The organism is Tsukamurella sp. II2bb (genome assembly GCF_057815145.1).
On the sequence record NZ_JBYPZI010000005.1, the window covers coordinates 1 to 55858 of the forward strand.

Consider the following 55858-nt stretch of genomic DNA (forward strand, 5'->3'; position numbering starts at 1 on the left):
GGCGGGTTCACATGATCGTCGCAACACTCTCAACGAGAGGTTGCGGCGATCATGTCGTTTCAGGAGGACTGTGCCCGGTTCGGCGGCGAGCTGGCGCAGCTGGTCGACTCCGGTGTTCCGGTGAAGGAGGCCGCTGTCGCGGTGGGTGTGCCGCGGCGGCGGTGTTACGCGATTCTGCGGGCGATTGGCCACCCGGTGGGGCCGCCTCGCGGGCCGGGTAGGCCGGCAGATCCGGAGCGGATCGTGGCGGTGTTCGATCGGACCGGCTCGATCAACAAGGCTGCGATCGAGTGCGATGTGGCGTTCTCGGTCGCTCGCAGGGTCTTGGTCGATGCCGGTCTGGTCACGGCGGACAAGCTGAAGGCGGTGGGTAAGCCGGAGGCGAGGAAGCGATTTCTCGCGCTGCTCGATCAGGGGTGGTCGTCAGCGCGCGCGGCCCGTGAGGTGCAGGTGAACGAACGCACCGCCCGGGACTGGCGCCAGGGAATCCGACGAACCAGTGGCAGGCGGATCCACCCGGACGGCACAGTCGTGGACTATCGAACCAAGACGATCTACAAACAGGCTGTGACCAGTGCCATCTCGAGCCGAGACGATGCTTCGGCGATCGCGATCGCGATCAGTGACCGTTACCTCTCGCTCGATGACCGCATCGCAATCGCTGACGGGCTGGTACTCAAGGACTCGATGCGGACCATCGCCGCCCGGATCGGCAAGAACGTCTCCACCATCTCCCGGGAGGTCCGTCAACGCAGCATCGGCGGCCGGTATCTGCCGTATCAGGCCGATCGGGTAGCGGTGGCGGCTCGGGCGCGGCCGAAGCAGTCCAAACTGGTGGTGAACACGGTCCTGCGGGCAGAGGTCGAGGAGGGCTTGTCGAGGAAGCTCTCGCCGGAGCAGATCTCGCACCGTCTGCGCCGGGATCACCCTGACGACGAGAGCATGCGGGTGAGCCACGAGACGATCTACCAGGCCTTGTACTTCCAAGCCCGTGGAGGGATGAAACGAGAAGTGCAGCAAGCACTCCGGACCGGACGAACCAAACGCAAACCGCAGCGGAAAGAAGGTGAGCGGTATCAGCGGTTCATCGACCCGATGGTGATGATCAGCGACCGCCCGGCCGAAGTCGAGGACCGTGCTGTTCCCGGCCATTGGGAGGGGGATCTCATCACCGGTGAGCAGAACAAGACCGCGATCGGCACTCTCGTCGAACGCTCCACCCGCTACACGATGCTGCTGCACCTGCCCGACGGGCACGACGCCGAACAGGTCCGCGACGCGATCATCACCGCGATGAAAGACCTGCCCGCGCACCTACGCGGGTCGCTGACCTGGGACCAAGGCGCAGAGTTGGCCCGGCATGCGCAGATCAGCGTGGCCACCGATATGCAGGTGTATTTCTGCGACCCAGCCAGCCCCTGGCAGCGCGGCACCAACGAGAACACCAACGGGCTGCTCCGGCAGTACTTCCCCAAGGGCACCGACCTGAGCGTCTACGGCCCCGCGGATCTCGAGCACGTCGCTCAGCAACTCAACAGCCGACCACGCAAAACGCTCGGCTGGGAAACCCCAGCCGAGCGTATGCGTGATCTAATCACCACCCAGTAGAACAGGCAGTGTTGCGTCGACCCCTAGAAACCGCCCCTGTGCGACGGGGCCGTTCGTCGTTTCCGGGGCCCGGGCGGCTCGGAGACGGGACCGGAGTGACCCGTCAGTAGTGTCTACCTGGTCCAGTATCGCTACCAGCTGATACTGAGGTAGTGTCCATGCAGCGGTCTGTGGCGCGAGCCACATCTCGATGCGACGAAAGGTCCCGACAGTGGGTGTCGAAGTAACTACGAAGAACCTGACGAAGTCGTTCGGGTCCCAGAACATCTGGTCCGATGTCTCGTTGACCCTGCCTGCGGGTGAGGTGTCGGTTCTGCTCGGCCCGTCGGGTACCGGTAAGTCGGTGTTCTTGAAGTCGTTGATCGGTCTGCTGCGCCCGGAGGAGGGCGAGATCATCATCGACGGTACGGACATCCTCACGTGTACGAGCGCGGAGTTGTACGAGATCCGCAAGATGTTCGGTGTGCTGTTCCAGGACGGTGCGCTGTTCGGTTCGATGAACCTGTACGACAACACGGCCTTCCCGCTTCGTGAGCACACGAAGAAGAAGGAGAGCGAGATCCGTCAGATCACGATGGAGAAGCTCGAGATGGTCGGTCTGATCGGCGCGGAGGACAAGCTTCCGGGTGAGATCTCGGGTGGTATGCGTAAGCGCGCCGGCCTGGCCCGTGCGCTGGTGATGGACCCGCAGATCATGCTCGTCGACGAGCCGGACTCGGGCCTGGACCCGGTGCGTACCACGTACACCAGTCAGCTGCTGATGGACATCAACGCGCAGATCGACTGCACGACGCTGATCGTCTCGCACAACATCAACATCGCTCGCACGGTGCCGGACAACATGGGCATGCTGTTCCTCAAGCACCTGGTGATGTTCGGTCCGCGTGAGGTGCTGCTGACCTCGGAGGAGCCGGTGGTCAAGCAGTTCCTGTCGGGTTCGATGATCGGTCCGATCGGTATGTCGGAGGAGAAGGACTCGGCGCAGATGGAGGCGGAGGCGGCTCGTGTCGCGGCCGGGCACTCCGACGGTGGTGTGGATGTGCCGGACGAGATCGCTCCGCAGATGCAGCCGACGCCCGGTATGCCGCCGCGTAAGGGTGAGCAGCGGCGTAAGGCGCGGGTGCGGCAGATCCTGCCGACGCTGCCGCCGAAGGCGCAGATCGCCATCCGCCGCGACCTGGGCGACGACGTGGACGAGTTCGCCACGACGGCGCCGGCGCCCGCCGCGCAGCACGAGGTCCCGGAGACGGCCCCCGTCGCGATCCAGAAGGACTACGCGGGCGACGAGGCCCCGACCGCGGCCTACGAGGTGACGCACACGGACGAGAACCCGACCGATCACCTGCCCAAGGTGGAGGGCGGCCGCTAGTCGCGCACCGTCGTAGAAGGCTTCGACGCCGGCCCGGGGAACGCTCCCGGGCCGGCGTCGTCGTCTCCGTCCGCGGCGTCCGGCCTCGATATTCGAAGGAAATCGGCGGTTTCGCTTGACGTTCGCGCGGTTTCGGGTCAGAGTTATCGGCAGGACACGAGGTGCTCGTGTCCACGTGAGAGCATCTTCGGGTGCCTTCGGACCGCACGGCAGCCAGCCCGCGGCCGGAGTGCGCGGCTGGGCCGCCCGACGATGCCGGTGTTCGAAGAACGGCGCGCGTCACGCTTGCGCGCGAGCCCCGATGGGGCTTAGTCTGGACTGCCCCTTGCGGGGTGGTCGTTCCTCTGTTAATGTTGGACGTTGCGCTGGCTGCCTCCTGCCCATCTGAATATTCGCCCTTCGTGAGGGCCGTACTCTGCGGGTTGCCGTCAGCACAGTTTTGGCAACGTTACTAGTCACAGCAGAGGACGCATCTTGGCAGTCTCCGTCTCCAGCCAGACTCAGAACGATCAGAACGACGCCGTGGTGCCCGGAGCGCCCAAGCGTGTGTCGTTCGCGAAGATCTCCGAGCCCCTCCCCGTTCCGGGCCTGCTCGACCTGCAGATCGACTCGTTCGACTGGCTCGTCGGCACGCCCGCTTGGCGGGAGAAGGCCGCTGCGCGCGGCGAGGCACGGCCCACCGGCGGTCTGGAGGACATCCTCGCTGAGCTGTCGCCCATCGAGGACTTCTCGGGCTCGATGTCGCTCTCCTTCTCCGATCCGCGCTTCGACGAGGTCAAGGCCTCGATCGAGGAGTGCAAGGACAAGGACATGACGTACGCGGCACCGCTGTTCGTCACCGCTGAGTTCATCAACAACAACACCGGCGAGATCAAGTCGCAGACCGTCTTCATGGGCGATTTCCCCATGATGACGGACAAGGGCACGTTCATCATCAACGGCACCGAGCGTGTCGTCGTCTCGCAGCTCGTCCGCAGCCCGGGCGTGTACTTCGACGAGACCATCGACAAGTCGACCGAGAAGCCGCTGCACAGCGTGAAGGTCATCCCGGCCCGCGGCGCGTGGCTCGAGTTCGACGTGGACAAGCGCGACACCGTCGGCGTCCGCATCGACCGCAAGCGCCGCCAGCCGGTCACCGTGCTGCTCAAGGCCCTCGGCTGGACCAGCGAGCAGATCCTCGAGCGCTTCGGCTTCTCGGAGATCATGCGGTCCACCCTGGAGAAGGACAACACGGCCGGCACCGACGAGGCGCTGCTCGACATCTACCGCAAGCTGCGCCCGGGCGAGCCGCCCACGAAGGAGTCGGCGCAGACCCTGCTGGAGAACCTGTTCTTCAAGGAGAAGCGCTACGACCTGGCCCGCGTCGGCCGGTACAAGCTGAACAAGAAGCTCGGTCTCCCGGCGAACTCCGACGGCACGCAGCCGCTGGTGCTCACCGAGGAGGACATCGTCGCGACGATCGAGTACCTCGTGCGCCTGCACGAGGCACCGTCGGAGCAGCTGACCTACATGACCGTGCCGGACGGCGTCGAGGTCCCCGTCGAGGTCGACGACATCGACCACTTCGGCAACCGTCGCCTGCGCACCGTCGGCGAGCTGATCCAGAACCAGCTCCGCGTGGGCCTGTCCCGCATGGAGCGCGTCGTGCGTGAGCGCATGACCACGCAGGACGTCGAGGCGATCACCCCGCAGACCCTGATCAACATCCGCCCGGTCTCGGCGGCGATCAAGGAGTTCTTCGGTACCTCGCAGCTCTCGCAGTTCATGGACCAGAACAACCCGCTCTCGGGCCTGACCCACAAGCGCCGCCTGTCGGCGCTCGGCCCCGGTGGTCTGTCGCGCGAGCGCGCCGGCCTCGAGGTCCGCGACGTCCACCCGTCGCACTACGGCCGCATGTGCCCGATCGAGACCCCTGAGGGCCCGAACATCGGCCTGATCGGCTCGCTGTCGGTGTACGCGCGGGTCAACCCGTTCGGCTTCATCGAGACCCCGTACCGCCGGGTCGAGAACGGCCGCACCACCGACGAGGTCGTCTACATGACGGCCGACGAGGAGGACCGCTACTACATCGCGCAGGCCAACGCGGCCACCGACGCGGACGGTCGCCTCACCGACGAGAAGGTGCTCGTGCGTAAGCGCGGCTCCGAGGTCGAGTTCGTCCCCGTCTCCGCCGTGGAGTACATGGACATCTCGCCGCGCCAGATGGTCTCCGTCGCGACCGCGATGATCCCCTTCCTCGAGCACGACGACGCCAACCGTGCCCTCATGGGCGCGAACATGCAGCGTCAGGCCGTGCCGCTGGTCCGTTCCGAGTCGCCGCTGGTCGGCACCGGTATGGAGCTGCGTGCCGCGGTGGACGCGGGCGACGTGGTGATCACCGAGAAGTCGGGCGTCGTGGAGGAGGTCTCGGCCGACTTCATCACGATCATGGCGGACGAGGGCACCCGCAAGACCTACAAGCTGCGCAAGTTCGCGCGCAGCAACCAGGGCACCTGCGCCAACCAGCGTCCGATCGTGAACGCCGGCCAGCGGGTCGAGGCCGGCCAGGTCCTGGCCGACGGTCCCTGCACCGACAACGGTGAGATGGCGCTCGGCAAGAACCTGCTCGTGGCGATCATGCCGTGGGAGGGCCACAACTACGAGGACGCGATCATCCTCTCGCAGCGCCTGGTGGAGGAGGACGTCCTGACGTCCATCCACATCGAGGAGCACGAGATCGATGCGCGCGATACGAAGCTGGGCGCCGAGGAGATCACCCGGGACATCCCGAACGTCTCCGACGAGGTGCTGGCCGATCTCGACGAGCGCGGCATCATCCGCATCGGCGCCGAGGTCCGCGACGGCGACATCCTGGTCGGCAAGGTCACCCCGAAGGGCGAGACCGAGCTGACCCCGGAGGAGCGGCTGCTCCGCGCGATCTTCGGAGAGAAGGCGCGCGAGGTCCGCGACACCTCGCTCAAGGTGCCTCACGGCGAGACCGGCAAGGTCATCGGCGTCCGCGTCTTCTCGCGCGATGACGACGACGAGCTGGCCCCCGGCGTGAACGAGCTGGTCCGCGTGTACGTGGCCCAGAAGCGCAAGGTCCAGGACGGCGACAAGCTGGCCGGCCGCCACGGCAACAAGGGCGTCATCGGCAAGATCCTCCCCGCCGAGGACATGCCCTTCCTGCCCGACGGCACCCCGGTCGACATCATCCTCAACACGCACGGCGTGCCCCGTCGTATGAACATCGGCCAGATCCTGGAGACGCACCTCGGGTGGGTCGCCAAGACCGGCTGGGACGTGCGCGACGAGAACGGGAACATCCCGGACTGGGCGTCGGCGCTGCCGGAGGAGATGTACAGCCAGCCGGCCGACACGAACACCGCGACCCCCGTCTTCGACGGTGCGCGGGACGAGGAGCTGGCCGGCCTGCTCGGTTCGACCCTCCCCAACCGCGACGGTGACGTGATGGTCCAGGCCGACGGCAAGGCGACGCTGTTCGACGGCCGCTCGGGCGAGCCCTTCCCGTACCCGGTGGCCATCGGCTACATGTACATCCTCAAGCTGCACCACCTGGTCGACGAGAAGATCCACGCCCGCTCGACCGGTCCGTACTCGATGATCACGCAGCAGCCGCTGGGTGGTAAGGCGCAGTTCGGTGGTCAGCGCTTCGGTGAGATGGAGTGCTGGGCCATGCAGGCCTACGGCGCCGCCTACACCCTGCAGGAGCTGCTCACCATCAAGTCGGACGACGTGGTCGGCCGCGTGAAGGTGTACGAGGCGATCGTCAAGGGCGAGAACATCCCCGAGCCCGGCATCCCCGAGTCGTTCAAGGTGCTCCTCAAGGAGCTCCAGTCGCTGTGCCTGAACGTGGAGGTCCTGTCGTCCGACGGTGCCGCCATCGAGATGGCCGACGGTGACGACGAGGATCTCGAGCGCGCTGCCGCCAACCTGGGCATCAACCTCTCGCGCAACGAGAACGCCTCGGCCGAAGACCTCGCGAACTAGCCCCCGCCAACCGAACGAATTAGGAGAGAAGTGCTCGACGTCAACTTCTTCGACGAACTGAAGATCGGTCTGGCGACCGCCGACGACATCCGTAACTGGAGCTACGGCGAGGTCAAGAAGCCCGAGACCATCAACTACCGCACGCTCAAGCCCGAGAAGGACGGCCTGTTCTGCGAGAAGATCTTCGGACCGACTCGCGACTGGGAGTGCTACTGCGGTAAGTACAAGCGTGTCCGCTTCAAGGGCATCATCTGCGAGCGCTGCGGCGTCGAGGTCACTCGCGCCAAGGTGCGTCGTGAGCGGATGGGCCACATCGAGCTGGCCGCTCCCGTCACCCACATCTGGTACTTCAAGGGCGTTCCGTCGCGCCTGGGCTACCTGCTGGACCTGGCGCCCAAGGATCTCGAGAAGATCATCTACTTCGCCGCCTACGTGATCACGGAGGTCGACGAGGAGCAGCGCCACAACGAGCAGTCCACGCTCGAGGCCGAGATCACCGCGGAGAAGAAGGTCCTCGCCGACCAGCGCGACGTGGACCTGGAGAACCGCGCCAAGAAGCTCGAGGACGACCTCGCCGTGCTCGAGGCCGAGGGTGCGAAGGCCGACCAGCGCCGCAAGGTCAAGGACGGCGGCGAGCGGGAGATGCGGCAGATCCGCGACCGCGCGCAGCGCGCCATCGACGAGCTCGACGAGATCTGGACGACCTTCGTCAAGCTCGCTCCGAAGGACATGATCGTTGACGAGAAGCTCTACCGTGAGCTGCAGGACCGCTACGGCGAGTACTTCAAGGGCGCGATGGGCGCCGAGGCGATCAAGAAGCTCATCGAGAACTTCGACATCGACGCCGAGGCCGAGATCCTGCGCGAGACGATCCGCAGCGGCAAGGGCCAGAAGAAGCTGCGCGCGCTCAAGCGGCTCAAGGTCGTGGCGGCGTTCCAGCAGTCGGGCAACTCGCCGCTGGGCATGGTCCTCGACGCGGTGCCGGTGATCCCGCCGGAGCTGCGCCCGATGGTCCAGCTCGACGGTGGCCGGTTCGCCACGTCCGACCTGAACGACCTCTACCGTCGTGTGATCAACCGCAACAACCGCCTCAAGCGACTGATCGACCTCGGCGCGCCCGAGATCATCGTCAACAACGAGAAGCGGATGCTGCAGGAGTCCGTCGACGCGCTGTTCGACAACGGCCGCCGCGGCCGTCCGGTCACCGGACCGGGCAACCGCCCGCTCAAGTCGCTGTCCGATCTGCTCAAGGGCAAGCAGGGCCGGTTCCGCCAGAACCTGCTCGGCAAGCGCGTGGACTACTCGGGCCGTTCGGTCATCGTCGTGGGTCCGCAGCTCAAGCTGCACCAGTGCGGCCTGCCGAAGCTGATGGCGCTCGAGCTATTCAAGCCCTTCGTGATGAAGCGCCTGGTGGATCTCAACCACGCGCAGAACATCAAGTCGGCCAAGCGGATGGTCGAGCGGCAGCGCCCGCAGGTGTGGGACGTGCTCGAAGAGGTCATCGCCGAGCACCCCGTGCTGCTCAACCGTGCTCCCACGCTGCACCGCCTGGGCATCCAGGCCTTCGAGCCGCAGCTCGTGGAGGGCAAGGCCATCCAGCTGCACCCGCTCGTCTGTGAGGCCTTCAACGCCGACTTCGACGGTGACCAGATGGCCGTGCACCTCCCGCTGTCCGCGGAGGCGCAGGCCGAGGCCCGCATCCTGATGCTGTCCTCGAACAACATCCTGTCGCCGGCGTCGGGTCGCCCGCTCGCCATGCCCCGTCTGGACATGGTGACCGGTCTGTACCACCTGACCACCCAGAAGGACGACGCCGTCGGGCACTACGAGCCCGCGGGCACGGACGCTCCGGAGAAGGGCGCGTACTCGTCGCCGGCCGAGGCCATCATGGCCGTCGACCTGGGCGAGCTGTCGATCCAGGCGCCGATCAAGGTGCGGCTGACGCAGCAGCGCCCGCCGGCCGAGGTCGAGGCGGAGCTGTTCGACGGTGCGTGGACCCGCGGTCAGGCCTGGACGGCCGAGACCACCCTGGGCCGCGTGCTGTTCAACGAGCTGCTCCCGGCGGACTACCCGTTCGTGGACGAGCAGATGCCGAAGAAGCGTCAGGCCGTGATCATCAACGACCTGGCCGAGCGCTACCCGATGATCGTGGTCGCGCAGACCGTCGACAAGCTCAAGGACGCCGGCTTCTACTGGGCCACGCGCTCGGGCGTGACGGTCTCGATGTCCGACGTGCTCGTTCCGCCGAGCAAGAAGGACATCCTCGACCGCTACGAGGAGCGTGCCGACGGCATCGAGCGCAAGTACGCCCGCGGTGCCCTCACCTCGGGTGAGCGCCGCGACGCGCTGGTCGAGATCTGGAAGCAGGCGACGGACGAGGTCGGTAAGGCGATCGACGACTTCTACCCCGCCGACAACCCGATCACGATGATCCCGAAGTCGGGTGCCACCGGCAACATGACCCAGGTGCGGAACCTGGCCGGCATGAAGGGCCTGGTGACGAACCCGAAGGGTGAGTTCATCCCGCGCCCGATCAAGTCGTCCTTCCGCGAGGGCCTGACGGTGCTCGAGTACTTCATCAACACGCACGGTGCTCGTAAGGGTCTGGCCGATACCGCTCTGCGTACCGCCGACTCGGGTTACCTGACCCGTCGTCTGGTCGACGTCTCGCAGGACGTCATCGTCCGCGAGACCGACTGCGGTACCAGCCGCGGCATCGTGGTCCCGCTGGCCGAGGTGCAGGCGGACGGTTCGCTGATCCGCGATGCGCACGTCGAGACCTCGGCGTACGCCCGCACCCTCGCCGAGGACGCGGTCGCCAAGGACGGCACCGTCGTCGTCGAGCGCGGCCACGACCTGGGCGACCCGCAGATCGAGGCGCTGCTCGAGGCCGGCATCGCGGAGGTGAAGGTGCGCTCCGTGCTCACCTGCACCACCGGCACCGGTGTCTGCGCCACCTGCTACGGCCGCTCGATGGCGACCGGCAAGCTCGTCGACATCGGCGAGGCCGTCGGTATCGTCGCCGCGCAGTCGATCGGTGAGCCCGGTACCCAGCTGACCATGCGTACCTTCCACCAGGGTGGCGTCGGTGACGACATCACCGGCGGTCTGCCGCGAGTCACCGAGCTGTTCGAGGCCCGTGTCCCCAAGGGCAAGGCCCCGATCGCCGAGGTCTCCGGCCGCATCCGCCTGGAGGACGACGACCGGTTCTACACGATCACCATCACGCCGGACGACGGCAGCGAAGAGGTCGTGTACGACAAGATCAGCAAGCGCCAGCGCCTGCGTGTCTTCAAGCACGAGGACGGCAGCGAGCGCCTGCTGGCCGACGGTGACCACGTGCAGGTGGGCCAGCAGCTCCTCGAGGGCGCTGCCGACCCGCACGAGGTGCTGCGCGTCATGGGCCCCCGTCAGGTGCAGGTGCACCTGGTCAACGAGGTCCAGGAGGTGTACCGGTCGCAGGGTGTGTCGATCCACGACAAGCACATCGAGACCATCGTCCGGCAGATGCTGCGTCGCGTGACGATCATCGATTCGGGTTCGACGGAGTTCCTGCCCGGTTCGCTGACGGAGCGCTCGGAGTTCGAGGCGGAGAACCGTCGCGTCGTGGCCGAGGGCGGCGAGCCCGCGGCCGGCCGTCCGGTGCTCATGGGCATCACGAAGGCCTCGCTCGCGACCGACTCGTGGCTCTCGGCGGCCTCCTTCCAGGAGACCACCCGCGTGCTCACGGACGCCGCGATCAACACCCGCTCCGACAAGCTGGTGGGCCTCAAGGAGAACGTCATCATCGGTAAGCTCATCCCGGCCGGTACGGGCATCAACAAGTACCGGAACATCCAGGTGCAGCCGACCGAGGAGGCCCGCGCGGCCGCGTACTCGGTGCCGACCTTCGACGATCAGTACTACGGTCCGGAGGGTGCCTTCGGCGCCCCGTCCGGCGCCGCGGTGCCGCTCGACGACTACGGCTTCTCCGATGGTTACCGGTGAAGTAGCTAGCTGAAAGCAGCCCCTGACCATTGCGGTCAGGGGCTGTTTTCATTGTCCGGCGGTGCGTGGGGCCGGGCCGGTGGGAGGGGGCTCGGGCTCACTGGGCTTCACGCCTTCGCCTAGCGGCTCAGACGCTGCAGAATCGTTCGCCCGAGCCCCCTCCCACCGCCCCTCGTCCGGCAGTCGGCTCGCGACGCTGCCAATGGTCTCAGCCGCCGCGCGCGTCCCCACGTCCTGCCGCCTGCTCCCAATCTGCATATCACTGCGCGGAGCCTCCAGCGATTGCTGGAAATCGGTGGTGCTGTCGTCGTCCCCCGCGCCGCATTCCGTCCCCCGCGCCGCGCCGATCCGCGGCCCCGGCGTCCCGTCCCCTATGAGACGCCGCTCGTGCGGTGGGGGAGGCGTCGTCCCCCGCGCGGTGCCGATTCCCCCACGGGACGCCGCGGTGCCGGACTATTGACGCAACCGATCGGTTGTGTGTACGGTGTGAACATCGAAATGTTCACACCGTACACACTGGATTGAGGGGTTCGCCATGACCACCACCGCCACCGCTGCCCGTGACACCGCCACGATCACGCAGGGGAGGTCGAAGTCCTGGATCGCCGGGATGGTGATCACCGCGCTGGTCTGGGCGTTCCTGGCCTTCGACGTCATCGGCAAGCTGACGAAGCCGCAGGCCGTCATCGAGGGCACGCTGAACCTCGGCTTCCAGGAGCGGCACATCCTGGTCATCGGCCTGATCCTGCTGGTCGGCCTCGTGCTGTGGACGATCCCGCGGACGGCGGTGATCGGCGCCGTCTACCTCACCGCGTACCTCGGCGGCGCGGTGGCGATCAACCTGCGCGCCGACCAGCCGATCGCCGGCTACGTCCTCTCGGGCGCCTACGTCGGCGTGCTGATCTGGGGTGCGATGCTGCTGCGCCGTCCCGACCTGCGTCGCGTGATCCTGGGCCGCTAGTCGGGGTGCGCTACGAGGTGGAGACGATCTCCGAGCCCAGCGGCAGCAGGGAGAGCCGGATCATCTTGAAGTTGGCGATCGCCAGCGGAATGCCGATGATCGTCAGGCACAACGCGATCCCGGTCAGGATGTGCCCGATGGCGAGCCAGATCCCCGCGACCAGCAGCCAGATGATGTTGCCGACCAGCGACGCCGCGCCCGCAGAAGGCCGGTCCACGACGGTCCGCCCGAACGGCCACAGCGCGTAGTTGGCGATCCGGAACGACGCCAGCCCGAACGGGATGGTCACGATCAGCACGCAGCAGATGATCCCGGCGACCGCGTACCCGACGGCCATCCAGAATCCGCACAGCACCAGCCAGATGATGTTCAGGATCAGCTTCACCCCCTCAGTATGCCTACCCTGGTGGTATGAACCTGTTCCAGCGCTCGGCCAAGCTGTTCAACACCGCCTTCACTCCGCTCTTCTCGCTGCCGATCATCGGTCCCGCGCTGGGGAAGTCGATGGTCACGGTCAGTTACACCGGCCGTAAGTCCGGAAAGAGCTTCACATTGCCCGTCGCCTACCGCCGCCGCGGAAACGAGGTGGTCATCGGCGTCGCGATGCCGGAGAAGAAGCAGTGGTGGCGCAATTTCACCGGCGACGGCGCCGATCTCACGCTCCACTTCCCCGACGGTGACCGCACCGGCCGCGCCGTCGCCGCCACCGGGCCGAAGGGTACGTCCATCACGGTCACCCTGCGCTGATCGCCCGGGTCGCCGCGTCGAGCCGGCCGCGCAGCGCCGCACTGATTTCGGGCGAATCGAGCACGGTCACGTCCGGCAGGGCGGCCCACAGCGCCCACACGGCGCGCTCGCGATCGGCGAAGGCGAGGGTCCCGGCACCGTCGGGCCCGGGCGGCGTGACGATCGTGCCGAACATGCCCAGCTTCTCCCACACCCACCCCTCGGCGCGCACGCGCACCTCGATCCGGGGGAGGGCGCCGCGGAAGGACTCCCGGGACGCCTCGAACTCGGCGGCGAGGTCCACCTCGGCCGGGCGCTCCGCCGGTTCGTCGAGCACCGTCACGGCCGAGAAACGCGACGTCCGGTAGGTGCGCCGCTCGCCGTCGCGGAGGGCCAGCAGGTACCAGGCGTGTCCCGCGTGCACCAGCCCGACGGGGTCGAGCACGCGTTCCGCCGCGGCCCCTCCGCGCGGCCGGTACACCGCGCGCACGCGCAGGCCGTCGATCACCGCGCGCTGGAGCTCGCCGAGGAAGGGGTCGGGGTCGGGCGGCCGGGCGAAGCCGTCGGGGCGGACGTGGATCCGCTGGGCTGCGGCCGCCGCTTCCCGACGGTGCGCCTCGGGCACCGCCGCGGCGACCTTGCGCATCGCCGCCGCGAAGTCGGGGGAGTCGGGTGCCCCGGCGAGGAGCGCTTTGGTCTCGCCGAGGGTGAGCCCGGTGAGGTCGGTGCGGTAGCCGGGGAGCAGGCGGATGCCGCCGCTGCGGCCCCGGTCGGTGTAGACGGGGACGCCGGCCGTGGACAGCGCCTCGACGTCCCGGAGCACGGTGCGGGTGGAGACCTCGAGTTCCGCGGCGAGCTGCGCGGCGGTCATGGTGCCGCGGTGGCGCAGCAGCATCAGGACGGAGAGGAGCCGGTCGGCGCGCATGGATTCAGACTCCCAGAAAAACATGACAGAAGATGTCATGTCAGGGCTCTTGAATGGCCTCATGACCGAAACAGCCCTTGATCCCCGTCCCGCCTACGCCGCCGCCAGCGCCTGGGTACAGTCCCTCCTGGCCACCATCACGGAGGAGCAGCTCGCCCTGCCCACGCCGTGCGACGAGTTCGACGTGCGTGCTCTCGCCCAGCACATCGGCGCCGTCGGCCTGCGTGCCGTCGCGCTCGCCGAGGTCGCCACCGTCGAGGGGCAGCCCTTCCTCGCCGAGGATTTCAGCGCCACCGCCTACGGCGACACCCGCGAACGCGCCCTCGCCGCCTGGGCGCAGGCCCCGCTGGAGCGCGAGGTCACGGTGCCGTGGGGCGTCGTCCCCGGCTTCGCCGCGCTCGGCATGTACGTCAACGAGACCCTGGTCCACGGTTGGGACATCGCCGTCGCCACGGGGCAGCCCGCGGAGTTCGCCGAGCCCGCGATCGTCGAGGGTGCCCTGGCCGCGGTGCAGGCCGCGCTCCCCGCGGAGATCCGGGGCATGGAGGGGGTGCCCTTCGGCCCCGTCGTCGAACCCCGCGACGGTGCCGGGCCCACCGAGCGCCTCGCCAACTGGAACGGCCACCGCTGGCCCGCGGCATGAGCGGCTGACCGCGAAAACCCGTTGCGCGCCGTCGTCCGGCGGGCGGATGCTCGTCGGATGACGACGAGCGCGACGGTGCGGGTGGCCCCGGTGACCGCGGACCTGTTGGAGGCTTTGGAGCGGGACCCCGCGGAGTTCGAGCAACAGATCGGGTCGCCGATCCCCGCGGGCTGGCCCGAGTTCCCCGAGGCGATCGGGCACACGATCGCCGCGCTGCGGGGCGGTGCGGCACCGGAATGGTCGATGCACCTGTTCTTCTCCGAGGCAGGGGAATTGGTCGGGTCGGGCGGCTACCACGGTCCGCCCTCCGACGGTGCCGTCGAGATCGGCTACGAGGTCGCTCCCGGCCACCGGGGCCGCGGATACGGCGTCGGTGCAGCCCGCGCCCTGGTCGACGGTGCCCGCGCCGCCGGCGTGGACCGGATCCTCGCGCACACCCTCGCCGAGCCGTCACCGTCGACGGGGGTGCTCACCTCCTTGGGCTTCGAGCAGATCGGCGACGCAGTCGATTCCGAGGACGGTCCGATCTGGGAGTGGTACCTCCGGCCGGTGGCAGGTGCCTAGCCTTCGCAGGCGAGTGCGTGGGGCTGGTGCCTCGTATGAAGAAGCCATGCGCCAGGCGCATGGCTCGCGATCGAGATATGTTGCGTGAACTGCGAAAACGGAGGTATGCGCCGTGCGCATGGCCTTTCGGAAATTCGCGATCGGCGCGTAGCCGGCAGTCGCCCCGTCAGTCCTCGAACAGCGCCCGGATGTCCGACGCGGCCAACCGCGCGTCGAAGCCGCCCTCACCGCCGACCACCGACTCGAAGAGCGCGGCCTTGCGCTCCTTCAGAGCCATCACCTTGTCCTCGATGGTGTCGGCGGAGACGAGCCGGTAGACCATCACGCTGCGGGTCTGGCCGATGCGGTGGGCGCGGTCGATCGCCTGCGCCTCCGCCGCGGGGTTCCACCACGGGTCGAGCAGGAAGCAGTAGTCGGCCTGCACCAGGTTCAGGCCGAAGCCGCCGGCCTTGAGCGAGATCAGGAAGACCTGCACCTCACCGGAGGTGAACTTCTCGATCGCGGCGGCGCGGTCGGCGGTCGAACCGTCGAGGTAGGCGTAGTCCACGCCCTCCTCGTCGAGCCGCTCCGCGGCCTTGCGCAGGAAGCCGGTGAACTGGCTGAAGACCAGCACCGCGTGCTTCTCCTCCAGGAGCTCGTCCAGCTTCTCCGCGAGGAAGTCCAGCTTGGCGACGTCCTCGACCGCCAGGTCCTCGTCGACGAGCGACGGGTCGAGGGCGAGCCGGCGCAGCATCGTCAGCGACCGCAGGATCTCGAACCGGTTGCCCTCGAAGTCGTCGAGCAGGCCCAGCAGTTTGGCCCGCTGGTCCGCGAGCACCCGATCGTAGGTGTGCCGGTGCTCGTCCGAGAGCTCCACCTGGACCACGGATTCCGTCTTCTCCGGCAGGTCCTTCGCGACCAGGTCCTTGGTGCGCCGCAGCATGAACGGCCGCACGCGCCGCCGGAGCCGGGCGAGCCGGTCGTCGTCGCCGCCGCGCTCGATCGGCCGCCGGTACTCCTCGGCGAACCAGGACCGGCCGGGGAACAGCCCGGGCACGGTCAGCGCGGTGAGCGCCCACAGCTCCTCGAGGTGGTTCTCCATCGGGGTGCCGGTCACGGCCAGGGTGAACTGCCGGTCCAGCAGTGTGACCGCCGCGAAGGCCTTGGACCGCGGGTTCTTCACGAACTGCGCCTCGTCGAGGATCACGCCCGACCAGGACACCGCGGCGTACTCCTCGGCGTCGAGCCGCAGCAGCGTGTACGAGGTGAGCACGACGTCGGCGCCGGCCACCGCCGACGCGATCGACGCCCCCGACTTCCGCGAGGTCTCCGAGACCACCGCGACGCTCAGGTGCGGCGCGAACCGCCGGCACTCCGCGGCCCAGTTGCCCACCACGGAGGTCGGCGCGACCACCAGGAACGGCCGGGGCACGTCGGCGGCGCCCTCGTGCGCGCGACAGATCAGCGCGAGCGTCTGCACCGTCTTGCCCAGGCCCATGTCGTCGGCGAGGATGCCGCCGAAGTCGTTGTCGTAGAGGAACGCCAGCCAGTCGAGGCCGTCCCGCTGGTACGGGCGGAGCTCGGCCCGCAGCGTCGACGGTGCCTCCTGCCGCGCCAGGTCGCCCGCCGTCAGGGCACCGACCCGGCGGGACCAGTCACCGTCGAAGTCGGTGGCGTCGGCGAGACCGGCGAGATCGTCGACCAGGCCCGCCTGGAACCGGCTGATCCGCAGGCCGTCGCGTTCCTGGCCGGTGCCGCCGGGCCGCGCCCCGCGACGGGCACCGCGAGCGGGCAGGTCCCGGGCCTCGCCGATCAGCTCGCGCAGCCGGTCGAAGCGCTCGCCGTCGATCCGGGCGAGCACGCCGCCGGGCGTGACGAGGGTGTCGTGACCGGCGGCGACGGCGGTGAAGACGTCCCGGAAGGGCACCTCCTCGCCGTCGACCTCCACGGCCACCTCGAGGTCGAACCAGTCTGTCGACGGGTTGTCGGAGTCGCCCCGCACCCGGACGGACACCGAGGCCGAGCTCTCCGCCCAGCGGAACCCGGGATCGTCGACGACCTCGACGATCACGGACGGCACGGACCGCAGCACGGGCGCCACCTCGGCGAGCCAGACGGCCGCCTCGGTGCCCCGGTACAGGCCCTGGGAGTGATCGACGCCGACGGCGGCCTCGCGCAGCGCCACCGCCATCGAGCGGGTGATGCGCTGCTGCCCGACGGCATCCGCGAGCCCGGCCGGCTCGCGTCCCAGAGCGAAATCGGTGGGCTCGCCGACCCCCTGATTGACAACGGTGTACCGCCACTTCCAGTCGACCTCGAGCTCGGCGGCGTCGGGGAAGTAGCGGGCGGTGCACAGGAGCTCGGGCCCGAGCACCTCGACCTGGCCGACCAGTTGGTCCGGGTCGCGGACGGGGGCTACCGCGGTGAGGTAGGGCAGGTACTTCTCCCGCAGCTCCGGCACCGCCTCGGCGGGGACCCGGACCGGGGTGAAGCGGCGCAGCGCGGTGGTCTGCGGCGCCGAGAGGGGCGTCTCGAGCGGGGCGAGGCGCAGCACGTCGCCGTCCTGCTGGAAGACGCCGAGCGCGCGGTGCGCGCCGAGGAGCCCGCCGGTGAAGGGCCGTGGACCGTCCCCGAAGTCGACCTCCCGGTCCAGTTCGACGGTGCCGTCGACCGCGCGGGTCACGAGGCCGAGGCGGGTGGGCGGCCCGAGGCGCACCGCCCCGCGGGCCTTCTTGGTGAGCAGGGGCACGCCGGCGTCGCGGACGGCGCGCAGCTGGTCCCACAGCAGCGGGGTCTCGACCATGCCGAGGTCGGCCCAGGCGTCGACGCCGTACAGCGACCAGGTGATGAGCTGGGCCAGCGGCGCGAGCGCATCGCGCTGGGCGGGCGCGACGCGCGGCGCGGTCGCGATGGTGCGCCACCGCACGTCCCCGGCGACCCACGAGCCGTCGCGCATACCGGGCGTCGCCAGCCGCACCTGCAGCCGTTGCCCGGAGACGACGCCGCGCTCGTCCACGTCGAACTGCAGTGCCACGGGCAGCACGGCCGCGCTGGTGCGCGGGGCCTCCGGGAGCAGTGCGGCGAGCTGCTGCTCCCACTGCTCCGGCTGCTCGGCGGTGCTCTCCTCGACGTCCTCCGCGGTGAGCTCGAGCAGCAGGGCGGCGCCGTGCTTGCAGTTCAGGGCCACCGGGCAGGTGCAGATGCAGCGGACGGGGCGCCAGCCGGAGGCGCCCGGCTCGATCCAGACCTTGGTGTCGTACTCGCGGGTCCCGGCGACGGCACCGGAGACGAGGCGCTTCTCGTCGTCCCATTCCAGGTCGCCGACGAGGCCGGTGCCCACGTACTCACCCGCCCGGCGCACCGTCGGCGCCCCGAAGAATCCGATCAGGTCCTCGGGGGTGAACGAGGGCCCTCCGCCGGTAGTCGATGCGCTCATGGTCAAGCGGACAGTCTAGCGCGAACCGGTCGGCTCCCGCATCGTCGTGCCGGGGTGCGCGCGGTCATGACGGGACGGGCAGCTCGATGCGGGTGGTGCTCCCGTCACCGTCGCGCAGGAGGACGGTGGCGGCGAGCGCGCGTCCCGGCGGCACGGCGCGGGCGGTGACCGAGCCGCGGTCGAGGGATTCGACGGCGTCGGCGATCCGGTCGCGGATCGCGGCGGCGGCGGGCGGCGGCAGGTCGCGCAGGCCACCGTCGTCGAGGAGGACCACCTCGACGCCGCGCCGGCGGGCACGGTCGGCGGCGGCGGTCAGCCGGGGGGACAGCAGGCCGGCGGCCCGCACCGAGTCGCGGAGTCGGGCCTCGACGATGCGGCACTCGAGCCGCTCGGTCTCCGTGAGCGGCGCGCCGGTCGCAAGTCGCTCGAGCATCGGCCGCGCCTCGCGGTCGAGGAAGTCGCGGCGCCGGCCGCGCTCCTCGCGGGCCGTCTCGGCCGCCGCCTCCGCGGCGCGCCGTTCGGTGGTGCGGGCGCGCATCACGGAGGTCTGCCGGGCGACGGGGCGCAGCGTCAGCGCGAAGAACGTGGCGGTGAGGGTGACCGTCGTGCTCGGCAGGCAGCGGAGCACCCCGTCGAGCGCGCCGTGCCCGCGGTCGGCGGCCCACCAGGCCACGACGGCGGTGGTGAGCGCGACCGACAGCCACGTGACGGCGATGCGCCCGCGCACCGCGAGGTAGGAGGTGAGGACGGCGCAGCCGCCGATCGGCCAGGTGGTCAGCGCGAAGGCGTACTCGGCGGGCAGGAAGGGGAAGACGCTGAGCGCGGAGACCGGGCCGCCGGCCGCGACGACGGCGGTCCACCGCAGCGCCGGCGGGTCGCCCGGGGCGCGGACCAGGGCGAGCGCCCCGGCCAGGAGGGCGGCCAGCCCGACGGCCTGCGGCCACGCCCGGTCGAGGTCGGCGCGGGCGTAGCCGGCAAGCACCGCGAAGGTCGCCACGAACGCCCAGACCAGCACCGTCGCCCCGCGGCTGCGCATGCCGACGATGTCGCGGACGTCGTCCGCACCGGCACTCGTGCTCATCGCGCCCACCGGATCGTGACGACGGTGCCCGCGCCCGGCGCGGATTCGACGCGGGCCCCGCCGCCGGGGATGGACCGCATCCGGCCGACGATGCTGCCGGCCACGCCGAGCCGGTCGGCCGCGACGGTGCGCGGGTCGAAGCCGGGGCCGTCGTCGTGGACGGTCACCGTGACGCCGGCGGCGTCGAAGTCCGCGCGTACCGTCACCCGGGCGTCCGGCCCGGCGTGCCGGTGGGCGTTGCGCAGCGCCTCGGCGGAGGCCGCGGAGGCCGCGGTCAGGACGTCCGACGGTACCCGGCGGGCGTCCGGCGCGACCCGCGCCGACCAGCGGGCGTGGGGCGCGATGCGGCCGACGGCGGCACCGAGGACGGCGGCGGCGTCCGCCGCGGGAGCGTCGTCGCGGTCGGCGTGTCCCTCGTAGTCGTCGACGGCGGTGAGCACGGTCCGGGCGTGCTCGGCGATCGCGGCGGCGTCGTCGACGCGGGTCGCGGCGAGGAGCGTCGCGATCACGTCGTCGTGCACCAGGGCGGCGAAGCGCCGCTCCTCGTCGCCGCGGGCCTGGGCGGAGGCGTCCGCGGCGGTGGCCTCGAGGGCCTCGGCGTGGGCGAGGTCGAGGCGGCGGCCGGCCCGCCAGGCGATGATCGACGCGGAGAGGAAGACCGCGCAGAAGACCAGGGAGAACAGGAGGTCGGGCAGGTAGGGGTCGCGGGAGGCCCCGACCCGGTGGTTGAGCGCGACGGTGCCGAGGACGACGGCGACGAAGTAGGCGACGGCGGCCGGGGGCCGCGCGGGCATCGCGACGGCCATCGCCGCGAGCGCGGGGATGTAGTAGAGGAAGTGGTCGCCGGTCAGCTGCAGCGGCGTCACCGCGTCGACGGCGAGCCAGAGCAGCACGGCGCCGAGGAAGGCGGCCCCCGTGACCGCGGCGGCCCGCCCGATCACGGGGCGGTAGGCCCGCGCGAAGCTGGCGGGCAGCAGCGCGGCGCCGCTGCCGTAGACCGCGATCGTGGTGATCACCGTCAGGACGGGGGCCACCCGGTGGGCGTCGAGGATCGCGGGGAAGGTCGTGACCAGGTCGAAGAGGTAGCCGGCGGCGATGAAGCGGGTGAAGACGCGGGTCAGGCGTTCGTCGGCGCCGGGTGTGGGGGCGCCGCCGGTGGTCGGGGCGCCGGCGGTCAGCGCGGCCACCGCCGCCTGCGCGGTGCCTGCAGGAATCCGTCCTCGACGGCCCGCTGGTACATGTGCAGTTTGGTCTCCGCGGGCCGGCCCTGCAGCGCGTACTTGCCGCGGATCCGCTCGATGTAGGTCTCCACCGTCTTCGGGGCGAGCACGGTCAACTCGGCGACGCGGGCCGTCGTTTCGCCGGACGCGTACAGCGCCAGGACCTCCCGCTGCTGGGGGCTCAGGCCCACGTCGTTGAAGTCGGGGTCGCCGTCGATCGCGGCCGCCCACTCCGTGGTCACGACGGGGTGCCCGTCCGCGGTGTCCCGGACGGCCTGCACGAGTTCGGCGCCGCTGACCGTCTTCGGGACGATGCCCCACACCCCGCACCGCGCGGCCTGGCGCGCCAGGTACGGGTCGGTGTCGAAGCTGCCCGTGTACACGAGCACCCGGGCGCCTGCGGCGTGCAGCTTCTCGATGTTGGCCTCGGGGGCGGTGCCGTCGGCGAGCAGGAGGTCGAGCACCACCACGTCGGGGGTGCCGCGGACCAGCAGATCGTCCACGGTCGCGGCGTGCCCGGTGAAGGCCAGGTCCGGGGCGGCGGCCAGGCTCGTCTCGAAGCCGAGCACGATGAGCGCGTGGTCCTCGACGATGCCGACGGTGTGCGTTGGGCGGTCCGCCGTCGTCTGGACGCCCGCCTCGGGTCCGGTCATGGAACGACGATACGCCCCCGGCCAGCGGCTTTCGCCGACCAACGAAAGATCCTCTCGGATCCGTCATTTCGTTGTCGAGGTGCACGATGAGGGGGAATCCCCGGACGGGACGTACCCGCTTCCGCCGTCCGGAGCCGGGCACTAGCGTCGAAGCCGACGGCGCCGGGATTCCGGCGTGGCCGTGCGATCGAAGATCCGACGATCCGGCAGGGGGCGAGATGACCGCAGTGCTGACCGAGGCGGTGGCCGACGTACCCGGCCACGACCGGGTGTGGCTCACCGACCGCGAGGTCGAGGTGCTGCGGGCCTGGCTGCGCACGGACAGCAAGGCGGCCGCGGCGCGCCGGCTGTTCATCGCGGAGTGCACGGTGGCCGAGCACGTGGCGCGGATCCGCGCGAAGTACGTCGCGGCCGGACGGCCGGGCGCGACCAAGACCGCGCTCGCCGCGCGCCTGCTGCAGGACGAGTACATCCGCCTCGACGACCTGGTCTAACGGGTCGGCGCGGTGCCGAGCAGTGCCGCCCGCATGCCGTCGACCTGCTCCCGCAGCGCGCCGACCACCGCGGCCACCTCGCGCCGCTGCGCCGCCTCCGGCCGCACCACCATCCAGTACTCGAGTTCCACGGCGACCTCGTCGGGCAGGACGCGCACCAGTTCGGGCCGGGCGTCGGCGAGGAAGCAGGGGAGCAGGCCCAGGCCGGCGCCGGCGCAGGTCGCCTCGACGTGGACCAGCACGTTGGTCGAGCTGAGCCGGTCGGTCATACCGGGCACCACGGTCCGGGCGAGGTCGAGATCGTCGACCGTGAGCATCGAGTCGATGAAGTAGATCAGCGGCCGCCCGGCCAGGTCCCGGGGCCGCCGCGGGGCACCGTCGGCCTCGAGGTGGTCGCGGGAGCCGTACAGGCCGAGCCGGTAGGGCGCGAGCAGCATCGGTTCCACCCGGTAGGTCTCGGGCCGGCCCACGACCACCTCGATGTCCACGCCGGAGCGGGTCGACGGTGCCCGCCGCGTGACGGTCAGCAGGTCGACGGACAGGCGCGGGTGCGCCCGGCCGAGCCGCGCGACGGCGGGTGAGACGACGCGCGCGCTGAAGCCGTCGGTCGCCGCGATGCGCACCGTGCCGTGCAGGTCGTGGTCGGTATCGGCGTCGAGGCCGTGCAGCACGGCCTCGATCCGTTCGGCGGCTCCGACGGCGGTCCGTCCCAGGTCGGTGAGCTCCCAGCCGGCGGCCGTGCGGGCCAGCAGGGGCCCGCCGAGCGCCCTTTCCAGGGCCGCGACCCGGCGCGAGGCGGTGGTGTGGTTGACGCCCAGCAGGTCCGCGGCGGCGGTGTAGCGGCCGGTGCGCGCGACGGCGAGGAGAGTGAGCAGCCCGTCGGCGCTCGGCTCAGGGGTGTGCATCGATGCAGATCCGATCCGCGGCTGTGGCCATTGTCTCTGCGATTTTATCCATACATACTTCGTGAAACATGGCGTGTGTCACAGCTCGGCACCGTCGTGATCCGTCACACAAGGAGTGGATATGGCGCACAACGACCAGCGGTCCCTCGAACGACCCGGGGGCCTGCGCAAGATCGTCGCCGCGTCGATGGCCGGAACGGTCGTCGAGTGGTACGAGTTCTTCCTCTACGGCATCGCCGCCACGGTGGTGTTCAACAAGATCTTCTTCCGGGCCGGCGCGAGCGAGTACGACGCCATCATCGCGGCCTTCGTCACCTACGCGGTGGGCTTCGCGGCCCGGCCGATCGGCGGCATCGTCTTCGGCCACCTCGGTGACAAGCTCGGCCGCAAGAAGCTGCTGCAGGTCTCGATCCTCATGGTCGGCGTCGCCACCTTCCTCATGGGCTGCCTGCCGACCTTCGACCAGATCGGCTACTGGGCGCCCTTCCTGCTCGTGGTGCTGCGCTTCATCCAGGGCTTCGCCGTCGGCGGGGAGTGGGGCGGCGCCGTGCTGCTCGTCGCGGAGCACAGCCCGAACCGCTCCCGCGGCTTCTGGGCGTCCTGGCCGCAGGCCGGCGTGCCGGGCGGCAACCTGGCCGCCACCGTCGTGCTGCTGATCCTGACCAACGCGCTGTCCGAGGCGGACTTCCTCGCGTGGGGCTGGCGCATCGCCTTCTGGCTGTCCGCGGTGATCGTGCTGGTGGGCTACTACATCCGCACGCAGGTCGACGAGTCGCCGATCTTCAAGGAGGCCCAGCGGGAGATCGAGAAGGAGAAGGCCGTCTCGTACGGCGTGGTCGAGGTCGTCAAGCGCTACCCGCGCGGCGTGCTCTCCGCCATGGGCCTGCGCTTCGGCGAGAACATCTTCTACTACCTCGTGGTCACCTTCTCCATCACGTACCTCAAGACCGTGGTGAAGATGGACACCGCGCACATCCTGCTGTGGCTGCTCATCGCGCACGCGGTGCACTTCGCGGTGATGCCGCTCGCGGGCGCGCTCACCGACCGCATCGGCCGCCGCCCGGTGTACTGGGCGGGCGCCGCGCTGGGGGCGACGTGGGGCTTCTTCGCCTTCCCGATGTTCGACACCGGGCACGGTGCGGTCGTGGTGGCCGCGGTGACGATCGGCCTGATGTTCCATGCGCTGATGTACGCGCCGCAGCCGGCGATCATGGCCGAGTCCTTCCCGACCCGCATGCGCTACTCGGGCGTCTCGCTGGCGGCGCAGGTCACCTCGATCGCCGCGGGCTCGCTCGCCCCGATCATCGCGACCAGCCTGCTGAAGAACTACCACTCGTCGGTGCCGGTCGCGGTGTACCTCGCGATCGCGTGCGGGATCACCTTCGTCGCCGTCTTCTTCGTCCGCGAGACGCGGGGGATCGACCTGGCGTCGATCGACGAAGCCGACCGCGCGGCGCTGCGGGCCGAGCGCGCGGGAGCCGGCGCGTGAAGGCGATGGTGACGGGCGGTGCCGCGGGGATCGGTGCGGCCGTCGCGCGCCGTCTCGCCGCCGACGGTGCCGTGGTCACGATCGTCGATCGCGACGGCGCTGCCGCCGCGGCGCTCGCGGACGAGATCGGCGGGACCGCGCTGGAGCTGGACCTGACGGACACGGCTGCACTGGCGGACCTGCGGCTCGACATCGACGTGCTGGTCAACAACGCCGGGGTGCAGCACGTCGCGCCGATCGCCGACTTCGACCCGGCGTGGTTCCACCGCATCCTCACGCTCATGCTGGAGGCGCCCTTCCTGCTCACCCGCGCGGCGCTGCCGGCCATGTACGAGCGCGGCTTCGGCCGGATCGTGCACGTCTCGTCGGTGCACGGGCTGCGCGCCTCGAAGTACAAGGCGGCGTACGTGGCCGCGAAGCACGGCCTGGAGGGCCTGTCCAAGGTGACGGCGCTCGAGGGCGGCGAGCACGGCGTCACCAGCAACTGCGTGAACCCCGGGTACGTGCGCACCGCGCTGGTCACGAAGCAGATCGCCGAGCAGGCCGCCGCCCACGGCATCACCGAGCAGCAGGTCACCGACGAGGTCTTCCTCGCCCGTCCCGCGATCAAGCGGCTCATCGAGCCCGACGAGGTCGCGGGGCTGGTGGCGTGGCTGTGCAGTCCCGCCGCGGCGATGGTCACCGGCGCCTCGTACACGATGGACGGAGGCTGGACCGCCAACTGACGGCGCGCGCGAGCGCTCGCAAAAGCCATGCGCGCGACGCATGACCCGCGTTTCCGCAGATCAACGCCTGTTTTTGCGAGGGTCATGCGTGCCGCGCATGCCCTGCCCCTGCCCGACGGTGCCGCCCGCGGGCCGTGTGGTGGGGGAGAGCTGGCGTCTAGTGGGGGAGTCGGCGCCGCGCAGGGGACAGTCGACCCCTCATCGGGCGCACGGCGTCCGGTGGGGGAGCGAACGCCGGGGCCGCGGATCGGCGCCGGTCACCGTCGGGCTGGAGACCTGGGCCATGCGTGCGACGCATGGCCCTCCCGCGAAAATTGGCCGCTGAACTGCGGTGATGCAAGCCATGCGTGGCACGCATGGATTTCGCGATCACTCGTGCGGGCCGGCATGAGCGAACACGCCACGCTGGAAGGTCGTCGCTGGCAGTGTCCTGGGAGGTGTGCCGCTGAGTTGGTGTCGTCGTCGGACACCGGATACCGTACGAAGGGCCTGTGACCAGGTATTGCTGTTCTGTATCGAGGATTGTTAGTCAGTGGTGGATCAGACGATGAGCGAACGCGGCGTGGAGCCGACGGCCGGAGCCGAGCGCGCCGCGCCCGCCGCCCCCGAACCCGAGGCGGCGCCGAAGCGCAAGTCGGGCCACCTCTTCGAGCTCGACATCGTGCGGATCGTGACCTTCGCGGGCGTGATCTTCGACCACTGCGTCTCCGGCACGACGTTCCCGTTCAGCGTCGCCTCCAACGCGGTCCAGACGATCTTCCACTACACCCGCAATGCCTTCTTCGCGCTCACCGGCTTCGTGCTGGTCTACCAGTACCGCGACCGCAAGCTCGACCCGATCGACTTCTGGCGGCGCCGGTACAAGGCGGTGGGCCTGCCCTTCCTGGCCTGGACCGTCTTCTACTGGCTCTATCACATGTACGTGATGTGGCCGCCGGCGTTCTCGAACGTCACGCGCACCTTCGAGACCTGGGAGTCGACCAAGGCGGCGCTCAAGGTGCTGGGGTACGACCTGCTCACCGGCGACGCCTGGTACCACCTCTACTTCGTCTTCGTGACGATGCAGGTGTACCTGATCTTCCCGTTCCTGCTGAAGTTCCTCCGCGCCACGATGGGCTACCACCGGTACCTGCTGGCGGCGAGCTTCGTCTTCCACCTGATCCTGCTGCACTACATGACCACCGCACGCCCCGAGATGTTCAACTACGGGCTGCTCGCGAAGCTGTGGAACCACCTGCCGGCGACGATCTTCCCGTACCAGTTCTTCACGCTGCTGGGCTGCCTGGCGGCCATGCACCTGGACGCGGTGCGTACCTGGATGGCGCGCTTCCGCGGCCGGGTCGTCGCCGTCGCGATCGGCGTCGTCATGGTCACCCTCATCGTGTACGGCTACAAGACCAGCATGGAGGGGATGTTCCCGACGGACGCCGCGAACGTCTTCCACCCGTACGCCGCGGTGATGTTCGTGATGATCATCCTCGCGCTCTACGCCGCCGGCACCTACTGGTCCGACTACCGCACGCCCGGCTCCTTCTGGGACCGGTTCCTCAAGACCGCCTCGGACCGCTCCTTCGGCATCTTCCTCGTGCACGCCTTCGCGCTGCAGGAGCTGGCGCCCACCATCCAGCGCTTCCGGTTCGACGTCTACGCCCCGATCCTCACGGTCTGCACCTTCGTGGTCACCGCCTTCTTCACCGTGGCGATCAGCGAGGTACTGCGCCGCACGCCGGTGAGCCTGTGGGCCACGGGCCGCAAGATGATCCCGATGGCCCAGCAGAGCCTGCGCCTGTGCATCGGCATCGGCGTGGCGATGATCGCCGTCGGTGCGCTCTGCTACTGGCCGCTCGACGTCCCCGCCGGCGCCGTCTCGCTGACCCTCGGTGTGGTCCTCCTGATCTGGCAGGGCCTGGGGCGGACGGTCTTCGCCGGTCCGGCCGGCGCCCGCCCCGCGCCCGTCACCGCCTGACGGTGCCTCGCCGCGCGGCGGCCTCGAACAGCCAGGACATCACCAGCGCACCGGGATCCGGTACGCCGCGCACCGCGTCGCCGAGGTAGCTCGCCCGGCCGCGGGCGGCCGCGCTGTCCGCCGTCGCCGCGACGCCCTCGGCGGCCGCCGCGGCGGCGTCGGCGAGCGAGCCGCCCCCGTCGAGCACATCGGCGGCGGGGGAGAGCGCGTCCACGACGGTCTTGTCGCCCACCCGTGCGCCGCCCAGCTCGACCACCGCGTCGAGCCCGGCGCGCACGCCTGCGGTGAAGCCGGCAGCCGCGTCTCCCGGGCGCACGCCGGCAGTCGCGTCTCCCGGGTGCACTCCGGCACCGTCGGGCTGCAGGGCCCGGCCGAGCTCGGTGAAGAAGGTCCCGAAGACCGCGCCGGACGTGCCGCCCGCCCGCACCAGGTAGGAGGTGGCCAGCGCCCCGAGGACCTCGCCGTCGGTGCCGCGCAGCGGAAGCGGGAAGTGCCCGAGCGCCGCGGCCATGTTCGTGCCGAAATCGCCGTCGCCGGCCCGGCGGTCCAGCTCGGTCAGCTCGTCGACGGACCGCTGCACGCGGCCCACGAAGTCCGTCAGCCAGGCGTTCGGCTCGCCGCGGTCGGCACCGTCGTCCGGCCGGGCCTGCGCGAGCGGATCCAGGTGCGACGGTGCCGCGGCCGCGTGCGGCCACCCCGGCGCCGCGGTGGGCGCGTCCCAGAGTGCGAGGAGTTCGTCGTCGACGGGGACGACCGTGAGCGACGCGCCCGCCATGTCGAGCGCCGTGACGAACCGCCCCACCAGGGAGCGCGTGACCTCGATCCCGCGCTCGCCCAACTGCTTCACGGCCTCCGCGAAGAGCACGCCGGTCTCCAGATCGGTGACCGCGCCGAGGTTGTTCACCACCACCAGCGCCCGCCCGCCGGAGGCCAGGCCAGTGCCCGGCAGGATCCGGGCGAGGAGGTCGGTGACGATCTCCTCGGCGGCGGTCGCGGGCCGCTCCTCGCGGGCGTGCTCGCCGTGGATGCCCACGCCGAAGGCCATGTGCCCGGCGGTCAGGTCGAACGACGGTGCGCCCGAACCGGGGACGGTGCATGCCGAGAAGCACACGGCCATCGACCGCGCGCGGGCCGCGACGCGCCGCCCGACCGCGGCGACCTCGGCCAGCGGGCGTCCCTCGTCCGCGGCCGCGCCGCAGATCTTCTCGACCACGATCGTGGCCGCGGTGCCCCGGCGGCCCGGGCCGGAATCGCTGTCGGTGGCGACGTCGTCGTCGACCAGCACGACCTCGGTGGCGACGGCGGGAGCGTCCCCGTCCGGCGCCGCCACGAGGCGGCGGGCGACCGCGAAGTTCATGACATCGCCCGTGTAGTTCTTCACGATGTGCAGCACGCCGGCGCCCGTGTCCACGAAGCGGGTGGCGGCCGCCACCTGAACGGCGTTGGGGGAGGTGAAGATCAGCCCGGGACATGCGGCGTCGAGCAGGCCCGCCCCGACCATGCCCACGTGCAGCGGCTCGTGCCCGGAGCCGCCGCCGGAGACCAGCGCGACCCCGGAGCCGCGCGGCGTGCGGCGCGCGACGAAGCCGGCGTCGTGCCATGCCGCGTCGGGGTGGGCCGCGAGGACGCCCCGCAGGCCGTCGGTGAACAGTGAGCCTGCGGAGTTCTCGAAGCGCGCGCGTACCGTCACATCCCCACGTTAGCGAGGAATGTGCAGCTCCGCGTGGCCGTCGCGGACCACGGCGAAGGCCGAGGTCGGGAACTTGGCGAAGGTGAAGGTGGGGTCGAGGATCTGCGCAGCCTCGGGCAGGCCGGGATCGTGGCCGACGACCAGCACCGTCGCCGCCTCACCCCGCTCGGCGTCGACCAGTGCCAGGATCTCGGCGCCGCTCGCGCCGTACAGCTCCGGCAGGAATCGCACCGGCGCGTCGACGGCGGCCTGCGCCAGCGTCGCCCGGGCGCGCTCGGCGGTGGAGCACAGCACCAGGTCCACCGCGTGCCCGTACCGGCGCAGGGCCTTGCCCGCGAGCCCCGCCTGCCGGACCCCGCGCGGCGCGAGGGGCCGGTCGTGATCGCGCACCTTGTCGGGGTACGCGGACTTGCCGTGCCGCAGCAGGATCAGGGTGCCCATGGCGGGCATCCTACGGGGTGAACCACGCGCGCAGCCGCCCCGAACCGGGCGCGGCCGGACCGTCGTCGAGGTCCAGCAGGACGACGGTGCCGGGCGCGAAGCCAGGCAGCTCCGCTCCCGGGTCCAGCTCGGCGGCCGCGTCGGGCAGGCCCGGGAAATGCGCCACCACCAGCAGGACCGGCACGTCGCCGGGCACGCCGTTGATCTCGTCCAGGACTCGCCGGCCCGGGCACGAGTACAGCTCCTCGGTCGCGGTCATCGGGCAACGCAGGCCCGTCGCGTGGAAGGTCTCGACGGTGCGCCGGGCGGACGAGACCAGGGCGTGGTCGGGGGCGAGCCCCTGTTCGACGAGCCACTGCCCGGACCGGCGGGCCTGCTCCCTGCCGTTGTCCGTGATCGGGCGGGCCTCGTCGGGGATCGACATGCCCGCCTCGCCGTGTCGCATGAGTGCCAGCACCGTCATGCCCCGATCTTGCCCTGCCGGGAATGCGTACATTGGTGACATGGCTGGAAAAGAACTCGATCCCGCGCGCAAGCAGGCCGCGCTGGACGTCGTGAAGCAGCACCCCGGGCTGGTGGCGGCCATGGCGGCGCCCGCGGTGATCATCGTGGCGGCGGGCTGGATCCTCGGCGGGGCCGGCGTGGGCCTGCTGCTCCTGATCGCCTTCGGCGTGCTGGGCGCAGTCGGGCTGTCGCGCCTGCTCCGCGCGCGCTGAGCCGTGCGGGTCGACGCCTGGCTGTGGGCGGTGCGGCTGACCAAGACGCGGTCGGCCGCCGCCACCGCGTGCCGCGGCGGGCACGTGCGGATCAACGGCGCCACCGCCAAACCGGCCCAGCACATCGTGGTGGGTGACGAGGTCCGGCTGCGGCTCGCCGGCCGCGAGCGGATCGTCGAGGTGGCCTCGCTGATCGCCAAGCGGGTCGGCGCGCCCGTGGCCGCCACCTGCTACATCGACAACAGCCCGCCCCCGCCACCGCGGGAGATCCTGGCCTCGATGCCGCACCGCGACCGCGGCTCCGGCCGGCCCACCAAGCGCGAGCGCCGCGAGACCGACCGGCTACTCGGGCGGGAGTGAGGTGGAGTGATGATCCCTACACCGGTCCGGATCGCGCGGGCGGAGGACGCCGCGGCGGTCGCGGAGTTGGCCGCGCGCACCTTCCCGCTCGCCTGCCCGCCCTCGCTCCCGCGCGAGCACATCGAGGCCTTCATCGCCGCGCACCTCAGTGCGGCCGCGTTCGCCGGGCACATCGCCGAGCCCGGTCACCGGGTCCTGGTGGCCGACGGTGCTCCTCGCCCGGACGGCGCGGTGGCGCCGATCGGGTACGCCCTGGTGCTGCACGGTGATGTCGCCGAGGGGCCGGAGAGCCTGAGCGGAGCACCGTCGGCCTACCTGTCCAAGCTGTACGTGGATCCGGACCACCACGGCGCCGGGGTGGCGCGCGCCCTGCTCGACGCGGCGGTGCTCGAGGCGGCCTGCGAGCCGCTGTGGCTCGGCGTGAACGCCGACAACGCCCGCGCGAAGCGGTTCTACGCCAAGTCGGGGTTCGTCGCCGCGGGGACGCGCGAGTTCACGGTGGGCGGGACCACCTTCGTCGACGACGTGCTGGTGCTGGCCCCGCGGGCGGCGCGCGGCGCGTAGAGCCGGGTGGTCTCGTTGCGCCCGCGCAGTTCCAGCTCGTCGGTGAACCGCCAGTGTTGCGACTCGGCCTCGCGGGCGCCCATCACCGCGGGCTCGGAGGCGACGGGCAGGGAGGTGTCGCGCTTGGCCACCTCGGACAGGCGCGCGGACTCGTTGACCGGGTCGCCGATCACGGTGAACTCGTACCGCTCGATCGCGCCCACGTTCCCGGCGACGACCACCCCGTAGGAGACGCCGATACCGGCCGCGAGGTCCGGGACCGCGGACGGCAGGCGGTCGGCGATCTGCCGGGCGGCGCGCAGCGCCCCGCCCGCGGGGTCCGGGTGGGGGAGCGGGGCGCCGAAGACGGCGAGCACGGCGTCGCCCTCGAACTTGTTGACCAGGCCGTCGTTCTCCTCGACGGCGGTGACGATCACCTCGAAGAACCGGTTGAGCAGCGCGACGACCTCCGTCGCCCGGCGCTCCCGCGCCAACGTCGTGGACCCGACGATGTCGACGAACAGCACGCCCACCACCTGCTCGGAGCCGCCCAGCTGCACGCCCCAGCCGAGCGCCTGCTCGGCGACGTCGCGGCCCACGTGCCGGCCGAACAGGTCCCGCAGCCGCTCGCGTTCGACCAGGCCGCTGGTCATCTCGTTGAAGCCGGCCTGCAGCTCGCCCATGTCGGAACCGTCGAAGACCCGGATCGTGACGTCGTTCTCGCCGTCCCGGACGCGCCGCAGGGCGCGCTGGAGCACGCGCAACGGCCCGACGACGGTGTCGGCGCCCAGCAGAGTGAGCAGGGGCCCGGTGAGCAGCGCGATCGCGGCGATCGTGGTGACGCCGATGAAGACGTCCGTCGTGGACGTGTCGTCGCGGACGGTGGCGAAGCCGACCACGAAGAAGATCCCGATGATCGGCACGCCCGAGCCGACGGCCCAGGCCGTGATCGCCCGGACCCGCAACCGGCTGCGGCCACCGATCGGGTACCCGGACTCGATGGCCTGCGCCGCCGCGGGGCGCAGGGCGAACTCCGTGATCAGGTAGGAGATGGCGCACACCACGACTCCGCTGAGGCCGGTGACCAGGGCGACCTTCGGGATCAGCTCGGGGTCGACGATGCCGTAGCCCACCGTCACCATGATCGTGCCGCCGGCCCAGAGCAGCGCTTGGATCAGGGTGAGCCGCCACGGCGCGGTCATCGCCGCGCGGGCCTCCGCGGCGGTGGGCGCGTCGCCCCGGATCGACCAGCGCAGCGAGTGGACCAGCCGGACCGTGCCCAGCACGACCCCGATGAGGAAGGCGATCCCGATGTAGACCGGCATCACCAGGAAGGGCATCCACCAGGCGCTCCACGGGATCGCGGGCTTCGGGATGCCCACCAGCGCCAGGGCGATCGACAGGACGACGCCGACCACGTTGGCGCCGAGCACGCCGATGGTGAGCACCAGCTGGATCCGGATCCGAGTGGTGCGCGGGCTCTCGTCGGCGGAGCCGAGCAGGATCGACCCGTAGTCGGCGCGCAGGCGAGGGACCTTCATCCGGCTCCCTCGCCGTGCGTGCGTACCCGTGCGTCGTCGGTCATGCCCCTGACGGTAGCTACTGGACCGCGCCGGACGCGAGTAGTTCGTCCAGCTTGGCGTAACCGTCGACGATGCCCTTCTCCATTCCGCTGGCGAGCATGCCGTCGCGCGAGGCGAAGCTGTCCAGCAGCGACGTGGCGTGCAGGCGGGTGCGGCCGTCGCCGAGGTCCTCGAAGGTCATCGTCTCCAGCGAGACCGACTGGGGCCACTCGTCGAAGGTGAAGGTCTGCACGATCCGGTCGGGCGTCACGTCGTGGAAGCTGCCGTGGAACGAGTAGCGCTCGTCGCCGCGCACGTTCACGTACGCCCAGCTGCCTCCGGTACGTGCGTCCCAGTGCACGATCTCGGTGGCGATGTCCGACGGTCCCACCCAGCGCGCGTAGATCTCGGGGTCGGTGTGGGCGCGGTGCAACTGTGCGGGGGTGGCGCGGAAGTCGCGGGTGATGGTGATGCTGGGGACCTCGGTGGAGGCCTCGATGCGGGCCTCTGCGTTGACGATGGTCATGACGGTGCTCCTTCGGTATCTGCTGGGGTGTCGTTCATCTCGGTGTCGTTCATCTCGGCGAGGACCGCGTCGAGGCGCTGGAAGCGCTGTTCGGCGCGGCGCCGGTACCGCTCGATCCACCCGTTCATGCGGTCGAAGACCTCGGTTTCGAGGTGGGCGGGCCGGGACTGGGCGCGGCGGGTCCTGCTGATCAGGCCGGCGGTCTCGAGCACCGCCAGGTGCTTCGAGACGGCCTGGATGCTCACGTCGTAGTGCTCCGCGATCTCCGTGAGTGTGGCGTCCCCGTCGGACAGGCGGGCGACGATGTCGCGGCGCGTGGGGTCCGCCAGTGCGGCGAACGCCTTGGACAGGTCGTCGATGTCGTTGTTCGTGTGGCCCTCCCTTCGTATTCAACCGGCGTGTTGAATACGACGATACGCCCTCGGAGCGGCTAGTTCAACCCCTTGGTTGAATAAGTTCGACGGTGCGGTCGGGCCCCGGCGAGCGCGTCGCGGTGCTAAGAACGAGGAATGGATGCGGCCGCCCGTCCCGAGCCCGTGACCGCCGTGCGGCGCGTGCTCCTCGTACTGCTCGCCGTGGTGGTCCTCGCCGCGCCGCTGCCGGTGCGGGCCGAGCCGGTGCCCCCGGCCGGCGGCGTGCTGCGGGTGGGCACCGAGGGCGTGTACCAGGTGTACAGCTACCACGACGATTCGGGGAGGCTCACCGGCTACGACGTGGAGATGATCACCGCGATCGCCGCGAAAATAGGGCGGCGCGTCGAATTCGTCGAGACGCCGTGGGACTCGATGATGGCGGGGCTGGAGGCGGGCCGGTTCGACCTCGTCGCCAACCAGGTGACGGCCAGCCCGGAGCGGGCGGCGAAGTACGACCTCTCGGATCCGTACCTGCAGACCGGTGGCTCGATCCTGGTGCGCAAGGGCGATACCTCGGTGCACTCGCTCGCCGACATCCGCGGGAAGACGGCGGCGCAGAGCATCACCAGCAGCTGGTCCGGCGTCGCGGAGAAGGCGGGCGCGCGGATCGAGGCGGTGAACAGCTTCACCGACGCGGTCAACGTGCTGGCGCAGGGCCGGGTCGACGTGGTGGTCAACGACACCGGCGTCGTCCGCAACTACCTGAAGGTGAACCCCGCTGCGCCCGTGACGATCGCCGCGGAGACTCCCGACAGGTCCGAGTCGGTGTTCGCGGCCCGCAAGAACTCCGGGCTGATGCCCGAGATCAACCGCGGCCTGGCGGAGATCCGCGCCGACGGCACGGCGCAGCGCATCTCGGATCAGTTCTTCGGCGCGGCGGCCCAGGCGGACCGGCACGGCGCGAGCACCTGGGACATGGTGCGCCGCAACCTGGTTCCGATGCTCAGGGCCACCGTCACCGCGACGATCCCGCTCACGGCGATCAGCTTCGTGATCGGCCTGGCGATCGCGCTCGGCGTGGCGCTCGCGCGGATGTCGAAGCGGCGCGCGGTGAGCGGGCTCGCCCGCGCCTACATCTCGATCATCCGCGGCACGCCGCTCCTCGTGCAGCTCGTGATCATCTTCTACGGTCTCCCGCTCGCGGGCGTGGTCTTCGATCCCTTTCTCGCGGCGGTGATCGCCTTCTCGCTCAACGTCGGCGGGTACGCGGCCGAGATCATCCGTGCCGCGATCGGCGCCGTGCCGCGCGGGCAGTGGGAGGCCGCCACCACGATCGGCATGGACTACCGCACCACGCTGCGTCGGATCATCCTGCCGCAGGCGGCCCGCACCGCCACGCCGCCGCTCGCGAACACCCTGGTCTCGCTGGTCAAGGACACGTCCCTGGCATCGGCGATCCTGGTCACCGAGCTCTTCCGGCAGGCACAGATCGCCGCGGCCCCCACCTACGACTTCTTCGTCATGTACGTCGTGGCGGCCTGCTACTACTGGGTGATCTGCCAGGCGCTCAGCCTCGTGCAGTCCCGCCTCGAGGATCGATTCGAAAGGTACGCGGCGCGATGACCGACCTGATCTCGGTGCACGGCCTCACCAAGTCCTTCGGCGGCGTGGAGGTCCTGCGCGGCATCGACTTCGCCGTGCCGGAGGGCTCGGTCACCGTCGTCATCGGACCGTCCGGGTCGGGGAAGACGACGGTGCTCCGCTCGCTCAACGCGCTCGAACTCCCGGACGGCGGCACCGTCACCGTCGGCGACGCGACCGTGGACTTCGCCGCCGGCGAGCCCGGGAAGGCACAGCTGGCGCGGTACCGGGCGCAGAGCGCGATGGTCTTCCAGTCGCACAACCTCTTCCCGCACTTCACGGCCCTGCGGAACGTGACCGAGGGGCCGATCGTCGTGCAGCGGCGCCCCGCCGCCGAGGTGGAGGCCCAGGCGCGGGACCTGCTCGCCCGCGTCGGCCTGGCCGAGCACGCCGACAAGTATCCGCACCAGCTCTCCGGCGGGCAGCAGCAGCGCGTCGGCATCGCGCGGGCGCTCGCCCTGCGGCCGCGGGTCGTGCTGTTCGACGAGCCGACCTCCGCCCTCGATCCGGAACTCGTCGGCGACGTCCTGACCGTGATGCGCGACCTCGCCGAGGAGGGCCGGACGATGGTCGTCGTGACCCACGAGATGACCTTCGCCCGCGAGGTCGCCGACCAGGTGCTGTTCGTCGACCGCGGGGCCGTGCTCGAGGCGGGCAGTCCCGCCGAGGTGATCGGGAACCCGCAGCATGCGCGGACCCGCGAGTTCCTCGACCGCCTCCTGCGCCCGCTGTAGCGCCGCCTGTGCCGAGTTCAGTCGTCGGCGGCGTTGATCGCGGACCCGAGGCCGTAGCCGAGCGCGCCCGCCCGCAGCCGCTGGTCGAAGGTGGCGACGGTGACGGCGACGGTGCCGTTCTCCGTCGCATCGAGGGCGGTGAGAAGCACCGCGGCGTCGGGGAGCTTCACCCCGGCGTCGTGCCGGATCTGCGCCAGCCGCGGCGCGAACGACGGCGGGAAGTCCACCCGCGTGACCCCGAGCCCCGACAGATCTTCTGCAGCATTGTCGATCTCGCCGCTCGGAGCGCCGCCGACCATGTATTCGGCCGCGGTCAACTCGTTCGTGACGAGTTCGTCGCCGCGCTGAATCGCCATCCTCACCGCGGAGACGGCTCGGTCATGGAAGACGTCCTCGTTCGTGAAGAACGCGATGAGGACACTGGCGTCGAGGACCGTCACTCCCGCCATTCGGACCTCAGATCCTCGAGGTAGCCGTCCGGGAACCATCCGGTGCGGCTGCCCGCGAGGCGCCGCGCCGCGGCGAGGCGTTGCTCGATCTCGCTCTCCTCGGACGGCTCGACGATCGCCTCCGCCCCCGCTTCGATCAGCTGCCTGAGCAGGCGCGACGGGCTGTCGCTCAGGGCGGGCCATCGCCGCCGCGCCAGCTCCAGGGCGCGCGTGATCTCCGGGGTCTCGGTGATCGCGTGCCGCGGCCGGGTCGTGGGCATACCCGAGTGTAACACCGGCCGACGAAGGTGTTACACCTGTTTGCCGCCGCGGAGGACCCGCAGCAGGTCGAGGTCCGCGGACAGCTCCAGCACGTCGGCGCGCAGCCCGGCGGAGAGCTCGCCGCGGTCCCTGAGCCCGAGCAACCGGGCCGGGGTGGTCGCCCCGGCGCGGGCCGCGTCGGCGAGCGGCACGCCCGAGTGCCGGACGGCGCGCACCACCACGTCGAGCACTGACGAGGTGCCGCCCGCGATGGCGCCGGGGGCACCGTCGGGCGTGGTCAGGCGCGCGACGCCGCCCCCGACGGTGACCTCCAGCGGCCCGAGCGAGTACTGGCCGTCGGGCATCCCGGCGGCCTGCATGGCGTCGGAGATCAGGGCGATGTGGTCCGGGCCGACGGTGGCGAAGACCATCGCCACGGTGCCCGCCGCGAGGTGCACCCCGTCGCCGATGATCTCGGCGACGGCGCGGCCCTCGCCCGCGACCGTCAGCGCCGCGCCGACGGCACCGGGGTGCCGATGGTGCATCGGGTGCATGCCGTTGAACAGGTGGGTGATGCTCACCGGGCCGTCGGGTGTGCCGAGCGCGGCGGCGACGGTGTCGTAGTCGCCCGCGGTGTGCCCGACGGAGACCACGGCGCCGGCCTCGGACAGCTGCCGCGCCAACTCCGCGAAGTGCGGGGTCTCGGCGGCGACGGTCATCGAGGAGATCCGGCCGCCCGCGGCGTCGAGCAGCGTCGCCAGCAGCGCCGGGTCGCCGTCGATGATGTACCGCGGGTCCTGCGCGCCGCACACCTCCTGCGCCAGGAACGGCCCCTCCAGGTGCAGGCCGGCGACGGTGCCGTCGTCGACCAGCGGCGAGAGGGTCGCGATGCGCTCGAGCAGCTTCTCCGGCGCGGCGGAGACGAGCGAGGCGAGCAGCGTCGTCGTGCCCCGGCCGAGGTGGTGCGCGGCGGCGGCGCGGGCACCGTCGGCGTCCGAGTCCGGGAAGCCGAAGCCCCCGCCCCCGTGGCAGTGCACGTCGATCATGCCGGGCAGGTACACGCGGTCCGACGGTGCCGGCAGCGTCGCGGGGGGCAGCGCCGAGGCCGGTCCGACCGCGGAGATCAGGCCGTCGGCGAGGACGACGACACCGTCGTCGATCGCCCCGGAGGGCGTGACGACGGTGCCGCGGAGGTACTCGGTCAAGCCGTGGCCTCCGCTTCCAGGTCCTCGTCCTCGCGGCCGGGTGTCTTGAGATTCCACTTCTTGATGATGAACGAGAAGGAGAAGTAGTAGATCACCGAGTACACGAGACCCATCGGGATGAGCCACAGCGGGTTGGTCGCCTTGCCGAAGTTCAGCACGTAGTCGATGAACCCGGCGGAGAACGTGAAGCCGTGGTGGATGTCCAGCGCGTTCGCGATGAGCAGCGAGCTTCCGGTGAGGAGCGCGTGCACGATCAGCAGCGGCCAGGCGACGAAGATGAAGGCGAACTCGAGCGGCTCGGTGATGCCGGTGAGGAAGCTGGTGAGCGCCACCGAGAGCATGATGCCGCCGACCACCTTGCGGTTCTCCGGCTTGCTGCACCGGTAGATCGCGAGCGCCGCGGCGGGCAGGCCGAACATCATGATGGGGAAGAAGCCGGTCATGAACGTGCCGGCGGTGGGGTCGCCCTGCAGGAACCGGGCGATGTCGCCGTGCACCATCGGGCCGTTCGCGGGCTGGTAGTCGCCCAGGATGAACCAGACCACCGAGTTGATGATGTGGTGCAGGCCCAGCGGCAGGAGCAGCCGGTTGGCCGCGCCGAAGACGCCGCCGCCGATCACCGCGTTCTCCGCGACCCAGTTGCCGAGCCCGGTGAGCGCCCAGTTGAAGGCGGGGTAGATGAAGGACATGATCACGCCCACGACGATGGCGCCGCACGCGGTGAGGATCGGCACCAGGCGGCGGCCCGAGAAGAAGCCGACGTAGTCCGGCAGCTTCGTCTTGTAGAAGCGCTGCCACAGCATCGCCGACATGATGCCGATGACGATGCCGCCCAGCACGCCGTAGTTGACCACCGCGGGGTCGCCGGCCTTGTCGACCTTGCCCGCGAGCACGACCGGCGACATGGCCTTCTCCACGGCCTGGAAGGACAGGTATCCGACGAGCGCGGCGAGCGCCGTGGAACCGTCGGCCTTCTTCGCCCAGCCGATCGCGATGCCGACCGCGAAGAGGATCGCCAGGTTGCTGATCAGCGCGTTTCCGGCGCCGCCGATCACGGCGGCCACCGTCTTCATGGACGAGAAGCGTCCGAGCAGGTCGTCCTGGCCGAGGCGCAGCAGCAGGCCCGCCGCGGGTAGCACCGCGATGGGCAGCATCAGGCTGCGACCGAGTTTCTGGAGACCGCTCAGATCGAGCCGTCGTGCTGATATACCGGATCCGGATGAGGAACTCATTTTTCGCTCCTGTCGAGGGACGAGTCCACTAGGGTGACGACAGGTTATAACCAGTTCGGTCCGGCGCGTGCCGGTTTCCCCGAACCTCTCCGAAAGGCGGCAGGTATGTCGAAGGCGCAGGACATCGTGAACGGGCTCGGTGGGGCCGACAACATCGAGGAGGTGGAGGGTTGCATCACGCGGCTGCGCTGCGAGGTCAAGGACACCGGCCTCGTCGATCAGGCGGCGCTGAAGAAGCTCTCGCACGGCGTGATGGTGGCCGGATCCGCGGTCCAGGTCGTGGTCGGTCCCACCGCCGACGCGCTGGCCGAGGAAGTGCAGGACCTCCTGTGACGGACGTCCTGGCGCCGGTGGCCGGCCGGCTCGTCCCGCTGTCGGCGGTGCCCGATCAGGTCTTCGCGGGCCAGATGGTGGGCTCGGGGGTGGCCATCGAGCCGGCCGTCCCCGCCGACGGTGCCGACGCCATCGTGGTCTCGCCGGTCGCCGGCACGGTGATCAAGCTGCACCCGCACGCCGCGATCGTGCTGGGCGACGGTGGCGTGGGCGTCCTGGTGCACGTCGGGATCGACACGGTGAATCTGGGTGGCGAGGGGTTCACGCTGCTCGCCGCGGAGAAGTCGAAGGTCGCCGCGGGCGATCCGCTGATCTCGTTCTCCCCGTCCGGCATTCGCGACCGAGGGCTCAGCGCGATCTGTCCCGTCGTCGTGATGGACTCGGCGCCGGGATCGGTCGCCGATCCGCAGGAGCGGGACGTGGCCGCGGGCGAGGTCGTCTTCGCGGTCTGAACGAGCGGGAGGTCCGGCCGTGTTCATCTGGTCACAGTGATCGAATGGAGAGGTAATCCTCTCATCTCGTTGAGTACTGTGAGCGCGAATGGTGTCGGGTCGACGATCGTGAACCATTCGTAGGACGAATGATTCGGGTCCGCGAGGGCGGAGATGGAGGGCGCGTGGTGAGTTCGGCGAGAAGCGTCGACGGGGGGTGCGGTCGATGGACGCGCACCTGATCTCGCACCTCATCTCCATCCCGCTGTTCACCGGCATCATCGGCTACATCACGAACTGGACCGGCATTCTCATGCTGTTCGAGCCCAAGCGGTTCTACGGCATCAAGGTGCCCGGTATGGCCACGCTCTATCCGCTCCTCCCGCGGCGCGTCCAGGTCATCCCCGCCATCCAGCCCGACGGCCGGGTGGGGTGGCAGGGGATCGTCCCGTCGCGGGCGGAGAAGATGGCGAGCATCGCCGTCGACAAGTCGCTCAACAAGGTGGGCAGCATCGCCGAGTTCTACGAGGTCATGGACCCGGAGAACGTCTCGGAGGTGCTCACCCGGGCGTCGCTGCCGATGATCCCGTCCATCGTCGAGTCGGTGATGCAGCGCGAGAACCCGCGCCTGTGGTACTCGCTGCCCGAGGACGTCAAGCTCCTCGTCTACCGTCGCGTCTCCGCGTCCCTGCCGAAGGACGTCCGGAAGGTCACCTCGACCATCGGCGAGAACATCGACGACTACATCGACGCCAAACTCCTCGTGATCCGTTATCTGACAGCGAATCCGAAGGTCCTCAAAGACATCTTCTACAACATGGGCCGCAAAGAGCTCGTGTTCATGCAGAACTTCGGTTTCTACTTCGGGTTCCCGATGGGTTTCCTGCTGGTCGCGCTGCTGCACTTCTTCCCGTACTGGTGGCTGCTGCCGCTGGGCGGGGTCGTCATCGGCTACGTGGTCAATTACATCGGCATCCTCATGATCTTCGAGCCCATCCATCCCACCTGGTGGGTGCCGTGGAAACAGGGCCTGTTCCTCAAGCGGCAGAAGGAGATCGGCGAGCAGTACGCGTTGGTCATGGCCGACAAGGTGATCACCATCGAGAACATCTGCGACGAGTTGCTGCACGGCCCGCGGTCGGACCGGACCCGCGCCACCGTCGAATCGGTCCTGCGCGAGTCGATCGACAACGCGGCGGGGTGGGCCCGCGGTTTCGTCAAACTCTCCGTCGGCAGTGAGGCGTACGAGCGCGTGCCCCAGCTGGCCGGCGTCGAGGCGCTCAAGCTCGCCGAGGCGACGGTCACCGAGCCGACCTTCGTCGCCTCGCAGCAGGCGAAGGTGCGGACGTTCGTGACGGAACGGATGAGCAAACTCAGCCCGGAGGACATCAGCGAGCTGCTCCGGTCGGCGATCAAACAGGACGAGTGGCTACTCTTCTTGCACGGTGCGGTGCTCGGCTCGTTCGCCGGGTTCCTCCATCTAGCGATATTCGGGGTGTGAGAAGACGTGAGTAGCAAGTCCGGTCCCGCAGCGGGCGCAGGTGGCGATGCGGTCGAGGAGACCCGGGAACTCGCGGTCCGCGAGGGCGGCGAGGTCGCCGCGCAGCAGAAGCCGGGGCAGGGCGGCCTGCTGGGCAGGCTCGGCCGGGTGTCGAACTCCGCGTTCAGCGTGACCCGGGAGCTCGGCGGTTCGGCGCAGCGCCTCACCCAGCAGTTCGTGAGCGAGGCCGGTCACCTCGTGGACGTCGCTCTGACCAGCGAGGTCGCGCCGCGCGTCGTCGTCCACGGCGAGGTCGTCGACGAGGTCGACGAGCGCGAGCCCGAGCCCGTCACCACGGCCGACGATCTGCGCCGGATGGGCGACCGCCTGCTCGCGCAGTCGGCGGAGCCCGCCGCCGCGCAGGCGCCGCATCCCGCGTACGAGCACATCCTGAAGGAGCTGTGCCCCGACGAGGCCCGCATCCTGCGGCTGCTCTTCACCGACGGTGCGCAGCCCGCCATCGACGTGCGCACGAACCGTCCGTTCGGCGTGGGCGCGGAGACGGTGGCCGCGGGCGTCTCGATGATCCCCGAGGTCGCCGGGTGCCGGAACCCCGACCGGATCGCCGCCTACCTGGGCAACCTGCATCGCCTCGGCCTGATCTGGTTCTCGAAGGAGCAGGTGGAGGTGCGCCGGTACGAGCTGCTCCAGGTGCAGCCGCAGGTCATCGACGCGCTCACCAGCGCGGGCAGATACGCGAAGTCCGTCCGCCGCCGGATCGAGATCACGCCCTTCGGCCGCGACTTCTACAGCACCTGCTTCTCCCCGTCGGTGGGTTTCTCGAGCTAGCGCCCCGGCGGCTCAGTCCGCCGGCGGCACGGCTCAGTCCGCCTCAGGCACGGCTCAGTCCGCCGGCGGCAGGTGCTGGGGGAGCACCGCCTCCCGGGTGATCGCCAGCGCCGACTCCAGGTCGCCGTAGCGGAGCTGCGCGATGCGGATGAACAGGAAGTCCACCACCGCGAGCTGGGTGAGGCGACTGGCGAGGGCGGCCGCCCGCAGCGGGGATTCCTGCGCGACGGTGAGCAGGATCTCGTCGGCGACCTGCCCGAGCGGCGATCCGGGGGCGTTCGTCACGGCGACGCCGAGCGCGCCGCGCTGCGTCGCGAGGGTCAGGGCGCGATGCACCTCGACGGTGGTCCCGCTGAAGGAGACGGCGACGGCGACGGAGTCGGGGGTCGCGAGCGAGGCGTGCACCAGCTGCATGTGCGTGTCCGGGGAGTACTGGCAGGACAGGCCGATGCGCTGCAGCTTCTGCGACAGGTCGAGCGCGGCGAGGCCGCTGGCGCCGACGCCGAAGGCGTGACACCGCCCGTGCTCGGCGATCGCCTGCGCCACGGTCTCGAGGGCCTCGTGGTCGATCAGCCGCGCGGTCTGTTCGAGGGAGCGGGCCTCGTGGAAGGCGATCTTGGCGACGACGCCGGCCAGATCGTCCGCGTCGTTGATCGTCCCCTCGGCGATATCGGACCGCTCCAGCTCGACCTGGCGCCGGGAGAGCTCCTGCGCCAGGGCGATGCGCAGATCGGGGTACCCGCCGAAGCCGAGCGCGCGGGCGAACCGGACGACGCTGGCCTGTGATGCGCCGGCGGCCTCCGCCAGCTCGGTGATCGTGGCGGCGACCGCGCGCTCCGGATCGTCGATCACCGCCGCGGCGATCTTGGCCTCCGCCGGGCGCAAGGTCGGCACGACGGAACGTATGCGGTCGATGGTCCCGTCCACAGTGCCCCCTCCGGCGTCTCGGCGAGTATCCCACAGCCAGTTTTGAAAAAAATCTTCCTAGACACGCGATGTTGTGTAATCTTTCGACACATCGCGGCGGAAAGGACGACATGCGCGAGATGACCACCACGGAGAGCCGGAACAGCCGGACCATGGACCTCGATGAGCTGACCGTCGAGCAACTGCTCACGGTCATGAACGACGAGGACCGCCTCGTCCCCGACGCGGTGCGCCGCGTCCTCCCCGAGGTCGAGCGCACCGTCGACCTCGTGGTGACGGCGCTGCGCGCCGGGGGCCGCCTGATCTACCTGGGTGCCGGGACCAGCGGCCGGCTCGGCGTGCTCGACGCGGTCGAGTGCCCCCCGACCTTCGGCGTACCGCCCGGCATGGTCGTCGGCGTCCTGGCCGGCGGCGATGCGGCCATGTTCCGGTCCGAGGAGGGCGCCGAGGACTCCGCCGAACGCGGACGCGACGATCTCGCCGCACTCGATCTCACCGCGGACGACGTGGTGGTGGGCATCGCGGCCTCCGGCCGGACCCCGTACGTCATCGGGGGCCTGGACCACGCGCGCACGGTCGGGGCGTCGACGGTGGCCCTGTCCTGCAATCCGGGCTCGGCGGTCTCCGCCCACGCGCAGGTCGCGATCGAGATCGACAACGGGCCCGAGGTGCTCACCGGCTCCACCCGGCTCAAGGCCGGCACCAGCCAGAAGCTGGTGCTCAACATGATCTCGACGGCCTCGATGGTGCGCACCGGCAAGGCCTTCTCGAACCTGATGGTCGACGTGGCGCCCAGCAACGTCAAGCTCGCGGACCGCGTGGTCCGCATCATCCGGGAGGCCACGGGATGCGACGACGACGCCGCCCGCGCGGCCTCCGCCGCGGCCGGCGGTCACGCCAAGACCGCGATCGTGATGATCCTCGCCGACGTCGACGCGGAGACCGCGCGCGAGCGGCTCGCCGCGGCGGACGGCTTCGTCCGCACCGCCATCCGCTCCACCGAATCCTGATCCGCAGGAAGGACTGCACAGATGAACTACACCGAACTCGGCGAGGAGATCCTGCGGCTCGTGGGTGGCCCGGGCAACGTCGCCTCGCACACCAACTGCATGACCCGCCTGCGGGTCAACGTCGAGGACCAGGCGGCCGTGGACGCCGCCGGGATCAAGGCCCTCGACGGGGTCCACGGCGTCGTCGAAGGCCCCCAGCTCCAGGTGGTCGTCGGACCCGGGCACGCCGAACGACTGCGGGAGGTCTTCGGCGACGTCGTCGACGCGGCGCGGGCCGCGGAGTCGGGATCGGAGGCCGACGTCGTGGTCGCCGACGAGAAGGTCGCCGAGGACCTGCGCGAGGAGGAGCTGGACTCCCTCGCCGCCCGCACGCAGGCCAAGGTCAAGGCGCGCCAGACGAGCCGGCTGCAGGTCGCGCTCAAGCACGTGGGCAACATCTTCGTCCCGCTCTTCCCCGGGTTCATCGCCTGCGGCATCATCGCGGCGATCGCCAACATCTGGAAGCTGATCGACCCGTCGGTGACGGCGAACCCGTGGTTCCTGGTGTTCGCGGGCATGGGCACCCTCCTCATCGGCAGCCTGAACCTGATCGTCGGTATGAACACCGCCAAGGAGTTCGGCGGCTCGCCGGTGCTCGGTTTCATCGCCGGCGGCCTGCCGTACCTGCCCGCACTTGCGGGCATCGCGGCGAACCCCAAGACGGGCGCCGCGGCGGTGCCGCTCACGATCCCCGGCATCGGGCAGCTGAGTCCGGGGCTCGGTGGCGTGATCGGCGTGATGGCCACCGCGTGCCTCTTCGCGGCGATCGAGAAGCGCCTGCGCAAGATGCTGCCCGCGAGTCTCGACCTGTTCCTGGTGCCGGTGATCACCGTGCTGGTGGGCGCCGCGGTGAGCCTGCTCGTGATCATGCCCGCCGCGGCCCTCGTGATGCGCGGGGTCACCTGGCTCCTCGTCGATTTCGCGCTCAAGCAGGGCGGCGTCTTCGGCGGCTTCCTGATGTCGGCGTTGTTCCTGCCGCTGGTGATGCTCGGCCTGCACCACGGGCTGACGCCGGTGCACGTGCAACTGATCGCCGATCTCGGCTACACGCCGCTGCTGCCCATCCTCGCCATGGCCGGCGCGGGCCAGGACGGTGCCGCGATCGCGATCTGGCTCAAGACCCGCAACCCCAAGCTCAAGCGGATCATCAAGGGCGCCTTGCCGCTCGGTCTCGTCGGCATCGGCGAACCGCTCATCTACGGCGTCTCGCTACCGCTGTTCTATCCGTTCATCACGGCCTGTCTCGGCGCGGGCTTCGGTGGAGCCTTCGTGGCCTGGGGGATGGAGGTCAGCGGCGGCTTCGGCGCCCAGACGATCGGCCTGTCGGGGGTCCTGATGACCGGCGTGATCTCGGCGGGCGGGTGGCTGTGGTACCTCGGCGGCATCGCGATCGGGGCGCTGTCCGGATTCGTCCTGACCTACCTGTTCGGCTTCAAACAGAGCATGGAATCGCGTCTCGCCTGAGCGCGGAACCGGAGGACGATCATGTTGTACTCGCTCTACCCCACGGACGATCCGGCGCTGCGCACCAGGGTGATCCGCGCGGCCGCGCGCGCCGGCCGGCCACTGGTGTTCACCTCGCTGCACATCCCGGAGAGTGCGGGGCTGCGGGAGTTCGGGGCGGAGCTCGCGAGTCATCACCGCGAGTTCGGCGTCGAGTTCTGCGCGGACGTCTCGCCACAGGCCCTCGCCCTGCTGGGCGTGGACCTGCGGGGCCTCGGGATGCTCCGGCAGTGGGGAGTGACGACGGTGCGGATCGACTTCGGCTTCTCGCCGGAGGAGGTGCGGGAGATCGCGGCCGCCGGGCCCTTCCGGATCGCGGTCAACGCCAGCACCGTCACCGCCGACGAGCTGGACCGGCTCGCCGGGCTGGACGTCGAGGGCTGGCACAACTACTACCCCCGGCCCGAGACGGGCCTGACCGAGGAGTTCTTCGCGGCGCAGAACGCGCTGCTCCGCGCGCGGGGACTCGACGTGGTGACCTTCATCCCGGGCGAGTGCGACTTCCGGGCGCCGCTGCACCTCGGGCTGCCGACCCTCGAAGCGCATCGGCACGCGAACGCCTACGTCAACCACGCGCGCGCCCTCGCGGCCTGCCCGGACACGCGGATCGCCTGCGCCGAGGGGACGGTGCTGCCGCAGCACGAGGAGTGGATCGACCACCGCGAGCGGCACGGCGAGATCGTGGTGCCGCTCGCCTCCGTGCCCGCGGCGATGCGACATCTGCTCGACGGCCCGCTCCGGTTGCGCGTGGAGGGCGCCGCGGCGTCGCACCGAATCGAGGGCACGCGCGGCGGCCCGGTGCCGCCCGGCGCCGTCAACGGCACGCGGCGCGCACGGGGCAGCCTGCAGGTGGACGTCGCCGCGATGGGGCGGTACCGGGGCGAGGTGCATCTGATGCGCACCGACCTGCCGCTGACACCGTCGCAGGTCAGGGTGGCCGAGATCGCGGGACCGTACGCCGATCTCGTGGACGTGCTCCGCCCGGGGGACACCATGCGGTTCGTGGTCGCACCCGCGTAGTCGCGCTGCGTGCGGGCCGGGGCATGTGGTAGACAGTTCTCATCAGAGTGTCTATCTCGCGAGGTGATCATGGTCGACGTAGCTCACGCCGGTACCGATACCGGCGCCGACGGCGCGCGGATCAGCGCTGCGCGTGCCGATTTCCACCGCACCCTGTCGGATCTGTCGGACGCCTCGGTGGCGCGCAACTTCGACCCCTATCTGGACATCGCCTGGGACTCCCCGGAGCTCGCGATCGACCAGAAGGACCCGCGCTGGGTGCTCCACCCGGAGCTCGACTACATCGGTCGCAGCCCGTGGTACCGGGCCCAGCCGCTGGAGAAGCGGATCGCCATGGGCATCTGGCGCCAGGCGAATCTGGTTAAGGCCGGACTGCAGTTCGAGCAGGTGCTCATCGCCGCGCTCATGCAGTACTCCTTCGTGCAGCGCAACGGCTCCCCGGAGTTCCGCTACGCCACGCACGAGGCGCGCGAGGAGTGCAACCACACCCTGATGTTCCAGGAGTTCGTCAACCGGACGGGGCAGACGGTGCCCGGCGCGCCGCGCTGGTTCCGCACGGTCATGCCGCGCCTGACCCGCGCCGCGGTCTGGGCGCCGCCCGGCTTCTTCGTCGGCGTGCTCGGCGGCGAGGAGCCGATCGACCACATGCAGAAGCACCAACTGCGTGCGGCGGACACGCAGCACCCGGCGATGACCGCGATCATCGCGATCCACGTGGCCGAGGAGGCCCGGCACATCTCCTTCGCGCATCAGCTCCTGGAGTATCAGGTGCCGAAGATGAGCCGGGCGCAGCGCGGGATCCTCTCGATCGTCACGCCGCTGGTGATGTGGTCGCTCAACAACGTGATCATGGTGCCGCCCAAGCAGTTCTGGGAGACCTTCGATGTGCCCGACGAGGTGCGCAAGGAGATCTTCTGGCGCGATCCGGCGACCCGCCGCATGCGCGCCGAGGTCTTCGGCGACGTGCGCGCGCTGGCCGAGCGGGTGGGCCTGATGAACCCGGTCTCCCGCCGGGTCTGGTCGGCCCTCGGGATCGGTGGCCGTGCGTCGCGGTTCCGCGGGGAGCCGCAGTACGAGGCCGTCTGACGGTGCGGTGCCCGGCGGCGCCGGGTGTCAGTGCGACTCGGCGGCCTCGGTGACGGTCATCTGCACCTGGTAGCGATCGGAGCGGTACCAGGAGTAGCTGTGCTCGACCCGCGTGGTGCCGGAGAAGGAGACGCGGTCGAAGGCGAGGAGTGGGGTCCCTGTCGGGACGCCCAGAACGCGGGCCAGCTCGCCGTCGGAGGAGACCGCCCCGATGGACTGCTCGGCGCGGTCGATCGCGTGCCCGTACTCGGTGCGCAGTAGCTGGTAGATCGACTGCGTCAGGTCGTGCGTGTCCAGCCCCGGCGCGACGGCGCGGGGGTACCAGGCGTCGTCCACGGAGATCGGCACACCGTCGGCCAGGCGCAGGCGTTTGACGTGGTAGGCCTTGTCGGCCGCGCGGATCTGCAGCGCGGAGGTGGTCGACGGTGGCGGCACCCGCAGCTCCGTCGTCAGGACCACGGTGGACGGGTCGCGGCCGAGGCGGCGCATGTCCTCGTGAAAGGACGCGAGGTGCAGGCGCGATCGCGCGGGCCGCTCCGCGACGAAGGTGCCCTTGCCGCGGATCCGGACCAGCGTGCCCCCCGCGACGAGCTGGCGCAGGGCCTCGCGCACCGTGATCCGGGAGACCCCGTACTCCTCGCACAGCTGCCGCTCGCTGGGCAGCGCCGCGCCCGGCGCGAGATCGGCCGTGCAGCGCTGCTCCAGGAGCGCCCGCAACTGCTCATGCTTCGGAATCGGGCCGTCCGAGATCATCGACCCATCTTGTCACACCAGGTCATGACCAGTGGCTACCTCACGCCCGCCACCCGGAATTGCACGCTGATCCGCGGCCCGGCGTGCGGCACCTTGGGCACCGCGTGCTCCCAGGTGCGCTGGGCGGAGCCGCCCATGGCCAGCAGGTCACCGTGGCCGATCGAGAGCTTCGTGCTGGCGCCGCCGCCGCGCGGCCGCAACAGGAACGGGCGGGTGGCGCCCAGGGAGACGATGGCGACGATCGTGTCGTGCGTGGCCCCGCGGCCGATCGTGTCACCGTGCCAGGCCACCGAATCCGCGCCGTCGCGGTACAGGCACAGGCCGACCGACGTGAAGGGCTCGTGCAGATCGTCCCAGTACAGCTCCGTCAGCTCGGCCATCGCCGCGCCGAGCGCGGGATGGGGGAGGGCGGCGCCCGTGTCGTAGTACCGCAGCAGGCGCGGGACGGGCAGCGTCCGCTCGTACATCCGGCGCCGCTCCTCGACCCACGGCACGTCCCGCTGGAGCGCCGCGAACAACTCGTCGGCCCCGGACTGCCACCCGGTACGCACGTCGAGCCACGCACCGTCGGACAGATCCCGACGGTGCCCGGACACCTCGAACAGCGAATCCTGCATCACCGCCGACGATACGGCGACCCACTGACACGTTCCGCGCGACTCCGTAGGGTTGAGACGTGCGATTCGGACTCTTCCTCCCGCAAGGCTGGCGCTTCGACCTCGTCGGCATCGATCCGGCGGACCACTGGTCCGTCATGAACGGCCTCGCGCAGCGGGCCGATTCCGGCCCCTGGGACTCGGTGTGGGTCTACGACCACTTCCACACCACCCCGGTCCCGAGCCGCGAGGCCACGCACGAGGCGTGGACGCTCATGGCGGCCCTCGCCGCGACGACGAGCCGCGTGAAGCTCGGGCAGATGTGCACCGCGATGAGCTACCGCAACCCGGCCTACCTGGCCAAGGTGGCCGCCACCGTCGACCTGATCTCCGGCGGCCGCACGCAGATGGGCATCGGCGGCGGCTGGTACGAGCACGAGTGGCGGGCGTACGGGTACGGCTTCCCGTCGGCGGGCGAGCGGCTGGGCCGGCTCGACGAGGGCGTGCAGATCCTGCGGCAGGCCTGGCGCGACGGGATCTCTAGCCTGGACGGCAGGTACTACCAGGTCGACGGTGCGATCTGCGAGCCCCGGCCGCTGCAGGACGGCGGCATCCCGCTGTGGATCGCGGGCGGCGGCGAGCGCAAGACGCTGCGGATCGCGGCGAAGTACGCGCAGTACACCAACTTCGACGGAACCTTCGAGGGCTTCGCCCACAAGTCGGAGGTGCTGCGGCGCCACTGCGCCGACGTGGGCACCGACTTCGACGCCATCACGCGCTCGGCGAACTACAACATCGCGATCGGCGAGGCCGCGCGCGACGTGCAGACCCGGCTCGACGAGACCCGCAACCGGCTGCTCGAGCACGCGCCGGAGGAGGCGGTCGACGCCACGATGGGCAGCTTCCTCGGCATGCCGGGAGTCGGCACCCCGGGCGACATCGTGGCCAACCTCAAACGTCTCGAGGCCGAGGGGATGACCTACGCCATCTGCTACTTCCCCGAGATCGCCTACGACACGTCGGGGCTCGAGCTGTTCGAGCGCGAGGTGATCCCCGCGTTCAGCTGACGCAGCCGGCGGGCGCCCTCGGTGAGGACGTGCTCGCGCTTGGCGAAGGCGAAGCGCAGCAGGTGACCCCATCGGGCCTGGTCGTCGGCGAGGGCGCCCACGGGCACCGCGGCCACGCCGATCCGCGCCGGCAGCTCCCGGCAGAGGGCGCCGGCATCGTCGAAACCGAGACCGCGGGCGTCGGCGACGACGAAGTACGTGCCCTCCGAGGGGTGCACGGTGAACCCGGTCTCACGCAGGGCCGCGGTCAGCAGGTCGCGCCCCGCCTGCAGGTCGGGCGCGAGCTTCTCGAGCCACGAGGTCTCGTTCTCGAGGGCGTGCGCGACCGCGTACTGCAGGGGCGCCGCGCCCGTGAAGGTGAGCCACTGCTTCGCGGCCCGGCAGGCGTCGGCCAGTTCGCGGGGAGCGGTGATCCAGCCGACCTTCCAGCCCGTGACGTTGAAGGCCTTGGCGGCGCCGGAGATCCGGACCGTGCGCTCGCGCATGCCCTCGAACGTGGCGAGCGGGCGGTGGACACGGCCGTCGAAGAGCAGGTACTCGTAGACCTCGTCGGTGAAGCAGAGGAGGTCGCGCTCCACGCAGACGTCGGCGATGAGCTGCAGATCGTCGTCCGAGAGCACCGTGCCCGTCGGGTTGTGCGGGGAGTTGACGATGATCGCGGCGGTCCGCTCCGTGACCGCGCCGCGCAGCATCGCGGGATCGAGCGCGTACCGGCCTCCGGCCTCGACGAGCGGCACGACGACGCGGCGCGCGCCGGCCATCGCCACGGTCGCGGCGTAGGAGTCGTAGAAGGGCTCGATCAGGATCACCTCCTGCCCGGGCTCGACCAGGCCCAGGACCGCCGCGGCGATGCCTTCGGAGGCGCCGACGGTGACCAGCACCTCGCCGTCCGGGTCGTAGCGCAGGCCGTACTCCCGCTCCACCTGGGCGGACACGGCGCGGCGCAGCTCCGGCAGACCGTCGCCGGGCGGGTACTGGTTGAGGCCGCCGTCGATCGCACGCTTCGCGGCCTCCAGCATCCCCGCGGGCCCGTCGGTGTCGGGGAAGCCCTGGCCGAGGTTCACGGCGCCGGTCTCGGTGGCGAGGGCCGAGATCTCGGCGAAGATCGTCGACGTGAAGGGCTGCAGGCGTCGGACGGTGCGCATGCCCGCAGCCTAGTGGCCGGCGCGGTTACCGTGGTGGCATGACCTCCGCCGTCGTCGTCGGTTCCGGACCGAACGGGCTCACCGCCGCCGCGTCCCTGGCCCGTGCGGGCCTGGAGGTGACGGTGCTCGAGGCCTCCACCAGCCTCGGCGGCGCGTGCCGATCGGACTCGCTGCGGGGCACCGTCGTCGATCGGTTCTCGACGGGGCATCCCCTCGCGTACGCCTCGCCGGCGTTCCGGGACGTCGGTGTGCGGATCGAGTGGGGGACGGCGGAGATCGACGTGGCGCACCCGCTCTCGGCGGATCCGTCCGACGCCGTGGGCACTCTCGCGGACGTGCCGGACTGCGGGTCCGCGGTGATGCCGGCCTTCTTCGGGCCGCTGACCGACATGCCGCGGTACCCGGAGGCGGCCCTGCGCTGGGGCCCGAGGTTCCTGCTGCCCGCCTCCGCCACCGCCGCCACTCTCGGCCGGGTCGGCGGCGCCGTCTTCGCCGGGATCGCGGCGCACGGCATCGTCCCGCAGCACCTGCCGATGACCTCCTCGCTCGGATACCTCCTCGCGGGCGTGCGGCCCTGGTCGGTGCCGATCGGTGGCTCGCAGCGGATCATCGATGCCCTGGCCGGCATCGTGACGGCGCACGGCGGGCGGCTGCGCACCGGCGAGCGGGTCACGGCGCTGCCGGACGCCGACGTGGTCGTGCTCGACACCGGCCTGCCCGCCGCGTGCGAGCTACTCGGCGAGCGCGCGCCCCGGTGGCTGCGGCGTCGCGTGCGACAGTGGCGGTTCGGCCCCGCGGCGTTCAAGGTGGACCTGGTCCTGGACGGCGGAATCCCCTGGGTGCATGAGGAACTCCGACGGTCCGCCTTCGTCCACCTGGGCGGCACGGCGCGGGAGATCGCGGCCAAGGAACTGATGGTGAACCGGGGCCGGATGCCGGAACGGCCCGTGATGATCCTGTCGCAGCAGTACCTGGCGGATCCGTCGCGCTGCGCCGGCGATCTGGTGCCCGTGTCGATGTACGCCCATTGCCCCAATGGTTTTCCCGGAGATCTCACCGAGTCGATCGTCGCCGAGGTGGAGCGGCACGCGCCGGGCGTGCGGGAGCGCATCATCGAGGTGCGGTCGGTGGGGCCGGCGGGCCTGGAGGCGGCGGACGCGAACCTCGTCGGCGGTGACATCGCGGCGGGGTCGGCGGTGCCCGAGCAGTTGATACGCAGGCCCCGCCTGGTCGATCCCTACCGGCTCACCGATCGCGTCTTCCTGTGCTCCTCCGCCGCGGGTGCTCCCGGCGTGCACGGGATGGTCGGGTGGCACGCGGCGAGGTCCGTGCTGCGGTCGCTGTAGGTCAGCGGGGCTGCGTCGGGCGGGTGGACGCCGCGCCCGGGTAACCGTTCAGTAACGCCACCGGATGGCGGTAGAAATACTCGCTGGATCTCTCGCCGACGGTCGCGGAGGATCGAGGGCAACGAATCTCGATCCGATGAAAAGGCGGGTGACCGATGCGATTCCATGACCACCTCACGCGGCTGGCGGCGCGCTTCGGCGAGTATCGCCGCACACACATCGAGATGTACGAGCGGCACCAGATCATGCTCGAGCCGTGGACGCACGACATCCTGCACTGGGGTGCCGACGGGACGCTGCACGGCTCCGTCGTGGCGGGCCGGGCCCGGCCGCCGGTGACGCGGGGCGGCTGGTGCCCCTGCCGGCCGATCGATGCCGTCGGCGAGGCCGACGACGTCTCCGATATCCCGGGACGCTGTCCCGAGGAGTTGTGATTAGCGGTCCGTGTCCGCGGAACGGACGTGCCCGGCGATCGACGTATGTTCGATACTATCGAATTATTCGAAAACTTGTCAGTGGGTCCGGGTAGCGTCCTGGTATGGAAGAAGACATTGCAGTAGAAGACTATCCGCCTCCCGATGGTGCAGTGGGCGCGGACGTGGTGGAGCGGTTGCGTTCGAGTGAGATCCGGCGCTGTCGGTTGGCGGTCGAACAGTACGCGATCGCCGCGGACCTGCTCCGCCAGCGGGTGTGTGAGCGGGTCGCGGCGGGTGTGCCGCAGGATCGGTGGCAGCAGGGCGTCGCTGCGGAGGTCGCGCTCGCCCTGCACATCTCCCCGAACACCGCCGCACGGTTCGTGGCGCGGGCGGTGGAGCTGGAGAGGCACATGCCGCACACCCGCGCCCGGCTCTACGACGGTGATCTGTCACCGGAGTCGATACCGACTCTCCTGGGTGGTCTGTCGCATCTGGATACCGCGGACCGGCAGCGCGCCGACGAACTGCTGTGCTCGGATCCGGCTGTGTTGGCGGGGCTGGGGCTCAAACAGCTCGCGGGGAAGGTCGAGCAGATCGCCTACCGGCTCGATGCGCAGGCAACGGTGGACCGCAACGCCGCGGCGGAGAAGGATCGCACCGTCACGGTGCGGCCGCGGCCGGAGGGCATGGCCCGCCTGTCGCTGCTGTTGCCGATGGCGCAGGCCGTCGGCGCCTATGCCGGGCTCCGCAAACACGCTGACGCGCTGGTCGGCCACGATCAGGAACTGCGGACGCGACCGCAGATCATGGCGGACACGGCCTTTGCTCGGCTCACCGGACGGGACGCCGCAGACGGCCTGCCGGTCACCGTCAACATCACCGTCCCCGCCACGGTGCTCCTCGGGGACCGCCCCGGCACCGCGCACCTCGACGGCGGCGGGGTCATGCCCGCCGAGATCGCCCGCAACCTCGTCGGCAGGGCGACCGCCGCCGGCGTCGCCTGGGTCCGGCGACTGTTCGTCGCCCCCGAGAGCGGGGCCGTGGTGGCGATGGACTCGCGGCAGCGGCTCTTCCCCGACGGACTGGCCGATCTGATCCGGGTGCGGGATCGGTACTGCCGCACTCCGTACTGCGACGCGCCGATCGCGCACACCGATCACGTCGTCGCTCATGCGAAGGGCGGCGCGACCAGCCTGGACAACGGGCAGGGGCTGTGCGCGGCGTGCAACTACGCCAAGGAAGCCCCCGGCTGGCGCAGCGCAACCGTTGACGACGAATCCGGACGGCACACCGTCGAGATCCGAACCCCCACCGGACACCGTCATCGATCCACCGCCCCGAACCAGGCGGCGTGAGGTGAGGATTCAGTTCGCCTCGCCGATGGCGGGGCCGAGGAGGTCGTCGGCGTCGACGATGCGGTAGGCGTAGCCCTGTTCGGCGAGGAAGCGCTGGCGGTGTGCGGCGTAGTCGGCGTCGAGGGTGTCGCGTGAGACGACGGAGTAGAAGTGGGCCGTGCCACCGTCGTGCTTGGGGCGCAGGAGACGGCCGAGGCGCTGCGCCTCCTCCTGCCGCGATCCGAATGTGCCCGAGACCTGCACGGCCACCGAGGCTTCCGGCAGGTCGATGGAGAAGTTCGCGACCTTGCTCACCACCAACGTGGAGATCTCGCCCGCGCGGAAGCGGTCGAACAGCGCCTCGCGCTCCTTGTTCTTCACGGAGCCGGTGATGACGGGGGCGTCGAGCTCGCGGCCCAGCTCTTCCAGCTGATCCAGGTAGGCGCCGATCACCAGCGTCGGCGCGCCCTTGTGCCGCTCCAGGATCGACTTCACCACGGCGACCTTCGTGGGCGCGGTGGAGCACATCTGGTACCGCTCGTCGGGCTCCGCGGTGGCGTACTGCATGCGCTGGTTCTCGGTGAGCGTCACCCGCACCTCGACGCAGTCCGCCGGAGCGATCCAGCCCTGCGCCTCGATGTCCTTCCACGGGGCGTCGTACCGCTTTGGGCCGATCAGGGAGAAGACGTCGCCCTCGCGGCCGTCCTCGCGCACCAGCGTCGCCGTCAGGCCCAGCCGCCGCCGGGACTGCAGGTCGGCCGTCATCCGGAAGACCGGGGCGGGCAGCAGGTGCACCTCGTCGTAGATCATCAGGCCCCAGTCGCGGGAGTCGAACAGGTCGAGGTTCTTGTACTCGCCCTTCGATTTCCGCGTGAGCACCTGATAGGTGGCGATGGTGACCGGGCGGATCTCCTTCTTCTCGCCCGAGTACTCGCCGATCTCCTCCTCGGTGAGCGAGGTGCGGGCCAGGAGCTCCCGCTTCCACTGCCGCCCCGCGACGGTGTTCGTCACCAGGATCAGCGTGGTGGCCTGCGCCCGGGCCATCGCCGCCGCGCCGACCATCGTCTTGCCCGCGCCGCAGGGGAGGACGACGACGCCGGAGCCGCCCAGCCAGAACGAGTCCGCCGCGGTCCTCTGGTAGTCGCGCAGCTCCCACGGCTCGGTCTCGGTGTCCAGCGCGATCGGGTGCGACTCGCCGTCCACGTAGCCGGCCAGGTCCTCCGCGGGCCAGCCGACCTTGAGCAGGAGTTGCTTGAGGTGACCGCGCTCGGACGGGTGCACCACGACGGTGTCGTCGTCGATGCGGGCGCCCACCATCGGGGCGATCTTCTTGTGCCGGAGCACTTCCTCCAGCACCGCGCGGTCCAGCGAGACCAGGGTGAGGCCGTGCACGGGGCTCTTCACCAGCTGCAGCCGGCCGTAGCGGCTCATCGTGTCGACCACGTCGACGAGCAGCGGCTGCGGCACCGGGTAGCGGGAGAAGCTGACGAGGGCGTCGACCACCTGCTCGGCGTCGTGCCCCGCGGCGCGCGCGTTCCACAGCGCCAGCGGCGTCACCCGGTAGGTGTGCACGTGCTCGGGCGCGCGCTCGAGCTCGGCGAAGGGCGCGATCGCGGCGCGGGCTGCATCGGCCAGCTCGTGGTCGACCTCTAGCAGCAGGGTCTTGTCGGACTGGACGATGAGGGGTCCGTCGGTCATCCATCCATTGTGCCGCGTCAGCGAGCCGAGGAGAGACGGTGCGCGAGGACGGGGACCACGATCGCGGCGGCGGCGACGTGGGTGAGGATGAGGCATGCGGCGGACGCGGCGTCGAAGCCGAAGGTCAGATCCGGCACGCAGGACAGCACGAGCAGCGCGACGCACGTCCGGACGAAGGTCGAGCGGGGATGGCGGGCGCGGCGCGCCAGCACCGCCGCGATACCGACGGCGATCAGCGAGAAGATCATGGTGAGCTGGGTGAAGCCGAGCAGGGGGATGGCGGCACCGTCGGGCCCGGCGAAGGTGACGCCGGCGCCCGAGGCGACGGCGGCGATCGCGCTGGTGGCGACGGACGCGGCGACAGCGGCGCCCAGACCGTGCTTCCACACGGGCAGGCGGTCGGTGCGGACGG

50 protein-coding genes and 2 pseudogenes (1 of these 52 cut by a window edge) are annotated in these 55858 nt (G+C 70.5%); 29 read left to right on the forward strand and 23 right to left on the reverse strand.

What is annotated here, in order from left to right:
• Nucleotides 1–402: 402 nt before the first annotated feature.
• The 5 genes and pseudogenes from AC21LY_RS12390 to AC21LY_RS12410 all read left to right on the forward strand — a co-directional run bounded on the left by AC21LY_RS12390 (nucleotide 403) and on the right by AC21LY_RS12410 (nucleotide 11915).
• A complete protein-coding gene (locus tag AC21LY_RS12390; RefSeq protein WP_489046438.1) occupies nucleotides 403–1608 on the forward strand; it encodes an IS30 family transposase in 1206 nt (401 codons plus the stop codon).
• Nucleotides 1609–1819: 211 nt separating this feature from the next.
• The gene (locus tag AC21LY_RS12395) at nucleotides 1820–2977 is read left to right on the forward strand and encodes an ABC transporter ATP-binding protein (protein ID WP_489046788.1); all 1158 of its coding nucleotides are present in this window, start codon (nucleotides 1820–1822) and stop codon (nucleotides 2975–2977) included.
• Between the two features lie 439 nt (nucleotides 2978–3416).
• Nucleotides 3417–6967: pseudogene (rpoB, locus tag AC21LY_RS12400) on the forward strand (DNA-directed RNA polymerase subunit beta).
• A gap of 30 nt (nucleotides 6968–6997) precedes the next feature.
• On the forward strand, nucleotides 6998–10954 hold the full coding sequence (locus AC21LY_RS12405) for a DNA-directed RNA polymerase subunit beta' (RefSeq protein WP_489046789.1): 3957 nt from the start codon (nucleotides 6998–7000) through the stop codon (nucleotides 10952–10954).
• A gap of 535 nt (nucleotides 10955–11489) precedes the next feature.
• A complete protein-coding gene (locus AC21LY_RS12410) occupies nucleotides 11490–11915 on the forward strand; it encodes a DoxX family protein (protein WP_489046790.1) in 426 nt (141 codons plus the stop codon).
• A gap of 10 nt (nucleotides 11916–11925) precedes the next feature.
• Here AC21LY_RS12410 and AC21LY_RS12415 read toward each other — a convergent pair whose 3' ends face one another.
• Nucleotides 11926–12300, reverse strand: coding sequence for a YccF domain-containing protein (locus AC21LY_RS12415; protein ID WP_489046791.1), 375 nt, complete (start codon nucleotides 12298–12300; stop codon nucleotides 11926–11928).
• A gap of 26 nt (nucleotides 12301–12326) precedes the next feature.
• Between AC21LY_RS12415 and AC21LY_RS12420 the strand changes: the two genes are divergently transcribed.
• Nucleotides 12327–12662: a PNPOx family protein gene (locus AC21LY_RS12420; RefSeq protein WP_489046792.1), complete on the forward strand. Its 336-nt coding sequence runs from the start codon at nucleotides 12327–12329 to the stop codon at nucleotides 12660–12662.
• On the opposite strand, the gene AC21LY_RS12425 is transcribed toward AC21LY_RS12420, so the two are convergent.
• Nucleotides 12649–13566, reverse strand: a complete 918-nt coding sequence (locus AC21LY_RS12425) for a helix-turn-helix transcriptional regulator (protein ID WP_489046793.1) — start codon at nucleotides 13564–13566, stop codon at nucleotides 12649–12651. The genes AC21LY_RS12420 and AC21LY_RS12425 overlap by 14 nt on opposite strands.
• Nucleotides 13567–13627: 61 nt before the next feature.
• Here AC21LY_RS12425 and AC21LY_RS12430 point away from each other — a divergent pair, with 61 nt between their 5' ends.
• Nucleotides 13628–14209, forward strand: a complete 582-nt coding sequence (locus tag AC21LY_RS12430) for a TIGR03086 family metal-binding protein (RefSeq protein WP_489046794.1) — start codon at nucleotides 13628–13630, stop codon at nucleotides 14207–14209.
• Between the two features lie 57 nt (nucleotides 14210–14266).
• Nucleotides 14267–14773 carry a GNAT family N-acetyltransferase gene (locus AC21LY_RS12435; RefSeq protein WP_489046795.1) on the forward strand — a complete coding sequence of 169 codons (507 nt, stop codon included), beginning with the start codon at nucleotides 14267–14269 and terminating at the stop codon, nucleotides 14771–14773.
• Between the two features lie 166 nt (nucleotides 14774–14939).
• On the opposite strand, the gene AC21LY_RS12440 is transcribed toward AC21LY_RS12435, so the two are convergent.
• The 4 genes from AC21LY_RS12440 to AC21LY_RS12455 all read right to left on the reverse strand — a co-directional run bounded on the left by AC21LY_RS12440 (nucleotide 14940) and on the right by AC21LY_RS12455 (nucleotide 21142).
• Nucleotides 14940–18188: a DEAD/DEAH box helicase gene (locus tag AC21LY_RS12440; RefSeq protein WP_489046796.1), complete on the reverse strand. Its 3249-nt coding sequence runs from the start codon at nucleotides 18186–18188 to the stop codon at nucleotides 14940–14942.
• Between the two features lie 64 nt (nucleotides 18189–18252).
• A complete protein-coding gene (locus AC21LY_RS12445) occupies nucleotides 18253–19269 on the reverse strand; it encodes a hypothetical protein (RefSeq protein ID WP_489046797.1) in 1017 nt (338 codons plus the stop codon).
• Nucleotides 19266–20456 carry a sensor histidine kinase gene (locus AC21LY_RS12450; RefSeq protein WP_489046798.1) on the reverse strand — a complete coding sequence of 397 codons (1191 nt, stop codon included), beginning with the start codon at nucleotides 20454–20456 and terminating at the stop codon, nucleotides 19266–19268. The genes AC21LY_RS12445 and AC21LY_RS12450 overlap by 4 nt, the downstream gene beginning before the upstream one ends.
• Nucleotides 20444–21142 (reverse strand): response regulator transcription factor, encoded by a 699-nt coding sequence (locus tag AC21LY_RS12455; protein WP_489046799.1) that lies wholly within the window; start codon nucleotides 21140–21142, stop codon nucleotides 20444–20446. The genes AC21LY_RS12450 and AC21LY_RS12455 overlap by 13 nt, the downstream gene beginning before the upstream one ends.
• A gap of 218 nt (nucleotides 21143–21360) precedes the next feature.
• On the opposite strand from AC21LY_RS12455, the gene AC21LY_RS12460 reads away from it, so the two are divergent.
• The gene (locus tag AC21LY_RS12460) at nucleotides 21361–21636 is read left to right on the forward strand and encodes a LuxR C-terminal-related transcriptional regulator (RefSeq protein WP_489046800.1); all 276 of its coding nucleotides are present in this window, start codon (nucleotides 21361–21363) and stop codon (nucleotides 21634–21636) included.
• On the opposite strand, the gene AC21LY_RS12465 is transcribed toward AC21LY_RS12460, so the two are convergent.
• Nucleotides 21633–22541, reverse strand: coding sequence for a LysR family transcriptional regulator (locus AC21LY_RS12465; RefSeq protein ID WP_489046801.1), 909 nt, complete (start codon nucleotides 22539–22541; stop codon nucleotides 21633–21635). The genes AC21LY_RS12460 and AC21LY_RS12465 overlap by 4 nt on opposite strands.
• Before the next feature lie 121 nt (nucleotides 22542–22662).
• Here AC21LY_RS12465 and AC21LY_RS12470 point away from each other — a divergent pair, with 121 nt between their 5' ends.
• The 3 genes from AC21LY_RS12470 to AC21LY_RS12480 all read left to right on the forward strand — a co-directional run bounded on the left by AC21LY_RS12470 (nucleotide 22663) and on the right by AC21LY_RS12480 (nucleotide 26721).
• Complete coding sequence (locus AC21LY_RS12470) at nucleotides 22663–24030, forward strand: MFS transporter (protein WP_489046802.1); 1368 nt, start codon at nucleotides 22663–22665, stop codon at nucleotides 24028–24030.
• A gap of 5 nt (nucleotides 24031–24035) precedes the next feature.
• Nucleotides 24036–24755 carry an SDR family oxidoreductase gene (locus tag AC21LY_RS12475; RefSeq protein ID WP_489047145.1) on the forward strand — a complete coding sequence of 240 codons (720 nt, stop codon included), beginning with the start codon at nucleotides 24036–24038 and terminating at the stop codon, nucleotides 24753–24755.
• A gap of 547 nt (nucleotides 24756–25302) precedes the next feature.
• Entirely contained in the window at nucleotides 25303–26721 is a 1419-nt protein-coding gene (locus tag AC21LY_RS12480) for an acyltransferase (RefSeq protein WP_489046803.1), read from the forward strand.
• On the opposite strand, the gene AC21LY_RS12485 is transcribed toward AC21LY_RS12480, so the two are convergent.
• From AC21LY_RS12485 to AC21LY_RS12495, 3 genes are read right to left on the reverse strand one after another with little or no spacing between them, the layout of a single operon-like run.
• Nucleotides 26711–28411, reverse strand: a complete 1701-nt coding sequence (locus tag AC21LY_RS12485; RefSeq protein WP_489046804.1) for a dihydroxyacetone kinase family protein — start codon at nucleotides 28409–28411, stop codon at nucleotides 26711–26713. The genes AC21LY_RS12480 and AC21LY_RS12485 overlap by 11 nt on opposite strands.
• A gap of 9 nt (nucleotides 28412–28420) precedes the next feature.
• The gene (locus tag AC21LY_RS12490) at nucleotides 28421–28852 is read right to left on the reverse strand and encodes a SixA phosphatase family protein (RefSeq protein WP_489046805.1); all 432 of its coding nucleotides are present in this window, start codon (nucleotides 28850–28852) and stop codon (nucleotides 28421–28423) included.
• 10 nt (nucleotides 28853–28862) lie between these two features.
• Nucleotides 28863–29315 carry a SixA phosphatase family protein gene (locus AC21LY_RS12495; RefSeq protein ID WP_489046806.1) on the reverse strand — a complete coding sequence of 151 codons (453 nt, stop codon included), beginning with the start codon at nucleotides 29313–29315 and terminating at the stop codon, nucleotides 28863–28865.
• 40 nt (nucleotides 29316–29355) lie between these two features.
• Between AC21LY_RS12495 and AC21LY_RS12500 the strand changes: the two genes are divergently transcribed.
• From AC21LY_RS12500 to AC21LY_RS12510, 3 genes and pseudogenes are all read left to right on the forward strand, one after another.
• Nucleotides 29356–29568: a hypothetical protein gene (locus AC21LY_RS12500; RefSeq protein ID WP_489046807.1), complete on the forward strand. Its 213-nt coding sequence runs from the start codon at nucleotides 29356–29358 to the stop codon at nucleotides 29566–29568.
• Nucleotides 29569–29571: 3 nt separating this feature from the next.
• Nucleotides 29572–29913, forward strand: a pseudogene (locus AC21LY_RS12505) (RNA-binding S4 domain-containing protein); the annotation flags it as partial.
• A 24-nt stretch (nucleotides 29914–29937) separates the two neighbouring features.
• Nucleotides 29938–30492, forward strand: a complete 555-nt coding sequence (locus AC21LY_RS12510; protein ID WP_489046808.1) for a GNAT family N-acetyltransferase — start codon at nucleotides 29938–29940, stop codon at nucleotides 30490–30492.
• Here the strand turns inward: AC21LY_RS12510 and AC21LY_RS12515 are convergent.
• From AC21LY_RS12515 to AC21LY_RS12525, 3 genes are read right to left on the reverse strand one after another with little or no spacing between them, the layout of a single operon-like run.
• On the reverse strand, nucleotides 30381–32012 hold the full coding sequence (locus AC21LY_RS12515) for an adenylate/guanylate cyclase domain-containing protein (protein WP_489046809.1): 1632 nt from the start codon (nucleotides 32010–32012) through the stop codon (nucleotides 30381–30383). The genes AC21LY_RS12510 and AC21LY_RS12515 overlap by 112 nt on opposite strands.
• Nucleotides 32013–32070: 58 nt before the next feature.
• Nucleotides 32071–32559, reverse strand: coding sequence for an SRPBCC family protein (locus tag AC21LY_RS12520; protein ID WP_489046810.1), 489 nt, complete (start codon nucleotides 32557–32559; stop codon nucleotides 32071–32073).
• Entirely contained in the window at nucleotides 32556–32918 is a 363-nt protein-coding gene (locus AC21LY_RS12525; RefSeq protein WP_489047146.1) for an ArsR/SmtB family transcription factor, read from the reverse strand. The genes AC21LY_RS12520 and AC21LY_RS12525 overlap by 4 nt, the downstream gene beginning before the upstream one ends.
• Before the next feature lie 150 nt (nucleotides 32919–33068).
• Between AC21LY_RS12525 and AC21LY_RS12530 the strand changes: the two genes are divergently transcribed.
• Both AC21LY_RS12530 and AC21LY_RS12535 read left to right on the forward strand, forming a co-directional pair.
• Complete coding sequence (locus AC21LY_RS12530; protein WP_489046811.1) at nucleotides 33069–34535, forward strand: ABC transporter substrate-binding protein/permease; 1467 nt, start codon at nucleotides 33069–33071, stop codon at nucleotides 34533–34535.
• Entirely contained in the window at nucleotides 34532–35287 is a 756-nt protein-coding gene (locus AC21LY_RS12535) for an amino acid ABC transporter ATP-binding protein (protein WP_489046812.1), read from the forward strand. Before AC21LY_RS12530 ends, AC21LY_RS12535 begins: the two co-directional genes overlap by 4 nt.
• A 17-nt stretch (nucleotides 35288–35304) precedes the next feature.
• On the opposite strand, the gene AC21LY_RS12540 is transcribed toward AC21LY_RS12535, so the two are convergent.
• Genes AC21LY_RS12540 through AC21LY_RS12555 form a run of 4 tightly spaced genes read right to left on the reverse strand, consistent with a single transcriptional unit; the run spans nucleotide 35305 to nucleotide 38413 of the window.
• A complete protein-coding gene (locus tag AC21LY_RS12540; protein ID WP_489046813.1) occupies nucleotides 35305–35736 on the reverse strand; it encodes a type II toxin-antitoxin system VapC family toxin in 432 nt (143 codons plus the stop codon).
• Complete coding sequence (locus AC21LY_RS12545) at nucleotides 35724–35996, reverse strand: hypothetical protein (protein WP_489046814.1); 273 nt, start codon at nucleotides 35994–35996, stop codon at nucleotides 35724–35726. Before AC21LY_RS12545 ends, AC21LY_RS12540 begins: the two co-directional genes overlap by 13 nt.
• Before the next feature lie 30 nt (nucleotides 35997–36026).
• Nucleotides 36027–37181: an N-acetylglucosamine-6-phosphate deacetylase gene (nagA, locus tag AC21LY_RS12550; protein WP_489046815.1), complete on the reverse strand. Its 1155-nt coding sequence runs from the start codon at nucleotides 37179–37181 to the stop codon at nucleotides 36027–36029.
• Entirely contained in the window at nucleotides 37178–38413 is a 1236-nt protein-coding gene (locus AC21LY_RS12555; RefSeq protein ID WP_489046816.1) for a PTS transporter subunit EIIC, read from the reverse strand. The genes nagA and AC21LY_RS12555 overlap by 4 nt, the downstream gene beginning before the upstream one ends.
• A gap of 105 nt (nucleotides 38414–38518) precedes the next feature.
• Here AC21LY_RS12555 and AC21LY_RS12560 point away from each other — a divergent pair, with 105 nt between their 5' ends.
• The 4 genes from AC21LY_RS12560 to AC21LY_RS12575 all read left to right on the forward strand — a co-directional run bounded on the left by AC21LY_RS12560 (nucleotide 38519) and on the right by AC21LY_RS12575 (nucleotide 41506).
• Complete coding sequence (locus AC21LY_RS12560; protein ID WP_068524062.1) at nucleotides 38519–38746, forward strand: PTS sugar transporter subunit IIB; 228 nt, start codon at nucleotides 38519–38521, stop codon at nucleotides 38744–38746.
• Nucleotides 38743–39198, forward strand: coding sequence for a PTS sugar transporter subunit IIA (locus tag AC21LY_RS12565; protein ID WP_489046817.1), 456 nt, complete (start codon nucleotides 38743–38745; stop codon nucleotides 39196–39198). Before AC21LY_RS12560 ends, AC21LY_RS12565 begins: the two co-directional genes overlap by 4 nt.
• Nucleotides 39199–39403: 205 nt before the next feature.
• Nucleotides 39404–40678, forward strand: a complete 1275-nt coding sequence (locus tag AC21LY_RS12570) for a hypothetical protein (protein ID WP_489046818.1) — start codon at nucleotides 39404–39406, stop codon at nucleotides 40676–40678.
• 6 nt (nucleotides 40679–40684) lie between these two features.
• Entirely contained in the window at nucleotides 40685–41506 is an 822-nt protein-coding gene (locus AC21LY_RS12575) for an Abi-alpha family protein (RefSeq protein WP_489046819.1), read from the forward strand.
• A 54-nt stretch (nucleotides 41507–41560) separates the two neighbouring features.
• Here AC21LY_RS12575 and AC21LY_RS12580 read toward each other — a convergent pair whose 3' ends face one another.
• Nucleotides 41561–42433 carry a MurR/RpiR family transcriptional regulator gene (locus AC21LY_RS12580; protein WP_489046821.1) on the reverse strand — a complete coding sequence of 291 codons (873 nt, stop codon included), beginning with the start codon at nucleotides 42431–42433 and terminating at the stop codon, nucleotides 41561–41563.
• Between the two features lie 110 nt (nucleotides 42434–42543).
• Between AC21LY_RS12580 and murQ the strand changes: the two genes are divergently transcribed.
• The 4 genes from murQ to AC21LY_RS12600 all read left to right on the forward strand — a co-directional run bounded on the left by murQ (nucleotide 42544) and on the right by AC21LY_RS12600 (nucleotide 47091).
• Nucleotides 42544–43443: an N-acetylmuramic acid 6-phosphate etherase gene (gene murQ, locus AC21LY_RS12585; RefSeq protein ID WP_489046822.1), complete on the forward strand. Its 900-nt coding sequence runs from the start codon at nucleotides 42544–42546 to the stop codon at nucleotides 43441–43443.
• A 21-nt stretch (nucleotides 43444–43464) separates the two neighbouring features.
• A complete protein-coding gene (locus AC21LY_RS12590; RefSeq protein ID WP_489046823.1) occupies nucleotides 43465–44946 on the forward strand; it encodes a PTS transporter subunit EIIC in 1482 nt (493 codons plus the stop codon).
• Nucleotides 44947–44967: 21 nt separating this feature from the next.
• Nucleotides 44968–46005, forward strand: a complete 1038-nt coding sequence (locus AC21LY_RS12595; RefSeq protein ID WP_489046824.1) for a MupG family TIM beta-alpha barrel fold protein — start codon at nucleotides 44968–44970, stop codon at nucleotides 46003–46005.
• 69 nt (nucleotides 46006–46074) lie between these two features.
• On the forward strand, nucleotides 46075–47091 hold the full coding sequence (locus tag AC21LY_RS12600) for an AurF N-oxygenase family protein (protein WP_489046825.1): 1017 nt from the start codon (nucleotides 46075–46077) through the stop codon (nucleotides 47089–47091).
• 27 nt (nucleotides 47092–47118) lie between these two features.
• Here AC21LY_RS12600 and AC21LY_RS12605 read toward each other — a convergent pair whose 3' ends face one another.
• A complete protein-coding gene (locus AC21LY_RS12605) occupies nucleotides 47119–47844 on the reverse strand; it encodes a GntR family transcriptional regulator (RefSeq protein WP_489046827.1) in 726 nt (241 codons plus the stop codon).
• A gap of 35 nt (nucleotides 47845–47879) precedes the next feature.
• The gene (locus AC21LY_RS12610) at nucleotides 47880–48461 is read right to left on the reverse strand and encodes an alpha-ketoglutarate-dependent dioxygenase AlkB (RefSeq protein WP_489046828.1); all 582 of its coding nucleotides are present in this window, start codon (nucleotides 48459–48461) and stop codon (nucleotides 47880–47882) included.
• Nucleotides 48462–48520: 59 nt separating this feature from the next.
• Between AC21LY_RS12610 and AC21LY_RS12615 the strand changes: the two genes are divergently transcribed.
• A complete protein-coding gene (locus AC21LY_RS12615; RefSeq protein ID WP_489046829.1) occupies nucleotides 48521–49507 on the forward strand; it encodes an LLM class F420-dependent oxidoreductase in 987 nt (328 codons plus the stop codon).
• Here the strand turns inward: AC21LY_RS12615 and AC21LY_RS12620 are convergent.
• Nucleotides 49450–50652, reverse strand: coding sequence for a pyridoxal phosphate-dependent aminotransferase (locus AC21LY_RS12620; protein WP_489046830.1), 1203 nt, complete (start codon nucleotides 50650–50652; stop codon nucleotides 49450–49452). The genes AC21LY_RS12615 and AC21LY_RS12620 overlap by 58 nt on opposite strands.
• Before the next feature lie 38 nt (nucleotides 50653–50690).
• Between AC21LY_RS12620 and AC21LY_RS12625 the strand changes: the two genes are divergently transcribed.
• The 3 genes from AC21LY_RS12625 to AC21LY_RS12635 all read left to right on the forward strand — a co-directional run bounded on the left by AC21LY_RS12625 (nucleotide 50691) and on the right by AC21LY_RS12635 (nucleotide 53769).
• A complete protein-coding gene (locus AC21LY_RS12625) occupies nucleotides 50691–51998 on the forward strand; it encodes a phytoene desaturase family protein (RefSeq protein WP_489046831.1) in 1308 nt (435 codons plus the stop codon).
• A gap of 155 nt (nucleotides 51999–52153) precedes the next feature.
• Nucleotides 52154–52432, forward strand: coding sequence for a hypothetical protein (locus AC21LY_RS12630; RefSeq protein WP_489046832.1), 279 nt, complete (start codon nucleotides 52154–52156; stop codon nucleotides 52430–52432).
• A gap of 104 nt (nucleotides 52433–52536) precedes the next feature.
• Nucleotides 52537–53769: an HNH endonuclease gene (locus AC21LY_RS12635; protein ID WP_489046833.1), complete on the forward strand. Its 1233-nt coding sequence runs from the start codon at nucleotides 52537–52539 to the stop codon at nucleotides 53767–53769.
• 9 nt (nucleotides 53770–53778) lie between these two features.
• Here the strand turns inward: AC21LY_RS12635 and AC21LY_RS12640 are convergent, their stop codons facing one another.
• Together AC21LY_RS12640 and AC21LY_RS12645 are read right to left on the reverse strand one after the other, a co-directional pair.
• A complete protein-coding gene (locus tag AC21LY_RS12640) occupies nucleotides 53779–55446 on the reverse strand; it encodes a DNA repair helicase XPB (RefSeq protein WP_489046834.1) in 1668 nt (555 codons plus the stop codon).
• A 17-nt stretch (nucleotides 55447–55463) separates the two neighbouring features.
• A protein-coding gene (locus tag AC21LY_RS12645; protein WP_489046835.1) for a DUF6069 family protein crosses the window boundary here: on the reverse strand, nucleotides 55464–55858 show its 3' portion. It continues 28 nt past the right edge of the window; only the last 395 of its 423 coding nucleotides appear in the window; the start codon falls outside the window, past its right edge; it ends in the stop codon at nucleotides 55464–55466.

Coding starts and splice junctions, on each gene's coding strand:
- AC21LY_RS12410 (WP_489046790.1), top strand. CDS start 11,490: ATGACCACCACCGCCACCGCTGCCCGTGACACCGCCACGATCACGCAG.
- AC21LY_RS12420 (WP_489046792.1), top strand. CDS start 12,327: ATGAACCTGTTCCAGCGCTCGGCCAAGCTGTTCAACACCGCCTTCACT.
- AC21LY_RS12425 (WP_489046793.1), bottom strand. CDS start 13,566: ATGCGCGCCGACCGGCTCCTCTCCGTCCTGATGCTGCTGCGCCACCGC.
- AC21LY_RS12430 (WP_489046794.1), top strand. CDS start 13,628: ATGACCGAAACAGCCCTTGATCCCCGTCCCGCCTACGCCGCCGCCAGC.
- AC21LY_RS12435 (WP_489046795.1), top strand. CDS start 14,267: ATGACGACGAGCGCGACGGTGCGGGTGGCCCCGGTGACCGCGGACCTG.
- AC21LY_RS12440 (WP_489046796.1), bottom strand. CDS start 18,188: ATGAGCGCATCGACTACCGGCGGAGGGCCCTCGTTCACCCCCGAGGAC.
- AC21LY_RS12445 (WP_489046797.1), bottom strand. CDS start 19,269: ATGAGCACGAGTGCCGGTGCGGACGACGTCCGCGACATCGTCGGCATG.
- AC21LY_RS12455 (WP_489046799.1), bottom strand. CDS start 21,142: ATGACCGGACCCGAGGCGGGCGTCCAGACGACGGCGGACCGCCCAACG.
- AC21LY_RS12460 (WP_489046800.1), top strand. CDS start 21,361: ATGACCGCAGTGCTGACCGAGGCGGTGGCCGACGTACCCGGCCACGAC.
- AC21LY_RS12465 (WP_489046801.1), bottom strand. CDS start 22,541: ATGCACACCCCTGAGCCGAGCGCCGACGGGCTGCTCACTCTCCTCGCC.
- AC21LY_RS12470 (WP_489046802.1), top strand. CDS start 22,663: ATGGCGCACAACGACCAGCGGTCCCTCGAACGACCCGGGGGCCTGCGC.
- AC21LY_RS12475 (WP_489047145.1), top strand. CDS start 24,036: ATGGTGACGGGCGGTGCCGCGGGGATCGGTGCGGCCGTCGCGCGCCGT.
- AC21LY_RS12480 (WP_489046803.1), top strand. CDS start 25,303: ATGAGCGAACGCGGCGTGGAGCCGACGGCCGGAGCCGAGCGCGCCGCG.
- AC21LY_RS12490 (WP_489046805.1), bottom strand. CDS start 28,852: ATGGGCACCCTGATCCTGCTGCGGCACGGCAAGTCCGCGTACCCCGAC.
- AC21LY_RS12495 (WP_489046806.1), bottom strand. CDS start 29,315: ATGACGGTGCTGGCACTCATGCGACACGGCGAGGCGGGCATGTCGATC.
- AC21LY_RS12500 (WP_489046807.1), top strand. CDS start 29,356: ATGGCTGGAAAAGAACTCGATCCCGCGCGCAAGCAGGCCGCGCTGGAC.
- AC21LY_RS12510 (WP_489046808.1), top strand. CDS start 29,938: ATGATCCCTACACCGGTCCGGATCGCGCGGGCGGAGGACGCCGCGGCG.
- AC21LY_RS12515 (WP_489046809.1), bottom strand. CDS start 32,012: ATGAAGGTCCCTCGCCTGCGCGCCGACTACGGGTCGATCCTGCTCGGC.
- AC21LY_RS12520 (WP_489046810.1), bottom strand. CDS start 32,559: ATGACCATCGTCAACGCAGAGGCCCGCATCGAGGCCTCCACCGAGGTC.
- AC21LY_RS12530 (WP_489046811.1), top strand. CDS start 33,069: ATGGATGCGGCCGCCCGTCCCGAGCCCGTGACCGCCGTGCGGCGCGTG.
- AC21LY_RS12535 (WP_489046812.1), top strand. CDS start 34,532: ATGACCGACCTGATCTCGGTGCACGGCCTCACCAAGTCCTTCGGCGGC.
- AC21LY_RS12540 (WP_489046813.1), bottom strand. CDS start 35,736: ATGGCGGGAGTGACGGTCCTCGACGCCAGTGTCCTCATCGCGTTCTTC.
- AC21LY_RS12545 (WP_489046814.1), bottom strand. CDS start 35,996: ATGCCCACGACCCGGCCGCGGCACGCGATCACCGAGACCCCGGAGATC.
- AC21LY_RS12555 (WP_489046816.1), bottom strand. CDS start 38,413: ATGAGTTCCTCATCCGGATCCGGTATATCAGCACGACGGCTCGATCTG.
- AC21LY_RS12560 (WP_068524062.1), top strand. CDS start 38,519: ATGTCGAAGGCGCAGGACATCGTGAACGGGCTCGGTGGGGCCGACAAC.
- AC21LY_RS12570 (WP_489046818.1), top strand. CDS start 39,404: ATGGACGCGCACCTGATCTCGCACCTCATCTCCATCCCGCTGTTCACC.
- murQ (WP_489046822.1), top strand. CDS start 42,544: ATGCGCGAGATGACCACCACGGAGAGCCGGAACAGCCGGACCATGGAC.
- AC21LY_RS12590 (WP_489046823.1), top strand. CDS start 43,465: ATGAACTACACCGAACTCGGCGAGGAGATCCTGCGGCTCGTGGGTGGC.
- AC21LY_RS12595 (WP_489046824.1), top strand. CDS start 44,968: ATGTTGTACTCGCTCTACCCCACGGACGATCCGGCGCTGCGCACCAGG.
- AC21LY_RS12600 (WP_489046825.1), top strand. CDS start 46,075: ATGGTCGACGTAGCTCACGCCGGTACCGATACCGGCGCCGACGGCGCG.
- AC21LY_RS12605 (WP_489046827.1), bottom strand. CDS start 47,844: ATGATCTCGGACGGCCCGATTCCGAAGCATGAGCAGTTGCGGGCGCTC.
- AC21LY_RS12610 (WP_489046828.1), bottom strand. CDS start 48,461: ATGCAGGATTCGCTGTTCGAGGTGTCCGGGCACCGTCGGGATCTGTCC.
- AC21LY_RS12620 (WP_489046830.1), bottom strand. CDS start 50,652: ATGCGCACCGTCCGACGCCTGCAGCCCTTCACGTCGACGATCTTCGCC.
- AC21LY_RS12625 (WP_489046831.1), top strand. CDS start 50,691: ATGACCTCCGCCGTCGTCGTCGGTTCCGGACCGAACGGGCTCACCGCC.
- AC21LY_RS12630 (WP_489046832.1), top strand. CDS start 52,154: ATGCGATTCCATGACCACCTCACGCGGCTGGCGGCGCGCTTCGGCGAG.
- AC21LY_RS12635 (WP_489046833.1), top strand. CDS start 52,537: ATGGAAGAAGACATTGCAGTAGAAGACTATCCGCCTCCCGATGGTGCA.
- AC21LY_RS12640 (WP_489046834.1), bottom strand. CDS start 55,446: ATGACCGACGGACCCCTCATCGTCCAGTCCGACAAGACCCTGCTGCTA.